The 56,554-nt window shown below is 45.9% G+C and carries 58 protein-coding genes (1 of these 58 only partly in view); 29 read left to right on the top strand and 29 right to left on the bottom strand.

The features are described 5' to 3' along the window. Window positions 1-494: the 3' end of a glycoside hydrolase family 5 protein gene (locus DLM76_RS14190; protein ID WP_118965573.1), read on the top strand. 1,459 nt of this gene lie to the left of the window's left edge; 494 of the gene's 1,953 nt are visible here — the last part of the coding sequence; the start codon falls outside the window, past its left edge; the stop codon is at window positions 492-494. Here the strand turns inward: DLM76_RS14190 and DLM76_RS14185 are convergent. Then, window positions 484-1,632: a PHP domain-containing protein gene (locus DLM76_RS14185; RefSeq protein WP_118965572.1), complete on the bottom strand. Its 1,149-nt coding sequence runs from the start codon at window positions 1,630-1,632 to the stop codon at window positions 484-486. The two genes, DLM76_RS14190 and DLM76_RS14185, sit on opposite strands and share 11 nt — an antisense overlap. A gap of 241 nt (window positions 1,633-1,873) precedes the next feature. On the opposite strand from DLM76_RS14185, the gene DLM76_RS14180 reads away from it, so the two are divergent. From DLM76_RS14180 to DLM76_RS14170, 3 genes are read left to right on the top strand one after another with little or no spacing between them, the layout of a single operon-like run. After that, entirely contained in the window at window positions 1,874-3,028 is a 1,155-nt protein-coding gene (locus tag DLM76_RS14180; protein WP_118955682.1) for a glycosyltransferase family 2 protein, read from the top strand. A gap of 22 nt (window positions 3,029-3,050) precedes the next feature. Then, the gene (locus DLM76_RS14175; protein WP_118965571.1) at window positions 3,051-3,596 is read left to right on the top strand and encodes a DJ-1 family glyoxalase III; all 546 of its coding nucleotides are present in this window, start codon (window positions 3,051-3,053) and stop codon (window positions 3,594-3,596) included. Beyond that, window positions 3,593-4,321 (top strand): SIR2 family NAD-dependent protein deacylase, encoded by a 729-nt coding sequence (locus DLM76_RS14170; RefSeq protein WP_118965570.1) that lies wholly within the window; start codon window positions 3,593-3,595, stop codon window positions 4,319-4,321. Before DLM76_RS14175 ends, DLM76_RS14170 begins: the two co-directional genes overlap by 4 nt. A 134-nt stretch (window positions 4,322-4,455) precedes the next feature. Here DLM76_RS14170 and DLM76_RS14165 read toward each other — a convergent pair whose 3' ends face one another. Genes DLM76_RS14165 through DLM76_RS14150 form a run of 4 tightly spaced genes read right to left on the bottom strand, consistent with a single transcriptional unit; the run spans window position 4,456 to window position 8,163 of the window. Next, window positions 4,456-5,070, bottom strand: coding sequence for a glutathione S-transferase family protein (locus tag DLM76_RS14165; protein WP_118965621.1), 615 nt, complete (start codon window positions 5,068-5,070; stop codon window positions 4,456-4,458). Window positions 5,071-5,092: 22 nt separating this feature from the next. Next, on the bottom strand, window positions 5,093-6,163 hold the full coding sequence (locus DLM76_RS14160; RefSeq protein ID WP_118965569.1) for a DUF1574 domain-containing protein: 1,071 nt from the start codon (window positions 6,161-6,163) through the stop codon (window positions 5,093-5,095). Window positions 6,164-6,172: 9 nt separating this feature from the next. After that, window positions 6,173-7,657 carry an MBOAT family O-acyltransferase gene (locus DLM76_RS14155; protein ID WP_118965568.1) on the bottom strand — a complete coding sequence of 495 codons (1,485 nt, stop codon included), beginning with the start codon at window positions 7,655-7,657 and terminating at the stop codon, window positions 6,173-6,175. A 2-nt stretch (window positions 7,658-7,659) separates the two neighbouring features. After that, complete coding sequence (locus DLM76_RS14150; RefSeq protein ID WP_118955687.1) at window positions 7,660-8,163, bottom strand: NYN domain-containing protein; 504 nt, start codon at window positions 8,161-8,163, stop codon at window positions 7,660-7,662. A 72-nt stretch (window positions 8,164-8,235) separates the two neighbouring features. On the opposite strand from DLM76_RS14150, the gene DLM76_RS14145 reads away from it, so the two are divergent. From DLM76_RS14145 to DLM76_RS14135, 3 genes are all read left to right on the top strand, one after another. Then, a complete protein-coding gene (locus tag DLM76_RS14145) occupies window positions 8,236-9,174 on the top strand; it encodes a hypothetical protein (protein WP_241548248.1) in 939 nt (312 codons plus the stop codon). A gap of 235 nt (window positions 9,175-9,409) precedes the next feature. After that, window positions 9,410-9,901, top strand: a complete 492-nt coding sequence (locus DLM76_RS14140) for an Mpo1 family 2-hydroxy fatty acid dioxygenase (RefSeq protein ID WP_118955688.1) — start codon at window positions 9,410-9,412, stop codon at window positions 9,899-9,901. 123 nt (window positions 9,902-10,024) lie between these two features. Further along, on the top strand, window positions 10,025-10,603 hold the full coding sequence (locus tag DLM76_RS14135; protein ID WP_118955689.1) for a TetR/AcrR family transcriptional regulator: 579 nt from the start codon (window positions 10,025-10,027) through the stop codon (window positions 10,601-10,603). A gap of 4 nt (window positions 10,604-10,607) precedes the next feature. On the opposite strand, the gene DLM76_RS14130 is transcribed toward DLM76_RS14135, so the two are convergent. Continuing rightward, window positions 10,608-12,260 carry a glycerol-3-phosphate dehydrogenase/oxidase gene (locus DLM76_RS14130; protein ID WP_118965567.1) on the bottom strand — a complete coding sequence of 551 codons (1,653 nt, stop codon included), beginning with the start codon at window positions 12,258-12,260 and terminating at the stop codon, window positions 10,608-10,610. A gap of 146 nt (window positions 12,261-12,406) precedes the next feature. On the opposite strand from DLM76_RS14130, the gene DLM76_RS14125 reads away from it, so the two are divergent. Next, window positions 12,407-14,377: a PP2C family protein-serine/threonine phosphatase gene (locus tag DLM76_RS14125; RefSeq protein ID WP_118955691.1), complete on the top strand. Its 1,971-nt coding sequence runs from the start codon at window positions 12,407-12,409 to the stop codon at window positions 14,375-14,377. 98 nt (window positions 14,378-14,475) lie between these two features. After that, window positions 14,476-16,167 carry an FAD-binding oxidoreductase gene (locus DLM76_RS14120; protein WP_118955692.1) on the top strand — a complete coding sequence of 564 codons (1,692 nt, stop codon included), beginning with the start codon at window positions 14,476-14,478 and terminating at the stop codon, window positions 16,165-16,167. 207 nt (window positions 16,168-16,374) lie between these two features. Here DLM76_RS14120 and DLM76_RS14115 read toward each other — a convergent pair whose 3' ends face one another. The 3 genes from DLM76_RS14115 to DLM76_RS14105 all read right to left on the bottom strand — a co-directional run bounded on the left by DLM76_RS14115 (window position 16,375) and on the right by DLM76_RS14105 (window position 20,084). Further along, complete coding sequence (locus DLM76_RS14115; RefSeq protein ID WP_118965566.1) at window positions 16,375-17,142, bottom strand: enoyl-CoA hydratase/isomerase family protein; 768 nt, start codon at window positions 17,140-17,142, stop codon at window positions 16,375-16,377. Between the two features lie 125 nt (window positions 17,143-17,267). Then, complete coding sequence (locus DLM76_RS14110; RefSeq protein ID WP_118965565.1) at window positions 17,268-18,056, bottom strand: LolA family protein; 789 nt, start codon at window positions 18,054-18,056, stop codon at window positions 17,268-17,270. Between the two features lie 18 nt (window positions 18,057-18,074). After that, the gene (locus DLM76_RS14105) at window positions 18,075-20,084 is read right to left on the bottom strand and encodes a tetratricopeptide repeat protein (protein ID WP_118965564.1); all 2,010 of its coding nucleotides are present in this window, start codon (window positions 20,082-20,084) and stop codon (window positions 18,075-18,077) included. A gap of 134 nt (window positions 20,085-20,218) precedes the next feature. Between DLM76_RS14105 and DLM76_RS14100 the strand changes: the two genes are divergently transcribed. From DLM76_RS14100 to DLM76_RS14080, 5 genes are all read left to right on the top strand, one after another. Then, window positions 20,219-21,508: a hypothetical protein gene (locus DLM76_RS14100; RefSeq protein ID WP_118965563.1), complete on the top strand. Its 1,290-nt coding sequence runs from the start codon at window positions 20,219-20,221 to the stop codon at window positions 21,506-21,508. Then, complete coding sequence (locus tag DLM76_RS14095) at window positions 21,483-22,613, top strand: cysteine desulfurase family protein (protein WP_118965562.1); 1,131 nt, start codon at window positions 21,483-21,485, stop codon at window positions 22,611-22,613. Before DLM76_RS14100 ends, DLM76_RS14095 begins: the two co-directional genes overlap by 26 nt. A gap of 63 nt (window positions 22,614-22,676) precedes the next feature. After that, window positions 22,677-23,363: an LA_2272/LA_2273 family lipoprotein gene (locus tag DLM76_RS14090; protein ID WP_118965561.1), complete on the top strand. Its 687-nt coding sequence runs from the start codon at window positions 22,677-22,679 to the stop codon at window positions 23,361-23,363. A gap of 123 nt (window positions 23,364-23,486) precedes the next feature. Then, the gene (locus tag DLM76_RS14085; protein WP_118965560.1) at window positions 23,487-24,194 is read left to right on the top strand and encodes an LA_2272/LA_2273 family lipoprotein; all 708 of its coding nucleotides are present in this window, start codon (window positions 23,487-23,489) and stop codon (window positions 24,192-24,194) included. 2 nt (window positions 24,195-24,196) lie between these two features. Continuing rightward, window positions 24,197-24,943: an LA_2272/LA_2273 family lipoprotein gene (locus DLM76_RS14080; protein ID WP_118965559.1), complete on the top strand. Its 747-nt coding sequence runs from the start codon at window positions 24,197-24,199 to the stop codon at window positions 24,941-24,943. 35 nt (window positions 24,944-24,978) lie between these two features. On the opposite strand, the gene DLM76_RS14075 is transcribed toward DLM76_RS14080, so the two are convergent. Continuing rightward, complete coding sequence (locus DLM76_RS14075) at window positions 24,979-26,124, bottom strand: deoxyguanosinetriphosphate triphosphohydrolase (RefSeq protein ID WP_167450772.1); 1,146 nt, start codon at window positions 26,122-26,124, stop codon at window positions 24,979-24,981. A 124-nt stretch (window positions 26,125-26,248) separates the two neighbouring features. Between DLM76_RS14075 and DLM76_RS14070 the strand changes: the two genes are divergently transcribed. The 3 genes from DLM76_RS14070 to DLM76_RS14060 are packed head-to-tail and all read left to right on the top strand — an operon-like array spanning window position 26,249 to window position 27,957. Then, window positions 26,249-26,863: a DedA family protein gene (locus DLM76_RS14070; protein WP_118955701.1), complete on the top strand. Its 615-nt coding sequence runs from the start codon at window positions 26,249-26,251 to the stop codon at window positions 26,861-26,863. A 45-nt stretch (window positions 26,864-26,908) separates the two neighbouring features. Next, a complete protein-coding gene (locus tag DLM76_RS14065; protein WP_118955702.1) occupies window positions 26,909-27,463 on the top strand; it encodes an HNH endonuclease in 555 nt (184 codons plus the stop codon). Beyond that, window positions 27,460-27,957 carry an LIC11661 family lipoprotein gene (locus DLM76_RS14060; protein WP_118955703.1) on the top strand — a complete coding sequence of 166 codons (498 nt, stop codon included), beginning with the start codon at window positions 27,460-27,462 and terminating at the stop codon, window positions 27,955-27,957. The genes DLM76_RS14065 and DLM76_RS14060 overlap by 4 nt, the downstream gene beginning before the upstream one ends. On the opposite strand, the gene DLM76_RS14055 is transcribed toward DLM76_RS14060, so the two are convergent. The 3 genes from DLM76_RS14055 to fliS are packed head-to-tail and all read right to left on the bottom strand — an operon-like array spanning window position 27,944 to window position 29,307. Continuing rightward, entirely contained in the window at window positions 27,944-28,441 is a 498-nt protein-coding gene (locus DLM76_RS14055) for a DnaJ domain-containing protein (protein WP_118965619.1), read from the bottom strand. The genes DLM76_RS14060 and DLM76_RS14055 overlap by 14 nt on opposite strands. Further along, window positions 28,435-28,854, bottom strand: coding sequence for a hypothetical protein (locus DLM76_RS14050; RefSeq protein ID WP_118955704.1), 420 nt, complete (start codon window positions 28,852-28,854; stop codon window positions 28,435-28,437). The genes DLM76_RS14055 and DLM76_RS14050 overlap by 7 nt, the downstream gene beginning before the upstream one ends. A 3-nt stretch (window positions 28,855-28,857) precedes the next feature. Then, on the bottom strand, window positions 28,858-29,307 hold the full coding sequence (fliS, locus tag DLM76_RS14045) for a flagellar export chaperone FliS (protein WP_118965558.1): 450 nt from the start codon (window positions 29,305-29,307) through the stop codon (window positions 28,858-28,860). 303 nt (window positions 29,308-29,610) lie between these two features. Here fliS and purN point away from each other — a divergent pair, with 303 nt between their 5' ends. Genes purN through DLM76_RS14020 form a run of 4 tightly spaced genes read left to right on the top strand, consistent with a single transcriptional unit; the run spans window position 29,611 to window position 33,160 of the window. Then, window positions 29,611-30,237 (top strand): phosphoribosylglycinamide formyltransferase, encoded by a 627-nt coding sequence (purN, locus tag DLM76_RS14035; protein WP_118955705.1) that lies wholly within the window; start codon window positions 29,611-29,613, stop codon window positions 30,235-30,237. A gap of 3 nt (window positions 30,238-30,240) precedes the next feature. Next, window positions 30,241-31,776, top strand: coding sequence for a bifunctional phosphoribosylaminoimidazolecarboxamide formyltransferase/IMP cyclohydrolase (gene purH / locus DLM76_RS14030; protein ID WP_118965556.1), 1,536 nt, complete (start codon window positions 30,241-30,243; stop codon window positions 31,774-31,776). A 1-nt stretch (window position 31,777) separates the two neighbouring features. Further along, window positions 31,778-32,404, top strand: a complete 627-nt coding sequence (locus DLM76_RS14025; RefSeq protein ID WP_118965555.1) for a hypothetical protein — start codon at window positions 31,778-31,780, stop codon at window positions 32,402-32,404. A 30-nt stretch (window positions 32,405-32,434) separates the two neighbouring features. Further along, window positions 32,435-33,160: a hypothetical protein gene (locus tag DLM76_RS14020; protein ID WP_118955708.1), complete on the top strand. Its 726-nt coding sequence runs from the start codon at window positions 32,435-32,437 to the stop codon at window positions 33,158-33,160. Here the strand turns inward: DLM76_RS14020 and DLM76_RS14015 are convergent. Beyond that, window positions 33,132-33,446, bottom strand: coding sequence for a hypothetical protein (locus DLM76_RS14015; protein ID WP_118965554.1), 315 nt, complete (start codon window positions 33,444-33,446; stop codon window positions 33,132-33,134). The genes DLM76_RS14020 and DLM76_RS14015 overlap by 29 nt on opposite strands. 60 nt (window positions 33,447-33,506) lie before the next feature. Here DLM76_RS14015 and fsa point away from each other — a divergent pair, with 60 nt between their 5' ends. Further along, a complete protein-coding gene (gene fsa / locus DLM76_RS14010; protein ID WP_118955709.1) occupies window positions 33,507-34,151 on the top strand; it encodes a fructose-6-phosphate aldolase in 645 nt (214 codons plus the stop codon). A 343-nt stretch (window positions 34,152-34,494) separates the two neighbouring features. Here the strand turns inward: fsa and DLM76_RS14005 are convergent, their stop codons facing one another. The 3 genes from DLM76_RS14005 to DLM76_RS13995 are packed head-to-tail and all read right to left on the bottom strand — an operon-like array spanning window position 34,495 to window position 37,694. Beyond that, a complete protein-coding gene (locus DLM76_RS14005) occupies window positions 34,495-35,529 on the bottom strand; it encodes a DUF1574 domain-containing protein (RefSeq protein WP_118965553.1) in 1,035 nt (344 codons plus the stop codon). A 15-nt stretch (window positions 35,530-35,544) separates the two neighbouring features. Continuing rightward, complete coding sequence (locus DLM76_RS14000; protein ID WP_118965552.1) at window positions 35,545-36,963, bottom strand: MBOAT family O-acyltransferase; 1,419 nt, start codon at window positions 36,961-36,963, stop codon at window positions 35,545-35,547. After that, window positions 36,960-37,694 (bottom strand): pseudouridine synthase, encoded by a 735-nt coding sequence (locus DLM76_RS13995; protein ID WP_118965551.1) that lies wholly within the window; start codon window positions 37,692-37,694, stop codon window positions 36,960-36,962. The genes DLM76_RS14000 and DLM76_RS13995 overlap by 4 nt, the downstream gene beginning before the upstream one ends. 115 nt (window positions 37,695-37,809) lie before the next feature. On the opposite strand from DLM76_RS13995, the gene lipA reads away from it, so the two are divergent. Beyond that, complete coding sequence (gene lipA / locus DLM76_RS13990) at window positions 37,810-38,715, top strand: lipoyl synthase (protein WP_118965550.1); 906 nt, start codon at window positions 37,810-37,812, stop codon at window positions 38,713-38,715. Beyond that, window positions 38,703-38,996 (top strand): hypothetical protein, encoded by a 294-nt coding sequence (locus tag DLM76_RS13985; RefSeq protein ID WP_118955713.1) that lies wholly within the window; start codon window positions 38,703-38,705, stop codon window positions 38,994-38,996. The genes lipA and DLM76_RS13985 overlap by 13 nt, the downstream gene beginning before the upstream one ends. 206 nt (window positions 38,997-39,202) lie before the next feature. On the opposite strand, the gene DLM76_RS13980 is transcribed toward DLM76_RS13985, so the two are convergent. Beyond that, entirely contained in the window at window positions 39,203-40,372 is a 1,170-nt protein-coding gene (locus DLM76_RS13980; RefSeq protein ID WP_118965549.1) for a lipoprotein LipL45, read from the bottom strand. Window positions 40,373-40,473: 101 nt separating this feature from the next. Continuing rightward, complete coding sequence (locus tag DLM76_RS13975) at window positions 40,474-41,682, bottom strand: PQQ-dependent sugar dehydrogenase (protein WP_429946424.1); 1,209 nt, start codon at window positions 41,680-41,682, stop codon at window positions 40,474-40,476. A 184-nt stretch (window positions 41,683-41,866) separates the two neighbouring features. Here DLM76_RS13975 and DLM76_RS13970 point away from each other — a divergent pair, with 184 nt between their 5' ends. After that, window positions 41,867-43,186, top strand: a complete 1,320-nt coding sequence (locus tag DLM76_RS13970; protein WP_118955715.1) for a radical SAM protein — start codon at window positions 41,867-41,869, stop codon at window positions 43,184-43,186. Window positions 43,187-43,210: 24 nt separating this feature from the next. Here the strand turns inward: DLM76_RS13970 and DLM76_RS13965 are convergent, their stop codons facing one another. The 5 genes from DLM76_RS13965 to DLM76_RS13935 form a co-directional block, all read right to left on the bottom strand. After that, a complete protein-coding gene (locus DLM76_RS13965) occupies window positions 43,211-43,531 on the bottom strand; it encodes a hypothetical protein (RefSeq protein WP_118965548.1) in 321 nt (106 codons plus the stop codon). 510 nt (window positions 43,532-44,041) lie between these two features. Further along, window positions 44,042-44,350, bottom strand: coding sequence for an LIC_10421 family protein (locus DLM76_RS13955; protein ID WP_118965546.1), 309 nt, complete (start codon window positions 44,348-44,350; stop codon window positions 44,042-44,044). 257 nt (window positions 44,351-44,607) lie between these two features. Continuing rightward, entirely contained in the window at window positions 44,608-45,291 is a 684-nt protein-coding gene (locus tag DLM76_RS13945; RefSeq protein ID WP_118955719.1) for a TIGR00266 family protein, read from the bottom strand. A gap of 12 nt (window positions 45,292-45,303) precedes the next feature. Then, window positions 45,304-45,978 carry a TIGR00266 family protein gene (locus DLM76_RS13940; protein WP_118955720.1) on the bottom strand — a complete coding sequence of 225 codons (675 nt, stop codon included), beginning with the start codon at window positions 45,976-45,978 and terminating at the stop codon, window positions 45,304-45,306. 15 nt (window positions 45,979-45,993) lie between these two features. Further along, window positions 45,994-46,659: a TIGR00266 family protein gene (locus tag DLM76_RS13935; protein WP_118955721.1), complete on the bottom strand. Its 666-nt coding sequence runs from the start codon at window positions 46,657-46,659 to the stop codon at window positions 45,994-45,996. An 87-nt stretch (window positions 46,660-46,746) separates the two neighbouring features. Here DLM76_RS13935 and DLM76_RS13930 point away from each other — a divergent pair, with 87 nt between their 5' ends. The 3 genes from DLM76_RS13930 to ptsP all read left to right on the top strand — a co-directional run bounded on the left by DLM76_RS13930 (window position 46,747) and on the right by ptsP (window position 50,523). Next, window positions 46,747-47,415 carry an SDR family oxidoreductase gene (locus tag DLM76_RS13930; protein ID WP_118965617.1) on the top strand — a complete coding sequence of 223 codons (669 nt, stop codon included), beginning with the start codon at window positions 46,747-46,749 and terminating at the stop codon, window positions 47,413-47,415. Between the two features lie 296 nt (window positions 47,416-47,711). After that, window positions 47,712-48,617, top strand: a complete 906-nt coding sequence (gene lpxC, locus DLM76_RS13925) for a UDP-3-O-acyl-N-acetylglucosamine deacetylase (protein WP_118955722.1) — start codon at window positions 47,712-47,714, stop codon at window positions 48,615-48,617. 163 nt (window positions 48,618-48,780) lie between these two features. After that, window positions 48,781-50,523: a phosphoenolpyruvate--protein phosphotransferase gene (gene ptsP, locus DLM76_RS13920; RefSeq protein ID WP_118956052.1), complete on the top strand. Its 1,743-nt coding sequence runs from the start codon at window positions 48,781-48,783 to the stop codon at window positions 50,521-50,523. Here the strand turns inward: ptsP and DLM76_RS13915 are convergent. From DLM76_RS13915 to DLM76_RS13905, 3 genes are all read right to left on the bottom strand, one after another. After that, window positions 50,520-51,203: an LIC11631 family protein gene (locus DLM76_RS13915; protein WP_118965545.1), complete on the bottom strand. Its 684-nt coding sequence runs from the start codon at window positions 51,201-51,203 to the stop codon at window positions 50,520-50,522. The two genes, ptsP and DLM76_RS13915, sit on opposite strands and share 4 nt — an antisense overlap. Before the next feature lie 97 nt (window positions 51,204-51,300). After that, complete coding sequence (locus DLM76_RS13910) at window positions 51,301-53,346, bottom strand: AMP-dependent synthetase/ligase (protein WP_118955724.1); 2,046 nt, start codon at window positions 53,344-53,346, stop codon at window positions 51,301-51,303. A gap of 163 nt (window positions 53,347-53,509) precedes the next feature. Then, entirely contained in the window at window positions 53,510-54,007 is a 498-nt protein-coding gene (locus DLM76_RS13905) for a TlpA disulfide reductase family protein (protein WP_118955725.1), read from the bottom strand. A 90-nt stretch (window positions 54,008-54,097) separates the two neighbouring features. Between DLM76_RS13905 and DLM76_RS13900 the strand changes: the two genes are divergently transcribed. Continuing rightward, the gene (locus tag DLM76_RS13900; RefSeq protein WP_118955726.1) at window positions 54,098-54,526 is read left to right on the top strand and encodes a hypothetical protein; all 429 of its coding nucleotides are present in this window, start codon (window positions 54,098-54,100) and stop codon (window positions 54,524-54,526) included. On the opposite strand, the gene DLM76_RS13895 is transcribed toward DLM76_RS13900, so the two are convergent. Together DLM76_RS13895 and DLM76_RS13890 are read right to left on the bottom strand one after the other, a co-directional pair. Next, window positions 54,495-55,670, bottom strand: coding sequence for a glycosyltransferase family 4 protein (locus DLM76_RS13895; RefSeq protein WP_118965544.1), 1,176 nt, complete (start codon window positions 55,668-55,670; stop codon window positions 54,495-54,497). The two genes, DLM76_RS13900 and DLM76_RS13895, sit on opposite strands and share 32 nt — an antisense overlap. A 27-nt stretch (window positions 55,671-55,697) precedes the next feature. Beyond that, on the bottom strand, window positions 55,698-56,543 hold the full coding sequence (locus DLM76_RS13890) for a 3'(2'),5'-bisphosphate nucleotidase CysQ (RefSeq protein ID WP_118965543.1): 846 nt from the start codon (window positions 56,541-56,543) through the stop codon (window positions 55,698-55,700). Between the last annotated feature and the right edge of the window lie 11 nt (window positions 56,544-56,554).

Genomic DNA, 56,554 nt, shown 5'->3' with positions numbered 1-56,554 from the left:
ACAACAGTTCTACAATCGCAAACGACTGGGACAACGGCGCGAACAAAGGAACTTGTCCGGACGGATATCGTTTGAACGGACTAAGCACCAATCAAAAAGCGCTTTGTACGGACATCGGCACGGGCAATCTCTGGAATTCCAATCGAAACTACAACGTGCAAGCCGTTTATGAAACTCCTACCCGTTATCATGGAACCGGAGATTGGGCCGGCGGTTTTACGAAATACGAATGTCCGCAAAATTTTTACGTTTCCGGTTTTTCCAAACGTTCTTGGGGAACGAGCGGAATCCTCTGTTCTCAAAGCGGAATCAATCTAAGCAATTCCTGCAGAACGGTCTGGTTTGATCGAGGCGACAATCGCGCGTCGATCAAAGGCGGAGATTGGGCGTACGGTTCTTACAAAGGTCAATGCGGAGATCAAGAATATGCGGGAGGAATCGCGCAACGAAACGGAGGAGCAAGCGCCCTTCTCTGTTGCCGAATCAATCCTTAGGATCGAGAGAATTCTCCGTTCGATTTCCTTCCGGTTCGGAAATCCGGTAAAACGGATTCGAGACGATAAAACCGGAGGGAAAAACGACGCGCAGAATCGCGTATCCATCCTCGGGCCGGATCGAAAATTCGGCCTTCTGTTTTTGCAGCTCTTCCTTTAAGATCGTTCCGCCTTTTCCGATAAATTCCGCCTTGATGAACGTTTCCGGAAACTCGGCGACGATCGTATTTCCATCCAACCGAAGTTCGGAAATTTTCGGATCATCCATATAGTCTACGATCTTTATTACGGAAACGTAATTTCCTTTCTTTAGGTTCGCAGTGATCTCTTTCGGATCATACGAATTCGTATTCAAAAGAACATAACGCACAAAAGCGTCTCCCGCGTTTTGTTCGGAAAAAGTAAGTTCGTGAAAAATTCTCCGATACAAAGGAAGTTTCATCGCACGGATGAATTCTCCCGGAAAGTAATGCAGATCATCCCCGCTCGTAGCCAAAATCGGAGTTCCTTGATCCAAAAGCCGGATCCATTCTTGAAACGTATCTCCGTAGGGCGAAAAAACTTCAACCGCATCGACTCCTCGCAATCGTTCGATCAAAGAATACGAGATAGAACCTTCCAAACCGGGATGACTGATCGAAACGAAGGCCCCGGACTTTCGCATCTGATCGATCGTCCACTGAATGTTTCCCGCAGAAGCATACAAAGGAAAGAAGTCCGGAACGGCAACCTTGGTTCCCAAAGCAAGAATATGTTTTCGATTGAAATCCCTGCCCCATTCGTAACCGGGAAAAAATCTCGGTTCTTTGGAATCGATCCCGCTGATCTTCAGATAATCGGTGATTCCGACGAGGTCGTATCGTTTATCGAGATACTTTTCCTGAATTTCCTCGGGAGGACTTCGGAACGGGGAAAAACCGTCCCGATCCGAATGAAGATGAAACGCGAATTTGAGCCAGCGGAGTTTCGTCGGCGCATAGGAAGAATGAATTCGATTTCCGAAAAACGGAAGTTTCAAACGAGAATCCAATTCCTGGTGCAAAAGAAAGGAAGTCAGAAAATGAGTAACGCCTAAGAACGCAAAGGCGCCTAAGATTCGACGCCAGATTCGGGGATGGATTCTTCTTTTGAACGCCATACGGATTCCATGAAAGGACGGATCGAATTTATGAGAAAAGTTTTTCGATTCACAGCGTTTTTTTTACGTTCTTCTTTTTTAAAACCTTTCTCAAAATGTCAGAGATTTGTAATTTTTCAAAATGACCGGTTCGATTCGATTTTGGCGAGAAATCTCAAATCGTAATCAACTCTAAAATAAGTAAGTGTACACTTAATTATTGATTTTACAAATTATCCGACTTCCAAAACTCTGAAAACCGATGACAAACCCGGAAATCTCCGTCATTCTCCCTACCTACAACGAAAGAGAAAATATTCCGATCTTAGTTCCGAAAATCGCGGAAGCGCTGAAAAACGTATCCTTTGAAATCATTCTCGTAGACGACAACAGCCCCGATAAAACCTGGGAAGTCGCAGAAACTCTCCAAGGGAAATTCCCTACGTTAACGGTTCTCCGAAGAATGGAAGGTCGAGGACTTTCTTCCGCGGTCCTTTCGGGAATGGCGATCGCGAAAGGAAAGGTATTCGTCGTGATGGACGCGGACTTACAACACGACGAAAGAATTCTTCCCGCCTTGGTTCAACCGATCCTAAAGAACGGTTTTGACGTGAGCGTAGGAACCCGTTATACGAACGGAGGTTCCACATCCGATTGGTCGTTCCTGCGGAGGAGCTCCAGCGTGTTCGCGACCAAACTCGCAAAGTTTCTTTTGCCGATTCCGATCTCCGATCCGATGAGCGGATTCTTTGCGATTTCCCGTTCGTATTTTCAAAAAACGGCGGATCGAATCAATCCGAGAGGATTCAAAATCCTATTAGAATTCTTGAATGGAGCCGGGCAAACTCCGAAGATATTCGAAGTTCCGTTTACGTTCCGCAGCAGGGAATTCGGCAAAACGAAATTGGACGGCTCGGTGATCCGGAATTATCTGATCGCCCTACTCGATCTTCGTTTCGGAAAAAAGATTTCTCCTACCTTTCTCTTGTATTCCTTGGTGGGTTCTTTCGGGGTTCTCGTGAATTTATTCGGACTTGTAATCGGAGAAACCTTCCGTTTTCCGGAGATACAAACCCCGTTTCGATTTTTAAATCCGGTTTACAGTTCGGTTCTTTTCGGAATCGAAATCTCCATTCTTTCCAATTTTATCTTGAACAACTATCTTACGTTCTACGAAAAAAGATACGTAGGAATCCGGATCGTGCAAGGTCTAATTCTGTTCCATCTCGTAAGTCTTTTGGGACTTCTGATTCAGATCAGCGTATTTCAACTTTTGTATCATCGAATTTTTCTTTTAGAATTGAATTCTTCCGGACTTCCTGTTAAATTTTTATCGGATTCGCTTGCCATTTTAGCGGCGATGATCACAAATTACTTCTTAAACCTGAACGTCACCTGGAAAGGCTCCAGGGACTGATTTCGTTTTCAAGGAGAAGTCCATGCCTAAGGTTTTGGTTCCTTTTGCGGAAGGAATGGAAGAAATGGAAGCCGTCATCATCGTGGATATTTTGCGACGAGCCGGGGTCGAAGTCACGAGCGCTTCCTTAAAGGAAGGAGAAGTCAAAGCATCCCGAGGAGTTCGCATTTTAGCGGATACGACCCTGGACCGGGTCGACTTGAAACACTTCGATATGATCGTTCTTCCGGGAGGCGGCCCCGGAACCAAAGCCCTCGGAGCCGATCCCAAAATCGCCCAACTCCTAAAAGAGGCAAAGCAGGAAGGAAAATGGATCGGAGCGATCTGCGCCGCTCCCAGCGTATTAGTACATCAGAATATTCTAACACAAAAAGATAAATTCACAGCGTTTCCGGGAATCGTTTCGGACGCTCCCGGTTATACGGGTTCCCGACTGGAAATTTCCGGAAAAATCGTGACGAGCATCGGCCCCGGTTCCGCGTTTGAATTCTCCCTCGAACTCGTTAGAATTCTTTGCGGGGAAGAATCCATGTTGAAAGTGAAGTCCGCTCTTCAACTGGCCTCATGAAAGAATTCTTAGCCGAACACAAACATACGTTTCGTAAAATCACGGCGATCAGCGGAGCGGGAATTTCAGCGGAAAGCGAGATACCCACGTTTCGTGGCGCGGACGGACTTTGGAAAAATTTCCGCGCCGAAGATCTCGCGACTCCGCAAGCCTTCGAAAAGGATCCCAAGCTGGTTTGGGAATGGTATCTCTGGAGAAGAGGCATCATCGAAAGCAAGGCACCGAACCCGGGTCATACCGCTCTTGCCGATTTAGAAAAATCTCATCCCGATTTTTTCCTCATTACGCAGAACGTGGACGGGCTTCATGAAAACGCCGGTTCTCGAAAGCTCGTCGAAATTCACGGAAACATCTTTCTCAATCGTTGTGTTTCCTGCGGACAAGAATCCAAGGTAAAAATTTCCGAATCGGATTCTCTTCCTCCAAGATGCAACTCGTGCGCAGGTCCGCTTCGGCCCGGCGTGGTGTGGTTCGGGGAAAGTTATGACGAGGACAAACTCAATCTTTCGATCTCGAGAATGCAAAGCACGAATCTATTGTTGATTTTAGGAACGTCCGGTTCGGTGAGTATGCCGGTCTATTTGGCTCAGATCGCAAAACGTTCCGGTTCCCTATTGGTGGAGATCAATCCGGAACGTTCCTCGTTTTCCTCTTCGGTGGATTTATTTCTGCAGGGAAAAACGGGAGAGATTTTGCCCGAGTTGGTGGAGCAGATTGTAAAGTAAGATCGTAGATTCTTCCGTTAACTGAAACGTTTTTCAAAATCGTATAGCATCTGGTAAATCCGCTCGCGATCGTCTGTCTGGAGGACCGAAATTGATTGTACCGACGGAAACTTTTTGAAAAATCTCAGCTTCGTTCAAACGCCTTGTAACTCGATTCCTTCCATCGAAACATAACCGGGCAGACTTTCGATCCGTTTCAGCCAAGCGCGGATTTTTTCATACGGTTTTAAATCAATCTTTCCTTCGTGTGCCAGCGCGATATAAGGATACAACGAGACGTCCGCGATCGTGATCTTATTCCCGATCAGCCACGGATCTTGTTTCAATTGATTTTCCAAAATCCGCAAAAGATCGTTCGTTACCGCAAGCGCATCTTCCTCATGGATCTTTCGTCCGAATTTATGATGAGCGCGTAACGCAGCCGGACCGCGACCCACTTCGTTCGCGGAGGTCGAAACCCATTGGATCACTTTGGCCGCTTCAAAACTCGAGCTGGGAAACCAATCCTCTTTTTTTCCGTATTCCAAAGCGAGATAGACCAAGATCGCGTGGCTATCACGGATGATAACTTCTTTGTCTTTCAAAACTGGTACTTGTCCGAACGGATTCTTTTTTAAGAAGTCCTCGGTTTTCTGTTCTTTTCCTTTTAAATCTATGGAAACGCTTTCATATTTCAAATTCAGGAAAGACAACAACATTCGCACTTTATGCGAATTTCCCGAAATAGAAGATTCAAAAAGTTCGATCATCGGTTTCTCCATTCCCATCCATTCATTTCGGCAATCGTTTGAAAATAAAATCCGCGTAGTCGTTAAAACAACTCGGAGACATGTGTCCCGGGTCGCTGAAATCGTCGCAGTGATATTCTGGATCTTCGTTCATATTCCAAAACTCGGTTCCGGTAGACGCATGCAATTTTTGTAATATCGGAACCATAATGTCGTACGGGGTCTTCTCGTCCTTCTCGTTCGTAAGAACTTTCCGCGTTTTATAGAGTTCGAAATAAGGACGGGACACGCGCACCCAGATCGTCGCAAATGGAACCTTGCTTTCTTTTACGATCCGAATCGCGTCTTCTTGATTCGCCAACATCTTGGGATTGAACGTAAACGGAGTCAGATACGATTTAAAATCCGTATTGGATCTCTTTTTCAAAAGTTCCGCGGGCAATACGATCCGCGGACTCGCGTCCGACGTGGCGCTACCTCTTTGTTTTTTGAGATTCTCCCAGATTGTTGTTCGAAGTTTACTGTAACCTGCGGCGAGAACCCCTCCGTTCTTGGCTCTGGCGCGAATCACGCCTATGCGAGGACGATTCTTGTGCGTATGAAATAATTTCTTCGCAATATAACCGGTCAGATCCGAGGAAGAATATCGATCCGCGTGACGGAAAACGAAGGACGCGCTGAGTCCGTAAAAAAGGACCTCGTCCAAAGTCAAAACGGAGGAGGAATTGAAGATTTCGATCGACTCATCCATCAGGATAAAATCCGGTTTAACCGCGTCGGCTTGAAATCGTTCCAGCCAGTAAAGATAATAATCCGGAGAGCCGCCCGGTACTGAAAAATTAAACAGAACCCAATCCGGATATTTCTTTTCTATATAATCGTTTCTGAATAGAAGCGCCCTTGAATTTCCGAAATAAACCAGAACCTTCTTGCGATTCTCTTTTTGGAGATACTCTTTGAGTTCGTCGAAAAGAAATTCCTTATGTCTAAAGTTCAAATCCGATAGGGTCAGCGAATAATACGGCTCGAACGCGGTGGAACTGATGAGTTTATCGATTCCGAATGCGAGCAGAAAAATGATAAAAGGAACGAGTAGAAATCGATTTCGAAACATTCTATTTTCCTAAAATTTGTAATAGATGAACGCGCCCGAATCTTCCGAAAACAACGCGAGTAAAAACACGGTAAGAACGCCGAGCGCCGTCAAAAGCAACGGATCGTATTTCCGAAAGCGCTTCCAAAAATCGGGAACATATTGAACCCAGTTGAACAGAACGAGTGCGAGAAAGAGATAAAAGAATTTCTCCACATTCTCCATTTGTTTGAGGAGAAAGAAAGAATTTCCGTCGATCAAAGTTCCGGCGTCGTTCAACCAAGAAAGAGAAGAAGAAGCGATCTGTGTTTCGATCGTATCGGGAGAATTTCGAAAAATTCCCGTTACGTGTTGCACCATCGTCTTTGCGTTGTCCGCGCGGAACAACACCGCGCTGAAAGAAAATAAAAGAAACACGATGCAGGCCTTGATCACTTTCAGGAAAACGTTCTTTTCCGGAGTTAACTTCCAACCGAGCGAAGTTTCCAAATATCGTTCTCCGGCAAGAAGACATCCCCAATAAAATCCCCAAGCGATGAACGTATAATCCGCCCCGTGCCAAAACCCTCCGATGGTCATGGTCAAAATCAGATTCAAGTGCGTTCTCCATTGCGCGACCTTACTTCCGCCCAAGGAGAAATAGATATAATCGCGGAGCCAAAAGGACAACGTTATGTGCCATCTCTGCCAAAGTTCCCTTCCGCTGAGAGAAAAGAACGGAGCTTTGAAGTTTTCCGGCAGATAAAATCCGAGAAGCGCCCCCACTCCGCGCGCCATATCCGTAAGCCCGGAAAAGTCGCAGAAGACCTGAATCGAATATCCGATTCCCGCCAGGATCAGAGAATACGAATCGTATGTTTCCGGACTTGAGAAAATCGGAGAAATCAATCCGGCCGCAGGATCGGCGATCAGTACTTTTTTGATCAAACCGCTGATCATCAGATAACAGCCGTTATAGATTTTGTCGCGATCGGGTTCGAGGTTGCTCAGATTCGGGAAAAAATCCCCGGTTCTCATGATCGGACCCGCGATCAAAACGGGAAAAAATAATACGAACAAAAAATATCCTTTGAGAGAAATCGTTTCTCCCGAAGGATTTCTTCTCGCGTCCACCGCCGCGGCGATCATCTGAAAGCTGTAAAAGCTGATCGCCAACGGAAGAATGATATGAACGATCCCTTGGATCTCGGTGAAAAACGGATAACCGGTTACGTCCGCAAGAACTCTGGAAAAGAAATAAAAGTATTTGAAGAATCCTAAATTGACGCAGTTAAAAAGAACCGACGCAATCATCCAGTGTTTGGAACGGTCCTTCGAAGTTTTGATTCTCAGGTAAAAAAAGTAATTCAGAAGAATTACCGCGACGAAATGGAGGAAGAACACCCAGGAAAACCAGACGTAAAAGAACGCGCTGGAAAGAATCAGAAAGTCGGGACGGTTCTTTTTCGGAATCGTCCAATAGATCGCATAAACAACGGCAAAGAAAATCGCAAACGTAACGGAGTTGAACAGCACTGTTATCTGCCTTTCCTAAATAAATTTTTCCAGTATTCCACTTCTTCGGAGTTCAGTTTTTTATCTTTGAATTCTTCGGAGTCTGCTTCGATTTTTGGAGGAGAGATTTCGGCGAGTACAAGAGATGCGAATTCTTCGGAAGTGATAGGATGAGCGCCCCATTTCTTCGCGTGAAAAAAAATCTCCTTATCCGAACTGACCACTTGAATCTCGGATGGACGTACGTTCGTTCGAACGAATTCCTTGATCACGTCGTCCGCCTTTCTTTCTCGACTGAAATATACGTTCAGTTTTCCGAAGTTTTCCTGATAGACTTCGCTACCGACTTCTTTCTTTCCATCGAAGAAAACGTGAAAGGTTTGTTTTTTCTTTTTTTTGGAATACGATTCTAACAATTCCAACAGTCCTTGTCTGGCTTTGGAAAGCCGATTCTGATACATACATTCTTCCAAATCGGGAAATTTATAGATCAGATTGAAACCGTCAATTGCCACTTGAGAAGACATGGAATTGTAGTGACCAGAATCCCATTCTCGTAAATACTGTAAACCAACCTTTCCGGGGAGAGTATGAGTAAAATGGCTGATTCCGAACGTTATCCGGTCCGGGTCAACAAATTTAACATCTGGCATTTTTATCTTTGGCTCAAGGCGCTGCCCGGGTCGGGAAGAGATTTATTTCTTCTTTCCCTTGCTGCCCTGGACGTTCTTCTACTTTTGATCTACAACTCGTATAAGGAAATTCTTCCGAAAGAATTGTACGCGTATATGATCGGCTTCGACTTCTTCGTATTAGTCGTATGGGTGATGGAACTGATCACTAAGTTTCGAAAATCGAAAGATCCGAGCACATACTTTTCGATGAACTGGTATGAAATCGTCGGAGTGATCCCGTTTTATTTTCTCCGCCCTTTTTTGCTTTTGAGGGGAATGAAGATTCTCATCGCATTTTACAAGTTAGGTCAATCCGGACAAAACCTGAGCGATATCGTCACAAGAGAGATCACGTTTCGATTTCGGGACGTGATCGTGGATACGATCGCGGACGCGGTTTTTCTGCATTCTTTGGAAAGAGTGGAAGAAGTGATGATCCGCTTGGATTACAGTCAGCTCGCCAAACGCGCCTTTGAACTTCATCAAAAAGAATTCAACGCCAAGGTAAACGAATCCCTTCAATCCAAGTTCTTATTGGGAGAGTTATCCAGAATCCCGTTTATGGGTGAAATTTCAAAACGTCTCGGAGAAGACATCAGTTCGATGATCACCGAGGTTTTGGAAAACCAAGTCACCGGCGAAATCATGAAACAGATTACGGAAGCGATTTTGAAAGAAATGGCCAATCACGTAAAACGACTTCCGATCGAACGAATCACCCGCCCCCTCGAAATGGAATCGCCGCCTCAGCAGCAACCGGTGACGGTTCCTACCGTTTCCGTTGAACCGAAAACGCCAACGGACGCTGCGGAACCAACGACCGAAAATTCGGAAGTTCCCCCGAAAGAAACCACTTCGAATTAATTTTTGAGAAGCTTTTAACGGGCCTTTCCGCTGAATGTAAAAAACAGGCTCTTGAGAAAAAAGGGTCCGAACTTATAAGATCCGACTTTTTGAACCGAGTCCCGAAATCCCACGGGAATTTGGTAGGATAGCAAATGTTTAACCTTCTGAAAGTGGATTTTATTCACTAAGTTCGAAAAAAACACTTGCGATTCTATTTCGAACGTTTAAAATTTTTAAACGAGAGGAGTTTTTTATGAAATCCGTTGAAACCTGGTTTAACGAATACGCGGAAAGCCACCGCAACCCGATCAACAAAAATATCCATTGGGTTTGCGTTCCGTTGATTTACTTTACTGTCATCGGTCTTCTTTGGTCCATTCCAGTGCCTTCTTTTTTTCAGTCCGTTCCCTACTTGAACTTTGCGACTTTGGCTCTTGTGTTTGCACTCGCTTTTTACGTAAGACTTTCCGTGACGTTGGCTCTGGGAATGTTCTTTCTCAGTTCTTTGATGATTTACCTAATCGTAATCTTGCAGGGGACCGTCCTTCCGATCATGCTCGGAACGTATGCTTACGGTATTTTAGAACTTTCAATTACGATCTTCGTTCTTGCCTGGATCGGACAGTTTATCGGTCATAAGATCGAAGGGAAAAAACCTTCCTTCTTCAAAGACCTTCAGTTTTTGATGATCGGCCCGATTTGGCTGTTGGGATTCGTTTATCAAAAACTGAGAATCGCCTATTGATCGTTTTGCGATCCATCTTCTTTGGAACCGCTCCGATCCAATCTCCTTGACCGGGCGAGGCGGTTTCAACATCACGGAATACGAGTCGACCGTAAATAAATATATGAACCTGAGGAAGTCCCGATGCCCAAGATAGTGAATCATGAAAAATATAAAGTGGAGATCCTATCCAAGTGCGTGGATATTCTCGCGCGAAGAGGATACTCCGCGGTTTCGATGAGAGAGATCGCGACCGAACTCGACGTTTCCACCGGAACCTTATATCACTACTTCGCAACCAAAGAGGATATATTTAAGGAATTGGTAAAGTTCGTCCTCAGCAAGGACATCGAAGAATTACAACTGTATTCCAAAGGAAATCCCGGACAAACGCTCGAATCCAGAGTGGAATCCCTTTTTCAAATGATTCAAGCGAGAGAATCATACTTTCAAAATCTTTTATATATCATCTGCGACGTTTCCCGTTTGAAAAATCACGAAGAGGAAAAAACTCTGATTGCGGACGCGATGAAGGAATACGTCAACATTATCACGAAACACTTAGGTGTTACGAATCCGACTCTCAACCGGATTTTAATCAGCGTGATTTTGGGTACGGTGGTTCAAAGAATCGTGGATGGAGAGGCGATTAGTCTTTCGGACACTTCCGAGATCATCAAGGACTTCATGTCCATCCTTCTTTCCAATTCGTTTACGTTTTAAAACTTCAATAAATTTTATAACGTTCTTCGACCGATTTGATCTCTTTGGAAACACGGCTCGCGTTCCAGCCCAAGTGTTTTCCGAGAGAACGGACGATTTTCGACGTTTCTTTTTCTTCCGGTAATCCGGGAACGCCCACACCGGATCTTCGGAAAAAGAAATCGGTCGCAAAACGAATGTCTTCCCGTTTCGCGATAAAGCGCAATTCGCTTTCAAAGAACTTTTCCCCGTTTTGCAAGGTATAGAATTCTTCTTTGGCCGAACTTTTTTCCAATATCTGCACGGCTTGCGAACCGTATCGAAACGCGATGTTCTCGATCAATTCTCCTTTTAATTTCGGGAATTTGATTCCAAGTTCGTTGATGAGCGTGGAAAGGTCCGAATAATTTCCGGTCGCAGGAGGGACCGTTGCCGTTTCGCAGGCACGGAACGTACCGGGAAGATATTCCGCGACCTTATTCACGACGGCTTCTCCTACCGCACGACTCGTGGTATATTTTCCTCCCATCGCCGTGAAAAAGCCCGGAAAGCCGGATTCTTTGTGATCGAAAATTTCCGTTTTACGGGACGCGTTGTATGTGGATTTGGTTTCGCCCGGATCTTCCACCAAGGGTCTTAATCCGCCGTAATAAAAATCCACGTCTTCCAACGTTAGGTCCGTATAACCGTACGTATAGTTGACTTCGTTTAACAATTCTTCGATGTCTTTTTTAGTGACTCGAAATCGATCTGGATTATCGGGATACTCCGTATCGGTCGTTCCAATGATGGTTTTGTTTCTCCAGGGAATGACGAACAAATGGGTTCCGTCCTTCTTCTTGGTTACAAAGACTTTGTCTCCGCAGATTTTTCTCGTAACGACGTGAATTCCTTTGGAACGAATCAGATGTTTTTCGATCTCCGCTCCCGCAAGGGATTCCACAAAATCGGCCCAAGGTCCTGCCGCGTTTACGACGGTCTTTGCCCGAAAAGAAATTTCCTTACCCGAAATTTTATCCTTCGCGATCACAGTATACGTAGAATCGCTGGAACGGACGATCTGAATCGCTTCGGTATAATTCTTCGCTTCCGCCCCTCTTTCCCGCGCGGAAAAGATAAATTCGCAGGTATGTCGTTCCGGATTCAAATTCAAATAATCATAGTAAAGATAAGAACCTTTCAGATTTTCCCGATCCACTGTGGGAGATTCTAAGATCGTTTGTTCTCTCGAGAGAAAGCTGTATTTGGGAATCAAACGATCCTGAGATAGATTCGTATTCCGATCGTAGGAAAGCACGTTGTACATCTCCATACCGGCTTTTAAAACCAATCTTTCCGTATTCGAATAGATCGGCACCAAAAACCCCATGGATTGAACCGCTTGCGGAGTGATTCTGGCGAGGGTCGCTCTTTCGCGAAGAGATTCACGCACGAGCCCTAGTTCGAAATTCTTGAGATACCGCAAGCCGCCGTGAATCATCTTCGATGTCGCCTGACTTGTTCCGGAAGCGTAATCGTTTTTTTCTAAAAGTATCGATTTCATGCCTCGTAACGTGGAATCCCAGAGGACCTGTGCCCCCGTAATTCCGCCTCCAATCACTAACAGGTCGTAGACGGTCGATTCTGAACTTCGGTTCATTCTTGGGGTCACACTCGGCAATTTTTTATTTATTGGCATGGCGATTCTTTTTCATAAAAATATGGCAGGGTCAATGCTCTTATATCGGTTGTGCAAAATCAATAATTTTATAATTCGACTTCTTGGATTCTAAAATCGAAAACTCTGATTGAAAAAAAAGTAATTCTGAAAAGATTTGAGCTACGATGAGTTTGCCTAATTCTTTCAAACGATACCTGCGCCTCATATTTGACATCAATGAAGATCGAATTCGACACGAGAAAGAATATATGGATGATCTCCATAGACAGGCTCGATTTCTTCATTACCCGGGTTCCATCATCGGGATATTCGTTTGGCTCGGGTTCGCGTTAGACACCGATCGCAAGCTTCATCCCGAATTCCCGGAACTATTTTATTTCCGAATCGGCCTTACTCTTCTTAGTCTTTTTTTTCTCGTGGCACTTGTCATCGATCGTTTTTTCGGTACCAAAATTCGCGGGAAAGGATTAGAATGGGCCTACATTCTTTTTCTTTATATTTTGAATGCGACGGCCTTTTTTACGGGAAGAATCGCGGATGATCCGAATTACGTTTCCGGTTTACAGATCGTGGTCATGTCCATAGTATTCATGCCCTTTCCCCGGAAATTTTTATTTTCCGTTTACGCGCTTTCGATCGCCGCCTTTCTCTGCGGCGTTCTCATCTACCATCCGAATCTTTCCACAGACCAAGCGTCGTATTCGATGCAGAATCTTGCGATCAGTTACGTCCTCGCGGCATTCAGCGGTTTCATAGTAGAACGATATCGCTTTTCCAACTTCATCAGTCATTTTAAGATATTGGAAAAGAATCGTGAAATCTCGGAGAATATGGAGCAGATCCAAAACTTAAAGGAAAAACAAGACGGAGATTATTTTCTTACTTCTCTTCTTCTCGATCCTTTGATCGCAAAGAAGACGGAAAACGGTCCCGTCAAAATCGACTTCGCTCTCAATCAATATAAGAAATTCATGTTTCGCGAAAAGGAATACGAGCTCGGCGGAGATTATCTCAGCGCCTATGATCTCACTCTTCAAGGAAAGAAGTTCAAAGCGTTTATCAACGGAGACGCGATGGGAAAATCCATCCAAGGGGCGGGAGGAGCGCTCGTTTTGGGCGCGGTTTATAACTCGGTTATCATACGTTCCAAAATGGATCCCGATTCGGCGGACCGTTCACCGGAACGATGGCTCAAGGATTGTTTTACCGATCTTCAAAAGGTTTTCGAAACCTTCGACGGAAGCATGCTCGTTTCGGCGGTATTAGGCCTTGTGGAAGAAGAGACGGGAACATTATACTATTTGAATATAGAACATCCTTGGCTGATTCTTTTCAGAGACGGAAAAGCTTCGTTTATCGATCCCGAAACTCACTTTTATAAACTCGGCGTGGGCGGAATCAACGCGCAAGTTTACGTGCGGCTCTTTCAAATGAAACCGGGAGATCGGATTTTCTGCGGTTCGGACGGAAAAGACGATCTGATCCTGGACGAATCCGCGGATGGGAAAAGAAAGATCAACGAAGACGAAACGGAATTCTTGCGCAGAGTGGAAGAAGCAAAGGGAGAATTGTCGGAAATCGAAAATCTACTTTTATCCGTGGGAAGTTTTTCGGACGACTACAGTCTTTTATCCATCGAATACAACGGGAAAACGTTCAAATCGGGAACCGGCGATCGATTCTCCCGTGCAAAAAGAGCGGCTCTTTCCAAAGACTTTGCGGGTGCGTTGAAAGAATATGAAAATTCCGAGAACGAAATTTCCGATTCCCCCGAAGAACTCAAACTCCTCGCGAGACTGTTGGAAAAATCGGGAGATATCGGAGGCGCCTTGGAAAACGCAAATCGCGCCCTGTATCTGGACCCGGTGGATCATGAACTTCTTTTGTATTCTTCCCTTTTGGCAAAACGGGAATATTCCAAAACTAAGAACTCTGATCTTTTGAAAAAAGCGGAAGAATCGAGCGAACGATTCCGGCTTCGTTTTCCGAATCATGTCAAAAATTTAATTCATCTCGCGGATATCTATCGGCTTCAGGGCAATCGCTCCCGAGCCAAGTATTTGATCGAAAGAGCGGCCGAACTGGAACCGAACAACGAAAGAGTTTTGGAATTGCAAAAGCTGATCTCTTCTTAACGAAGCGATCGGAATTCTGTTGCGAATTCCGATCGAATCTGCATGCTTGGCGATTCGGACAGTTTTATTTTTAAGAATCATTCGGAGATTTTAGAACGATGTTTTATACGGAACTCAATTCAAAGATAGACTATTCAAGGGATAACTTGAGATGGAACGCATGGGGAGCCTACGGACAAGACTTTTTCAGAGTCGGTCAAATGCAGGAAATCCTCGCCTTTCTCGCAGACGAATTCAAGATCTCCGAGATTCGAAAAACCCCTCCGGTCGCACTGGAAGAAATCACTCTTCCGAAATCCTCTTTGAGTCCCGCTCAAATCCGCGAACTTGGGAAAATCTGCGGAAGCAAACATTTCTCCACCGAACGAAGAGAAAGAGTTCTTCATTCCGCGGGAAGAAGCTATTACGACGTTCTTCGACTTTCGTTCAACACGCTCAAAACTTTCGTAGACGGAGTTATTTATCCAAGCAAAGAATCCGAGATCGCAAAAATTTTGGAATACTGCAGTAAAAACAACATCACAGTGATCCCTTTCGGTGGAGGTTCCTCCGTGGTCGGCGGTTTGGAAGTGGTGAAAGGAAAAGGACAAAAAGCGGTTCTTTCCTTGGATACGACTAGAATGGATTCTCTTTTGTCCTTGGACAAAGAAAGTTATCTCGCGACCTTTCAAGCGGGGGTTTACGGACCCAAACTCGAAAAAACGTTAAACGACAAGGGATTTACCCTCGGACATTTTCCTCAGTCTTTCGAATATTCAACGTTAGGCGGATGGATCGCCGCGAGAAGCGCCGGACAACAATCCAATCGATACGGCAAAATCGAAGAAATTCTCACCAGCTTAAAAGTCGTAACCCCTTCCGGAACGGTGGAAACGCTCCGTGAACCCGCCTCTTCCACGGGACCTGACCTGAATCAGATCTTTGCGGGAAGCGAAGGCTTGCTCGGAATCATCACCGAAGCTACGATCAAGGTTCATAAACTGCCGGAAACGAGAAAGTATTTCGGAATCGTGTTCCCGAACTTTGCCGCCGGGGTGGATTTTATCCGAGAAGTCAATCACAGGGAAATTCCGACTTCCATGATCCGCCTTTCCGACAAAAACGAAACCCGTTTGTATCAAACGTTAGGCACTCTCGGTAAGAAAAATACTCCGATCCGCTGGATCAAAAACGTCATTCAAAATCAAGTTCTACGCTGGAAGAATCTCGGTGAAGATAAATGCGTGATCCTTCTAGGACTCGACGGAACCAAAGAGGACGTTTCTCAGAATTTTTCCAAGATCAAACCTCTGATCGGAAAACATAAGGGATTGTATGCCGGAACCCATCTCGGAGAACAATGGATCCATTCCCGATACAACATGCCTTTCTTACGCAATCATGTAATGGAAAACGGCCTCGGTGTAGACACGATGGAAACTTCCACGACCTACGATCGGGTTCTGCACCTTCACAAGGAAGGAATCGCTTCTTTGGAAAAATCGATTCCCGGTTCGATCGCGATGTGTCATATCTCGCACAGCTATCACGAAGGCGCTTGTCTCTACTACACAATCATTTTCCCGATGGACGAGAAAAAACCGGCCGATCAGTGGTTTAAGATGAAACGGATGGTTTCGGATACGTTCTATCAAAACGGCGCGCCGATCTCCCATCACCACGGAGTCGGTTTCGATCATAAAGCTTGGTATGAAAAAGCGACCTCCAAACCGGCCTTACTCGGACTTCGCGCTTTCAAAAAAGAAATCGATAAAAAGGAAATTCTAAATCCGGGAAAAGTGTTTCACTGAGATTTAATTTTCGGATCGCCCGATCACCGACTTTCGGGAGAATTCTTTCGCAACTCCGCGGTCCCGCGATTTCCGGAAAGGAACGAAAGATAAAATCGAAATCTTTGAATCGTCGCGGCATTCGATTTTCCGCTTTCACATCTTGAAAACAAAAAAGCCGGCGTAAAAAACCGGCTTTTTCATTTTTGTAGATTCGTAAATTAGAATTTACTGAAATACGGGTCTTCTTCTCTCGAGAATGGACTTCATTCCTTCCTGACCGTTTCCGGAAAAAACCGCCTCGGATAAAAGTTTCACGTCCCGTTCCGCATTGTGTTCCGCGAACATACGAACCGGATCGCGGAGAGCGATTTTGATCCCCGTTACCGAGCCCATCGCCATGTCCTTGAATTGATCGCAGTATTTGCGCGCGCGTACGAGCAGATCCTCGGAGGAAGCGGCAACCTCGTCGATCAAACCGATCTCGAGGGCTTCTTCCGCTTTGAGTCCTTTTCCGGAATACAAAAGGTCGCGTGCTTTTGTGATTCCAACGGTTTCTTTCAACATAAACCCGGCGACGGAAGGAAAGTTGATTCCGATTTGGGATTCGGGAAAACCGAGTCTTCCTTTCTTTTCCACCATCAGTCTATAATCGCAAAAGATCGCGTAAACCGCGCCCAAACCCATGGAATGTCCGTTCATCGCGCAGATCAGAGGTTTTTCAAAAAAGAGAAGTTTGGAAGCGGTGTCCAACGCAAGACGCAGAACGTCCTGAATCTCCGCTAACGTCTTTCCGACAAAAATTTCCGGATTGAAACCGTTGGAAAAAAACTTCTCGTTTTTGGAAGTGAGGATCACCGCTTTCACGGAAGGATCCTTTGCCGCAGCTTCCAACTTTGCGGAGATGACTTTGAAGAATTCTCCGTTGAGAGAATTGACCTCGTTGGTTTCGATGTAGAGTTCGAGGACGTGATTGTTTTTAATTTCGGAAAGCATTTTCGCTCCTTAGATCCAGAGTAGTTCGATTCGTTTGAACGTGCGTTTAAAAAACGCATCGTTCTTATTCCGGATTTTTCCAAATTGAATCCGGAAAGAATGTTGTAAATCTCGATCTTGATTTTTTAAAACTGAAATTTGGACGCTGGAATCGTTTCGGACAAGGCGATCTTTTTCATTTTGATTTCGATCTTGTTCTGATCCGAATTCGTGCTCGGCTCCACGATTCTCGTGATCGTAGTTTTCGGAGGAAAAGAAATCGTTCCCTGCACCTTCGTAATCGCTTTGAGATTGCTTTTTTTGGAAAGAAGTTCCACGGAACTGATTCCAAAATCCGTCATCCAAAACGTAATGTCCTCTCCCGGTTTTTTGACGAGAATCGCCTTTTCCGAAAGATTTACGAACGTAGGATCGTTCCCCGCAAGTCCAGAACTGTTATTGGAAAGCAAAGAATACAAAACCGGAAACGGAATCGTGGATTGTTTTTTGCCGCTCGGATCTTTAAAAAGAATATCGCCCATCGGAAGAACCTGCGGTCCTCCGTTCGCCGTCTTGATATGAATCGAAATCCCGTCCGTATAAACGCGGGAAACGATCATTCCGAAGAACGGATCGGAAAGTTCGATGTACATCTTTCCCGAAGGTTTGTCGTAATAGATCTTTCCGTCCGCGGAAAAACTTTCCTTTTTCGGAACGAAATTTTCCACACGCATGGAGAATTCTCCCGAATAGGAGGAATTCTTCGTTTCCAAATCGCGGATCGATTTTAAAACGCGCGCGGCTTCCGGATTTTTGGAAGAAAGGAATTTTAAATTTCCCTTATCGGGAAAGGAAATCTCTTCGATCTGCGGACTTGTACATCCGATCGCGAGAAGAGAAACCATTAGAATTGTTGCATAAAGAGTCTGTTTCATAACTTGAGTTGTCCGAGATTATTTTCCGGGTTTGATTCCGGAGTGTTCCGAAGATCCGCTTTGCAGTTTTTTCTGAATTCGGGATATGTCTTCCTTCTTCTTAAATAGTTTGAGGCTTTTTTCCCAATACGCGGTCGCGTTTCGTCCTTGGCTTTTTTCCTTATACACGTCGCCGATATGTTCCAGAATCACGGGGTCTTCTTCCCCTTTGTCCTTGAGAATCTGATACGCGAGTTGCAGATGCAGGAGCGCTTCGTCGTGGTTTCCCAGTTTGAAAAAAATCCAACCGAGACTGTCCTGATACGCTTCGTTGTCCGGAGCAAGCTCGACCGCTTTTTGAACCAGCGCGAGACTTTCTTCCAGACGAATCCCCTTTTCGGAAAGATAATATCCGAGATAGTTGTAAGCCATCGGATTTCCGGGATCGATTTCGATGGATTTTTTCAGATCCTTTTCCATGGATTCCTGTTGTTCCAACTTCTCATGGACCGAAGCTCTGTAAAAATAATAGACCCCGTTTTGCGAATCGGTTTCGATCGCAGCATTAAATTCTTCTAATGCTTCTTTGTATTTTTCCCTCGAAGCCAAAACGATCCCGAGCAGATAACGCGCATACGACATTTCCGGCTGCGTCTTCAATACGTTTCGAATGATCGTTTCGGCTTCCTCCTTCTTTCCGGGAGGTTCGGCGCGGAGCAAATACGCGAGGTGCAATTGAAACTTGAGTTTCTCCTCTTCCTTTTGCGCTTTTTCGGCGGCTTTACGCGACATCAAAATCGCCCGATAGATCGAACCGGACTGTTCGTGACAGGAAGCGAGAAAATCATAGATTTCCGCTTCTCCCCATTCCGAAGAGGAATCCGAGACGAGCAAAGCGCGATTGGCCGTTCGTTCCGCGAGTTCGAACTGCTGCATATTGAATACGAGTTCCGCGACTTCTCGAAGTTCCTTCCGATACAAGGAAGAATTCTTCTCCTTTTCGTAGATATCCAGCATTCCGAGACGAACCGCGAGTCGACCCGGAAGTTTTTCCTTTACGGGTTGAAGAATGTTCTTCGCGTCCGAGTATTTCCCCAAAAGAACGAGATACAACCCTTCCAAAACGCTTCCTTTCGGGATTTTGGATTGCTGGTTTAAAATATTAAAATATTCGAATGCGGTGGCCTTGCTTTCGATGAAATACATCTCCGCCAAAAGGTGTTCCACCGAGGAAAGATTCTTTTTGGATTTGAGGATCTTATTCAGTTCCTTTCTCGCGGAGGAGAATTTACCGAGCTGGTTGTAGATCTTGGCAAGAGTCAATCGGGCCGTGATATCGCTTGGATTCTGCTGTACATACGAAGTCAGAAAGTACAACGCTTTTTTGTTCTGACCGTTCGCGAAATACATTTCTCCGAGCGATTTGTCTACGAAGGATCTGTATTTCGGATTTCCTTCCCGGTTGCGGATCGAATCGCTGAGAGACGTTAAATAAAGAATCGCTCTGGGATAATTTTTGAGCTCCTGATTGAGGGAACCTAAAAGATATAAGAAATCGGAGTCGTCCGGAAATCGGCTCAGATTCGCTTCAAGATAATCGCTGGATTTCTGGAATTCACCGACCCGAATCAGAATTCTCGCCTTTAAAAGATATGCGTCCCTGAAGTTCGCATCCGCGAGAATCGCGGCGTCCGCTTCCTTTTCCGCGCGATCAAACTGCCCGAGATAAAAATGTACGTTGGCCTTGGCGACTCTCGAAACCGGAGAAACCTTTCTCTGCAGAGCTTCCGAACAACGAATGTATTTTTCGTAATGCTCGACGGATTCTTCGTAGGCCTTTCTGGATTTTTCCTGAGAAGGGATCTTTGCGGCGTCGGTTTGTTTTTCAAACGCGAGCGAAAGAAAGAATTCGGGTGCGACCATGGAACCGGAATACTCGCATTCTTCCTGAGCATACGAGGCGGTCGTGAAGAAAAGAAGAAGCGCGCAAAACGAAAGAAAACGGAAACCGGGAAGTCGGGAAGCGATTGTATTATTTGCTTGATTCATTCAGGTAATCGGCCAGATTTGAAAAGAATGTTCCACGAAACAGGAACCATCCTCTCAGCAGGTCCGGAATTTCATTCTGCAACCGATCCGTCCAGGAGTCGAATCAATTTTCCAACGCGTAGGAGTCTCCCATTTTGTTAACTTACATTCGGGAAAATCGAAAGTATGTCTTTCTCTTAATTCTCGTTTGGGCGATCGCCGCGGCATGGATTCTTCCGAACAGATATAAATTATTGAGTAAACTCGCCCTGATGATTCAGCCTCCGGGTTACGATCCCAAAACCGCCGGAGAATTTATCGAAAAGGGAGACGCGATTCTTCAAAGGGAAGTCGCCTATCAGGATTTAGGGGAAAGAATTCCCGATCTTGAAATCTTGAAGGAAGCTTGTTTGTATTATTATTCTTTGAGCGAGAGAGACACGGTTTTGTACAGACCGTCTTGGACCGACTCGATATCGATCTGGAGATTTAAGGATGCCGGTATGGGGGAAGAATCTTCCGAGAAAAAAATTTCCTCCAAAACGAAATCCAGAAATCCGATCACCGGAAGTTTTAATCCGGGAGAATATTGGAAGGTCGCTTCTCCGAATGTTTTGGAAGCGCTCGACTATTACAAGAGAGCCTTGAATTTTTCCGGCCCCGATTTTTCCGTTCCGAAAAAGATCGAAAAGACTGCCCTCGCCGTCTGCAGACCGGAAGAGGTTTTACTCGCCTACGCGGACTATGTTCGAAACACGGAAGAAGCGGTTCGAGTCGCGATGGAGAAAAAGAAAAAACCGAAATCGTTTTTTTCCTGCGGCAGCGACGACGAAGCGGCTAACGTATTGACCGAAAAACAAAATCAGATGCGCGTTTGGTCCCAGATCAAATCGAATTCGTTCGTGATCGATCCGGATCGAAATTTAAAAGTGAACGCGAACGATTTCAAAAAGGCTCTGAATCTTCTCGCATTCGGAATTTATAGAACCGGTCTCAACTCGATTTCTCCCTTGGAAGCGGACGGAATTTTGGAAAAGCTGTTGTTCTTTTCCGATCCGGGCACGGTCGAATATGATGAATTGCTTCTCAAGCGGGGAATGCTCAATTACCAACTCGGCAAACGCGATCCGTTCTTTTTCAACAAAGCGATCTTTTATTTCACCGAAGCTTCCAAATCGGAACTTTTGGACAAAGGCTCCGTATTCGAATCCAGATTGATGATCGTCCGCGCAGAAATCCGAAAAGGACAACTCGATTCCGCTCTTTTGGAATTGCAGAAACTCGAAACGGATCTTTATACGATCGATAAAGCGTATCGAGTCACGGGCAGCGGCAGAAGCGATCTCGTAGAAGACAGAAAAAAACTTCTCCGATACGTTTTACGAAAAAAAGGAAGATACGAAGAAGCGGACGAACTTTATGTCGAAGAAGATTCGTTATTTTGATTACAACGCGACGCATCCCCCGTTTGGAGATGTGATCTTAGAAGTTCAAAAGGATTATCTCGAAGATTTCTACAACCCTTCCGGTGCGACCCGATTCTCCTTAGCCAGACAAGGAAAGATAGAATCCGCTCGAAAGACCTTGGAGGATTACACCGGAAAACCCGCAAAAGAATTCGTCTTTTCTTCCACGGGAACGGAAGCGAATCATTTGATGACGCAGGCGATCCGCGGCAAATTTTCCGGTTCCGCGATCGTATCTTCTTTAGAACATTCTTCGATGTATTCCGCGTTGGAATTTGCCGGATTTCAGTTTCGAAAAATACGTTCGAATCAAAATGGAACCGTCGACCTGACCCATCTCGAAACATTGTTAAACGAAGAAGCCGCTCCGATTTTCGTTCTGCACGTAGCCAACGAATCCGGAGTCGTTCAGCCGATCGAAGCGATTTCCTCTCTTGTCAAACGATTTTCCGTTCCTTTGTTTTCCGATCTGATGCAATCCTTCGGGAAACTGGAAATTCCGTTCGGACTTTTCGACGGATTTACGTTTTCCGGTCATAAGATCGGAGCCGGAATGGGCGCCTCGGGAACTTGGGTGCGAAGCGATCTCGTTTCCGAAAAGGAATTCGCGATCTTTCACGGCGGCAATCAGGAGAACAATCACAGAGCCGGAACCGAAAATTCGCCTTCTATAGTAGCGCTTTCCGAAGTACTAAAGCGAAGAATTCCCGAACAAAAAGAAAAGCTGGATCGATTCAAAGGGTTTCAGACAAAGATCGAATCCGTTCTGGAAGAATGCGGATGTATTTTGATCGGAAAAGAATCGGCCCGGATTTCGACGACTTCCTTTTGTCTATTGCCCACGGACGACGTGGACTTTTTTATGATGGGAATGGAAGAATCCGGTTTTGTCGTTTCCACAGGCTCTTCCTGTAAATCCAGATCCAGAGAACCCGCACCTTCCCTTCTTTCCATGGGTTATTCGGAAGAGGAAGCTCTGCGTGCGATCCGGATTTCCACGGGTTGGTTTACGACCGAAGAAGAAGTGGAAGAACTCTGCATTCAGATTCGGAAAGTCCTGCGGGCGTTAACGGACGATTTATAAAGAAAGGATCGCATTGGGGCTTACAAAGTCTCTTTTCATGGATAACGTGAATCAGGTGAAACTATGATACGAATCTTCATCCATTCCGTTTTTCTAATACTTTTCTCTTTGATCAATCTGGATTGCGGAATTGCCCTTACTACCCGGGCGACCCTAAAACTTCCTCCGCAATCAAAGACGGAAATTCTTCGAGTCAACGTGATCTACGGCGAAACGGACCGAATGTACGGATTGAATCTTGGACTTGCAAATTTCGTTCAAAAGGATTTGATCGGAATACAACTCGGAATTGTAAACGGGGCTGAAGAAGGTACAGGAATTCAAATCGGCGCGATCAATAATTCAAAGCCGTCCTTCGCTCTTTTGAAAATCGGAATTTTTAATTTGAACTTTTTTTTGGATTCGGAAAGACCGCAACCCGGAGATACTCCGGGAAGCAGAGAACACCGAGTCAAGGGAGATCTTTCTCTCTCCGTCGGCGTAGCCAATCTTGCAAGCGGCAAAGTGAATGTTGGATTATTCAACTACGGCTACGGCTTCAACGCGGGGTTGATCAATTGGAACGGAGAGGGTTCGGCAGTCTCGATCGGCGCGGTCAACATCGGCGAAACGGAGAATTTTCAGATCGGAATTCTAAACTTTTGCAAAGAAGGACCGATTCCGTTCATGATCGTCGCGAACTATTGCAGACCGGCTCCGACCGAAAACTCCTCTACAAACGAGAATACATTCGTACCTGAAACAAAATAAATTCTTTCCAAGCGAAACTCCGGAAAGGGTCTTTTTAAAAAGTTTAGAACCGTTTCCTTCCGAAATAATATTGACAACGAATTTTCTTCCGTTCCAATTACGTCGCACGTTTTAACACGAATCATGAAAAACAAAATCAAACCTATCGCTTACCTCTTCTTCCTTTTATCCTGGATCGCGACAACTAACTGCGGTTTTGCGCTGACTCCCCGAATTACGACCCGGATTCCGCCCAAAACGGAAACCGAAGTATTCCGCTTGAACCTTCTCTATGGAGAACTCAAAAATCTCGCGGGAGTCAACGTAGGCGTCGTCAATATCGTGGAAGATCGGATGATCGGCGGCCAACTCGGAATCGTAAACTTCTCCGAGAAAAAAACATACGGAGCCCAAATCGCGGTCGTCAATTTATCCGAAAACAAAGGCGCAGGAATCCAAGCGGGGATCGTCAATTATTCCAAAGGAGAATCCAGCGGAATTCAAGCAGGGATCGTCAATATAGGAAGTCAAAGATCCGGATTCGATATTACCATCGGCGCCGGAAACTTTGACACCAAAGGACTGATGATCGGCGGCGTGAACTTCTATTCCAACGGGGTCAACATCGGGATTCTGAATGAAAAAGCGGGCGGTTTTAATCTCGGCGCTTTGAACATCAAAAGCGGCGGCGTCAACGTAGGAATTCTCAACGGAGGAAGCGGAATCCACATCGGATTGATCAACTCCGGCGGCGAAGAAGAAACCGACGGGCCCACGATGCAGTTCGGACTTTTGAACTTCTGCGGGAAAGGAACCTTCCCAGTCATGATCGGATTCAACTACTGTAAATAACCATGAAACATACAAATTTTAGAATATTCAAAATCTCTTTTTTATCTCTGACTCAATGGATGATGCTTCTTTTTTTGCTGAATTGCGGAGTCACCGGATTCACGAATGAACATTCCGTCGTCCGCGTTCCCGTAAAAACCGAAACCGAAGTCTTTCACGCGAACCTTCTCCATGGAGAAGTGAAAAACTTATACGGACTCAACTTAGGAGTCGTCAACATCATCAAGGAACGATTGATCGGCTTTCAAGTGGGAGGCGCAAACGTTTCCGAAGGCAAAACCTACGGGGCGCAAGTCGGAGTGATTTATAACTCCGCAAAAAAAGGCGGTTTTACCGTTCAAGCCGGAATCGCGAACAAAGTGGAAGACGGTGGAGCCGGAGTTCAGGTCGGCATTTATAACAAAGGTGAAAACAAAGGTCTTTTTATTACGGCGGGCGCCTACAATAGAGGCGGCAGCGGAGCCAGCGTCGGATTGATCAACGACGAAGGATTCGGCTTGAATGTGGGCGGATTCAACTACGGATACGGGGTCAACGTGGGCGTAATCAATTCCGGAAAAGGACTCAGCATCGGAGCGTTGAACATCGGAGAAGACGGAAATCTTCAGATCGGAATTCTGAACTTCTGCACGGAGGGTCCGTTCCCGATCATGATCGTTTTGAATTATTGTTCAAAACCGGCAGAAACGATCGAACCAAAACCGGCGACGACCAAGGTCGACACAAAGATCGCTCCGGCCAACAAATAAACATTCAAGAAACAGAACATTCTATTTTTTGAATGTTACGGCAAAGACTGATAAATCTTCTCCGCGTAACGATCGGTCATCCCGGCCACGTAATCGCTGATGACCCGATGCAAGGATTCTTCTTCGATTCTTTCCTTATACGTTTCCGGAATTTTTTCCGGATGTTTTAAAAAGTAATCGAAGAGGGATTCGATGACCTTCTTCCCGTAATCGCTCATACGAACGAGATCCTCGTGACGATAAAGCTTTTCGTACAAAAAGGATTTTAATTCCCGAAAATACGAATTGATTTCTTCCGAAAAAGATGCGATGCGTATGTCTTGTTTCCAAAGAACCACCAAATCCTCCGTGGACCGCACCTGATTTTTTTCCAATTGTTGGGAAATGTTGCGAATCAAATCGGAAACCATGGAATTCGTAAGAGTTCGAATGGCGGTTCGAACCAGGATCTTCTCGCCCGCGTCCTTGTATTGAGACCTGCATTCTTCATACACCGCTTTCCAAAAACGATTTTCGGATAAGTCCCCGAGATGAAGATAACCCATCTCCCAACCGTCTTCGATATCATGACTCGTATACGCGATTTCGTCCGAAAGATCCGCGATCATTCCTTCTAACGAAGGTCCGCTTTCTTTTCTTTCCAGCAACATCATGGAAGGATCGTAATCGGTTCCGTGTTTCATCAATCCTTTGAGAGTTTCTCTGCAAAGATTTAAACCGGGAAAGCTCGGATATTTTTTTTCGATGGCGGTTACGATTCTCAGAGATTGTTTATTGTGTTCGAATCCTCCGTGATCCTTCATCAAACCGGATAAAACTTCCTGACCCGCGTGACCGAACGGAGTATGACCCAGATCGTGCGCCAATGCGATCGTTTCGGATAGATGAGAATTGAGTCCGAGAGCGCTCGCGATCGTTCTGGAAAGTCCCGCGACTTCCAAAGTGTGGGTCATTCGATTGCGGTAATTCTCCCCGACGGAAAAAATAAACACCTGCGTTTTGTATTGGAGCCGTTTGAACGCGCTGGAATGAAGGACCCGATCCCTGTCTCTTTGAAACGGAAGACGATACGAATGTTCCTCTTCTTCGTAAATTCTTCCTCCGTTATTCGCGCTGGAAATCGCATAGGGCGCAAGACCCTCTTTTTCTTTTTGAATCAAATCGTCTCTGGAAAAGTACACGTTTTACAAAATTTCGAAACTTTTCCGAAAAGTCCCCCCACTTTTTTTGTTTTGTTTACTGCTATTTTACGGGAGACGTTTTTTACTGTCCCTGGAATCCTAAACCAAGGCGACAGCGCAAAGAATGGAATTCTTAAATATTCTAGTGAATCTATTTTCGGAATACGGATACATCGCCGTCTTTTTAGTTCTGATTCTCTGCGGGTTTGGACTCCCGGTGCCCGAAGATATTTCCCTGGTTTCGGGCGGAGTGATCGCCGGTTTCGGAAAAGCCGATCCTCATACTATGTTTCTCGTCGGCATGGCGGGAGTTCTGATCGGCGACAGCGCGGTTTTTTTAATCGGAAGAGTGTACGGAGTTCGCGTTCTTCAGATTCCGATGATCTCCAGAATCGTAACACCCGAACGATTCGCCAAGGTTCAAGACAAGATCGCCCGCTATGGCAACTGGGTCACCTTTATGGCTCGCTTTATGCCGGGTCTTCGTATGCCGATCTATCTCACTGCGGGAACTTCCGATCGAATCTCCTTTTATCGTTTCGTTGCGCTCGACTTTATGGCCGCCGTAATTTCGGTTCCGGTTTGGGTTTATCTGGGATATTTCGGAGCATACAACTTCGATACGTTGATCGGCTGGGTTCACCAAGGTCAACTAACGGTTCTCGGGCTTTTGGGAACGTTCGCCTTGTTGTTCGGAGTCGTGTATTGGATTCGCAAGAAACGATCCATCGACCCCTGAGAATTTCTTTACATCTTCCGACGATCGGTTATTTTTTGACCAGTTATGGACATTCTTGCGCAGCCGGTGCTTGTGCTGAATGCCGGTTACGTCCCCATCGGGATCCGGTCGGTCAAAGACGCCCTTATCCTGATCATTCTTGAAAAAGCCCAACTCATCAAGGATGATAAGAATTTTTTAATCCGCTCCGAAAAACTCAAATTCACCGCACCCCGAATCATTCTTCTCCGAGATTACTACCGAGTTCCTCCGAGAAGGGATCGAGTCTCCCGCGAAAACATCTTTCAACGGGACAACTATCACTGCGTGTATTGCGGAAAAAAATTTCCGGGTTCCAAGCTGACTCTCGATCATGTGATTCCCCGAAGCCGATGGGATCACGTTCCGAAAAAGGAAAGACCGAAGGAATTCAATTCCTGGGAAAATCTGGTAGCCGCCTGCAAACACTGCAATACTCGAAAAGGAAACAAGCTTCTCGCCGAATTGAAGTGGGATTTACCGAAAGAAAATCGGGTGACACCGAAGCTACGCTTTCCACTCTTCTCAATATCGGATCAGCAGGCGGAGAAGTTCGGCTGGCGGGAGTATATTTCTTTTTGAAACGTCTTTATCCATTCTTTCTAATTCCGTTTTGTTTTTTATTCTGGGGCTGCCCTCACTATTCCACCACGCGTTTGATCTCCACGCCTCCGACCTTGATCAGCATCGTGCCGATCGCAACGGGATACGAACTGCGCCTGAGAGCGGGAAACCCCGAACTTCTTTTTAGAGGATATCGACTGTTTGTCGCAAATACGGAAAACGATTCGAGATTTCCCGCTGACCTAAACACTGGAATCGATTGTGTGGACGGACTTCTCAACTTAATCCCCAATCAGCCTTTGGAATATTCGATCGAACTGAGTCCGAACAGCGGACCGCTGGCAGCAGTCGGAACGGGAGAAAACGCGAATCGAATCTGCAAGATGAACGTGACCTTAACGAGCGGTCAGTACATCACTCTTCGGTCCGAAGTATTGGTGATCAGCATTCGAAACGGAGCCGCGTCCGGTTTCGTATTCTCGATGCCTTCGAATTCTCTTAGGGTGCCTTAAACCAAACGTCGATTTTGTGAAGCGTATCCTTTGCGTCCGCAACCCAAATGCTCTGCGGATAGGAAGCGATCAAGGTTTCAAAACCGGACTTGGAAATTTCGAGCGAATGTCTCAACTTTCGAAGAGCCGGATTCTCCTCTCCTTTTAAAAAGATGGGATTGCCGTCCGTGAGTTTGTAATACTCGTGGACCGCCGAATCGTAGATTTCCCTCGCCTGTTTGTAGAGGGAGTATTCCGCGTCCTTGGAAGTTTTCGATTGTGAAGAAGGCGCCGTCGAAGAAATATTCGTTTTTTTGAATGTCTTTTGTTCGAGATGATCGGATAAAACGTCTCTGTATTCGATCAATTCCTTGAACAAGGAATCGCTGGAGAATTCTCCCGTGTCGGGATGATATTTTTTGGAAAGAAAGTAGAAGCGGTTTTTTAGATCCTCTTCGCTGAAGTCCGGATTTAAACCCAGAAACTCCAAGGCTCTTTCTAACAGGTCCCCGTGTTCCAATAGTCTTTTCTAAGATGTTTCTTGAGTTGGATCTGAACTTGAACTTGGTTGAGTTCCTTCTGGTATTCCTTCAAAATCTCTTTCATTCTTTCTTCCACTTGAGAATGGAGAATTCTGGATTCTTCCATTTTTTGAAAGAGACATTCGGTGAGTTCGATGAGTTCCAAGGATTGAGGAACTCCCTCTTCCATCCGTTCGATCTTACGGTCGATGGAAAAAAGTTTGTCGATGATAGTGATGTTGGAATCTTCTATCTTGGCTCCGCCTTCTCCGTCTCCGTAACCCAACACTTCCATCTGACGCTTTTGATTAGAAATCAACTGATCCAACAAAAGAATCTTATCCCCGTAGAGGATGACGAGGCTACGGTCCCGATCGATTGAACCCGAGTTCGACAAGTTTTAACCCTGGATGGATAAACCGCTTCCGCGGCTGCTTTGGAACGGAGCCGATACGACGTTGGACTTTTCTTTTTTTTCGATTTCTTCCCAAGCCGATTTCAGATCTTCCATGTATTTGATGATTTCTTGAATGATTTCGGAATCCTTCTTCATGTTCGCTTCTAAAAGACGTTTTTTGATGTAGACGTAGATTCCTAGGAGGTTGTTCGCCACTTCCCCGCCTTGTTCCAAGTTGAGGGCAAGCATGAGCTCGGTTACGATTTCTCCGGCTTTGAGGATATGATTGTTAACCACATCGTATTTCCGGGGAGTGTTATTCTCCAGAGCGATATTCAGAAAACGAATCGCGCCGTCATACAGCATAACAATCAGTTTTCCCTGGCTGACAGTCGAGATTTCGTTGGATTTGTATTGATCAACGGTCGCTGTGGATTTTCTGGCAAGTGACATGTATCTCTCCTGAAATACTCTTCGACAAAAACTCTTGCCTCCTTAATGCTGGGTCTGAACATTCTTGCGGTTTCTCTCAAAACTTTAACGCCGTTCGAAACCGGAAAACTCAGAAAAAACCCCCGTGGAAATCGTTTTGGGATCGATATTTCTACGGATCTGGCACGGATTTTTTCTTCTTGGAGAAAAGTCCGTCCAAAGTTTCAACCTGCTCTCAGGAGTTTCCGCTTGAAGTTCCCGAAACACCGTCGGATTACGCCGAAAGCTCGGGAGCCGTTCTGATTTTACCCGGATAGAATTTTCTTGGCAAGTCTGTTTACTAAACCTAAAAAAAAGATCGTATTTTTAGCCTCAGGCCGAGGCTCCAATCTCAAGGCCGTTTTGCAGAGTCTCAAGGCGGGAAAAATCGCCGGAACCGGAATCGCACTGATCTGCGACAGCCCGGATGCGAAGGCGCTCGAAATCGCCCTGGAATTCAAACTCCCTTCTCACGTTCTCAACTTCGCTTCGTTTTCCGATAAGGGAGAATATCACAAAAAACTTCTGAACCTATTGTTGGAACTCCAACCGGATCTCATCGTGACCGCGGGTTATATGAAGATTTTGAAGTCCCCGGTCATCCAAGCCTTCCCGAACCGGATCATCAACATTCACCCTTCTCTTCTCCCCGCGTTTCCGGGATTGAACGCGCAGAAACAAGCCTTTGAATACGGGGTCAAGATCGCGGGTTGCACGGCTCATTTCGTGGATGAAGGAGTGGATTCGGGTCCCGTGATTCTCCAGGGAGTCGTGAAAATCGAGGAAGGAATGTCGGAAAGAGATTTGACTCTGGAGATTCTCAAAGAGGAACATAAAATCCTGCCACTCGCGGTTCAATACTTTTGCGAGGATAGGCTTACGATCCAAAATAGAAAGGTCAACATCCGATAAACAATGATACAAATCAAAAGAGCCCTGATCTCCGTCAGCGATAAATCCGGTTTAGTGGAATTCGCACAATTCTTACATCAAAACGGCGTGGAAATCATTTCCACGGGCGGAACCCTAAAACTTCTGAAAGACAACGGAATCGCGGCCATCGCGATCGACGACTACACCGGTTTTCCCGAAATTCTGGACGGACGCGTAAAAACGCTTCATCCGAAAGTTCACGGAGGTCTTTTGGGAGTCACTTCCAATCCGGCTCACAAACAGAAAATGGAAGAATTAAAGATTCCTAAAATAGATTTGGTCGTGGTCAACTTATATCCGTTCTTAAAAACCGTTTCCAAACCCGGAGTGGTTTTGGAGGAAGCGATCGAAAACATCGATATCGGCGGACCTTCCATGATCCGAAGCGCGGCTAAGAATTACAAACACACCCTCGTTCTTACCGATCCGAACGACTACAAAGAAGTGCAGACGTTGATCGCATCCGGCGGAGTTTCGGAAGAAGTCGCGGAGGGTTATATGAGAAAGGCCTTTTCTCATACTGCGATGTACGACACCGCGATCTCTTCCTGGTTCAACAAACAAGCGGGCGACACGTTCCCGGACGTTCTCAATCTTTCCTTTCTCAAAAAACAAAAACTCAGATACGGCGAAAATCCTCACCAAGCGGCGGCGTTCTACGAACCTTTGTTCGTCAAGAGCGACTTCGCTTCCTTGCAAGGGAAAGAATTGTCGTTTAACAATATGCTGGATTTCGACGCGGCGTTTCATATCTCCAGCCTTCTTCCCGAAAACACGGTCTGTATCATCAAACATCTCAATCCTTGCGGAATCGCGTATGCGGACGATCCTTTGGAAGCGTATCAACTCGCAAGAAGAACCGATCCGATTTCCGCGTTCGGCGGCGTGATCGGCATCAAAGGAATCGTAAACGGAGAATTGGCGAACGTAATCACGGAAAATTTCGTGGAAGGAGTGATCGCTCAGAAGTTCACACCCGAAGCGTTGGAGATCTTTTCCAAAAAGCCGAACGTCCGTCTGATCGAAATCGAAGACTTCAAAGAAGCTCTCGACGAATTGGATCTCAGACCGATCCATCACGGTTTGCTCATACAGGATCGGGATTACACCACGATCACCGAAAAAGATCTAAAAGTAGTCACTAAAAAACAGCCTACGCCCGATGATATTCGTGGTTTGATGTTCGCGTGGTCTTGTGTTCGTTTTATCAAGTCCAATGCGATCGTTTACACGGAAGAAAATGCGACCCTCGGAATCGGCGCCGGACAGATGTCCCGGGTCGACTCGGTGCAGTTAGGCGCCAACAAAGCTCTGAACGTCGGTTTGTCCGTAGTCGGTTCGTATGTTGCAAGCGACGCATTCTTTCCGTTTCGAGACGGGATCGACGCCCTCGCCAAGGCGGGAGCAAAGGCGATCATCCAACCGGGAGGTTCGGTTCGGGACGCGGAGGTCATTCAGGCAGCCGACGAACACGGACTCATTATGGTATTTACGGGGATGAGGCACTTCAGGCACTGATATGGAATTTCTACTCTATCTAATCTTTTTCGGAATCGTTTCGGTCGTGCTCGTACTGGCGAGTTATTACTTTAAACTTCTCTTTCTTTCGGGAAGAGAATCCTTCGAAAGATTGGAATTGATAGATTGGATTCGGATCGTTCCCGACGAACTGATCAAACTGTTGGAATCCAACGGAAGCATTCAGTACGGAGCGATCGCATTCTCCGTTTCCGCCTTCGTGTCCTACCTATGGACGCTGTTAGGCGGAATCATCGGTGCGCCCCACTACGCGGACGCATTTGGAAATTATTTCTTTCTTTCGTTTTTGTTGCCGGTAACCCTTTTAACGACGTACGGGGTTCTTGTCGAGCTGGTCCTCAAAGACCTTCCTTCCACAAGCCCGAATCACTTTCTGGTCCGTTTCTTCGAACAGGAAGTCACGATCCTCAGCGGATCTTCGATTTCGGTGATCGCATCCAACCTGGCCGTCTATGGACTTTTCCACGAAATTCCGTTTTTATTCGTTCTTCCGAACATCTCGATCATCTCCGTTTTACTCGTTTTGCGTTGGAACGGAAAAGTCAAAATCGGCGGAATTCAGTTTGCGGGTCAGAAAAACCGGTTTCACGAAGAAGATTCTGAATAGGTTTCAACCGAAACTGCCGATAGAAACACTATGAGAATCTTTGTTCTTCTTTTCTCCCTGATTCTGGCTCCGGCCGTTATCTATGCGCAGCTTCCGGACGAAGGTCCGAACCGGAGACAACCGTCGAACACGAACCAACAAGCGATCAATTTGTTGGAAGGATTCGCAGAATCCTCTTGGGGAGAAAGTTACGCGAACATGCGCGAGAAGTTTCTTTCACTCTCCACCAATCCTCAAAACGACGAGAAGGTGGAAATCGTTTTCGAAGATAAAGAGAAAACGCTTCTTATCCGAAGAAACGGAATTCTATATTCGTATCGTTTTTATTCCACGCCGAAAATCGTAATCGATTCCAGACCGAAAGAGCAAAAACCTGCGCCGACCGCGGAAAACAAATCGGAGATGGAAGATGAAAATCATTCTTCTCCCGGAGTTCTTTTTTCGGTGGGAGTTTTGTTCCGTTATCTTCCCGGAAAAGACGTTCAACAAAAGTTGGAACAGAAATACGGAAAACCCAAGAAAGAATCCTTAGCCGAAAACAAAATCGGAGGCGCGGTTCTTTGGGAAAAAACGGACGAGAAACAATCTCCTCCGAAGGGCGGCTACGTCGTTCAGTGGAAAGAAGCTTATAAAAAAATGCCGTTTACGAGAAGAGTGGATTATTTCAGTTCTTCGATCAAGTTTCAGATCGAAAAAGAATACAAAGAATTCTTCAGCGCGGAAGAAATCAAAACCCTTCGCGATTTGATTCCATAAAACCGAAGTATTTCAATTGACCTGCGACGCGACCCATAGGAAGCGTTGCAGCCGAAAGGTAGCAAAGCGTAACCGTTGGTTTCTCAAGTGTAAACTTGAGAAACCGATCCAACCCTTCGCGATTTGATTCCATAAAACCGAAGAATTTCAATTGACCTGCGACGCGACCCATAGGGAGCGTTGCAGCCGAAAGGTAGCAAAGCGTAACCGTTGGTTTCTCAAGTGTAAACTTGAGAAACCGATCCAACCCTTCGCGACTCGATTCCATAAAACCGAAGAATTTCAATTGACCACCACCTAGCTTTCCCTACATGCTCTAAGCATCCTATTTTCTCGGAGCATGTCAGTGGAATTATACCTCGATACTGCAAACATAGACGAAATCAAAGAAATCGCATCCTACGGTCTTGTGGACGGCGTGACTACAAACCCTTCCATCATCGCAAAATCCGGAAGAAATTTTAAAGAAGTCATCAAAGAAATCTGTTCCATCGTTCCCGGCCCGGTAAGCGCGGAAGTTCTTTCCACAAAGTACGACGGAATGTTGAAAGAAGCTCTCGAACTCGTCGAGATCGCGGAAAACGTAGTCATTAAGGTTCCTTTGATCCCGGAAGGTCTCAAAACCGTCGTCGAATTAACGAAACGGAATATTCCAACAAACGTTACTCTTTGTTTTTCAGCGCCGCAGGCTCTGCTCGCAGCGAAAGCGGGTGCGACCTTTATTTCTCCGTTTATCGGACGAGTGGACGACACGAGCTGGGATGGAATGGAACTGATCTCCGAGATCAGAGAGATCTACGACAACTACGGATACGACACGAGAATCCTCGCGGCCTCCATTCGTGGGCCTATGCACTTGAAGGAATCCGCATTGAGAGGCGCCGATTGTGCAACCATGCCTCACTCTGCATTCTTACAACTCTTCAAACATCCGTTGACCGACATCGGATTAGAGAAATTTTTAGAAGATTCTAAAAAGCTAAAGTGGTAAGATCCAAAGATCGGAACGGAAAGATTCGATCGTTTTAACGAAACTCAATCCGATCGAATCGACGCATTCAAAATCGATCAGACTTTGAATCAAAGTTTCTAAAAAGATCGATCAAAGTAAAAAACCCTCGTTAAACAACGAGGGTTTTCTTTTGGTATCAGTTCCGGAAAAAAGATTCAGGAACTCGAACTGCGAATGGATTTTATATCGTTGCTTCAAAGAATCGTTTGCTTCCCTTTTGCAAAGAAAATTTGAATTCTAAAAGCTCCGCTCTTTCAAAATCGAAACGCAGTTTGTTGAAATGAATCCAAGCATCGAGTCGAATCCAGTTCGCCGTTCTGCTTCAACGAATCTTTTTAAATCCGTAATAGTCGTCCATCATCAGCTTCATGGATTCTAAAAAGCACATGATCGATTGATGAGAAGCGTCGTAAAACAAATCACAGGAAGTCTGCGTGTTCAAATCCACCGGAACCGCGGAATACTTTGCCGCAAGATCCTGGATCTTAGGCCACCAAGTTTTTTCCATTTCCAGTTCGTAATACCGTTTTTGATAGGTTTTGTAGACTTTCGGCCAGATCAAATAGACCTTTACGTCGTTTTCGTGCGCCAATTTGAGAAATTGTTCCACAAAGAAGAACTGAGTCGTCCCCAGAGTAAAGGTGGAAAGATAAAGATTTCGGATTCGAACCGCGTCTTTTTCCAAACGATCCGGATCGTTTAGAAAGGTGGTATACGCGAATTGTTCCCCATGATTCAAATTCAGAACCATATAATCCATGTTAAACGCTGGATTGTATTCGTTTAACTTCTTCTCCTGAAGTCGTTTGGAAAAAAGTTTCAGATCGGGATTGATTCTTCGAACCGCAAAGAGCCGATCCAAAAGAAGTTTCTTTCGATCCTCGAAAGAAATCTGATCCAAATATTTGAGAAGAAACTCGTCGTCCGCTCCGTATTTCAAAAACGGATCATAGGAAATCCCCTTCGTATCGTCGAAACCTTCGGGACTGACGACGTAAAATACGAGTTTCGGCTTGATTCCTTTGGAGATGATTTTTTCAAACCAGTACAATCCGTAGGCGGGAACCGCTTGGGGGCCGGAAAAATTATAGAGGACCCAGTCTTTCTGGTATTTCTTTTCGATCCCCAAAACCGAATACGGATACGCTCTCGAATCGCCGAATGCCAGAGCTAAAGACTTGTTTTCCAAGTCCTTGTCCTTGAGGAGTTTTTCGAACAAGGATTTTCTCTGCGTGTAATAAACCGTATTTCCCGCTTGAATAAAACTCTTTTGGAAATATTCAAGAGTGAATATCTTATCCAAACAAAATACGAAGGCTAAGAAAAGAACCGGATAATAAATATAGAATTTCTTCATTGATAGGAACCCGTTTTAAAACCTTGAGTAAAAGAAGTCCGCGTTTCCCGCGTTCATTCCGACCATGATAAAAAGAATCAGAAGCCCCAAAATCGGTAAAAGTCTCGCCCTCCAAAGCTCGGGAACGGAAAAACGTTCGGGCCATTCTTCGCCGACGTGGAACAAGAAAACGAAAAGAAGCATATACGCACCCGTTTCCAAACCGGCCAAGGCCTGACCGCTCTGAAAGGTAACGATTCTTCCGATGGACGAGAGCGCTGAGTTGAAATCCGGGGTGAAAAAGAAGGTCCATGAAATCGAATACACAAGCAGAACGAACAAGTAACGGAGAGTCGCTTTGACATACGGAATTTCCGGAAGAACTTTCCAATTTTTCACTTCAAACAATCGTTCCAAAGAAAGATAAACTCCCGTCAGCAAACCCCAGATCAAAAAGTTCAGGTTCGCACCGTGCCAGAGTCCGCCTAACATAAACGTAACGATAAAGTTCACGGCGGTTCTGAATTCTCCCTTTCGAGACCCGCCTAACGGAATATAGATGTAGTCGCGAATCCAATAGGAAAACGTTAAGTGCCATCTTCTCCATAGATCTCCGAAACTTTGAAAGAAAAACGGGGCCTTGAAATTTTCGGGAAGATCGAATCCCATCAACTTCCCGATTCCGCGCGCCATATCGGTAAGTCCCGAAAAGTCGAAGTAAAGATTGGCCGCAAACAAAAAGCAGGTCAAAAGGAGCGCGATTCCGGAATAGTCTTTCGGAGATAAAAATGTGGGAGCGATCAAAGGCAAGATCGCCGCGGACAAAAGTCCTTTTTTGACAAGACCGCGCAGAAACAACCAAAGACCGTCGATCATTTTAGACGGGGTCATCGTAGGAGCGGAGAACTGATCCCGAACTTGATCGAAACGTAAAATCGGACCCGCAATCATCACGGGAAAGAAAAAGATAAACGAAAAGAAATCCGTTAAACCGACATTCTTGTTAAATCCTTCGCGTTTGGAATCCACCGCCAAAGAAATCAGCTGAAACGTATAATAACTGATCGTCGCGGGCAACACGACCTCGAAACCGCTAAGACCGAACAAAGCCGAAACTTTCGCATCGAGCGCGGTCTTTTCCTGAAGCGCGGGAATCGATAAAACGAACCCGACAAACTCCATGAGTAAATAAAAATATTTGAATAAACCTAAGTTGAGAAGGTTTAAAACCACCGCCGCTTTTACGTACCAGGACTTTTCGCCGCAATAGCGGTAAAGCGCCCAGTTCGCAAAAACGACCAAGATCAAATGAAACAGAAAGTTAAGGCTGAATACCGAATAAAAGAACGCGGAACCCAGAATCAAAAGAAACTTTCGGCTCTTTTCCGGAACGTTCCAGTAGAGAAGATAAAACACCAAAAAAAATAAAAGAAATTCTATGCTGATAAAATTCATTCCCAAACCCCTGTGTCTTGGAGAAGATATTTACCTTCTTCCAAACCCAGCTTTTCTAATCGTATCGAACCTACGCGGATTCTTTGCAGATCCACCACGCTCGCACCGGATGCGTGAAACATCCTTCGAATCTGTCTTTTTTTTCCTTCCCCGAGAATGACGCGGTATACGCAATTCTTCCCGGGAACGAGTTTAACCATCTTTGCACGCAGAATTTCCCCTGCATCCAAAATCCCTTTTTGAAACGCCGCCTGAATCTGCTTTTCTCCGGGATCGTATTTGAGAGTTACGAGATATTCCTTTTCGGAACCGTTGGACGGATGCGAAATTCTCTGCGCTAAATCGCCGTCGTTGGTTAAAATCAAAAGCCCTCTGGAGTTCAAATCCAATCTGCCTGCGATTTTATAATTTTTGTACGCGGCGGGTAGAAGGGAAAACACCGTTTTTTCATGAAAACGGTCCTGATGCGAACAGAGATAACCGATCGGTTTGTTCAGGATCAGAAGTCGTTTCGGCTCCGCTCCCGGACGAAGAATATCACCTCGGTAAGTGACAACATCCGTTTCCGGGTTCACACGGATTCCGAGATCGGTGACCTTTTTTCCGTTGATCACGATCTGACCGCCGAGAATGATTTCCTCGGCCTTTCTTCTCGAGCCGAGTCCGCAATCCGCGAGAAAGCGATTGAGACGAATTCCTTCCGGGGTGTTCCGATCATCCTTTGATTGCATGGATTCTTCCATTCCGAAATGTTTCAAAAAATCTTCTACCCAAAACTTTCGTTGACCTCGTCCTCCATCGCGGCAGGATAGAAGGGAAAGCTCCGTTTTTTCGGACCCGCATTGTATGAATCCTCTCAAAAAAAAGCCGCGCACTCATTCGATTCAGGAAGCCCCGGAAAAACCGGATTGGCTCAAAGTAAAGCTTACCTTTCCCGATCCAAAAAACAACACCGTCGCCATCGTTCGCGATTCTCTGGAAGAAAAAAAACTCAATACGGTTTGCGAAAGCGCTTCTTGCCCGAACTTAAATCACTGTTGGTCCCGTAAAACGGCGACCTATATGTTGGGCGGCGATATCTGCACGCGACGTTGTTCCTATTGCGACGTGGCTTCCGGCAAACCGGCTCCCTTAGATCGGGAAGAACCGAAACGAGTCGCCGAATCAGCGATCGCGCTCGGATTAAGACACGTCGTGATCACCGCCGTAAACCGGGACGATTTGGAAGACGGAGGCGCCGCGCATTTTGCGGAAACGGTGGAAGCGATTCGAGCGGGACTTCCCGATTGCAAGATCGAATTACTCGTTCCCGATCTCAAAGTAAAACAAGAATCCTTGGAAATTATTTTCAAAAGCAAACCCGACGTTTTCAATCACAACGTGGAAACCGTCAAACGTCTGTTTCCCGAAGTGGCCCCTCAGAAAAAATACGAACGTTCTCTCGAAGTTTTGAAGATCGCGTCCGAACGAGGTTTTTTGACCAAAAGCGGTTTGATCTTGGGAATGGGCGAAACCGTGGAAGAAGTCAAAGAATGTATGCGTGACTTAGCGGAAGTCGGCGTTTCTCTTTTGACTCTGGGACAATATCTGCAACCGACTCCAACACATCTTCCGGTAAAGGAATACATTCTTCCCGAAGTCTTTCAAGAATTGAAAATCTACGGTAAATCGATCGGGTTGAAGGGAGTGTATTCTGGACCCTTGGTCAGAAGTTCTTATCACGCGGACGAGCAAGTCTCATGGAATCCGTAGAACACTTCGGTCCCCCGCCCGAAGACATAAAGAGACTCCTCTATCATTCCATCATTTCCTATCTTTCCGATAAACAAGGTCCTGTCAGTCGTTCCGAAGTGAAGGATCTCCTGGAAAAGACCATCAATCTGATTCCGAATCTGGAAGCGCATTGGGCTCCGATCAACAGTTTCGGTAAGAATAAGATGATTCTTCATTGGGAAGAAAAGGTGATGCTCATCGACATGGAAGAAATCTTAGAATCCATTCTGATTCTTTGGAATCAGAAGTTCGAAGGTTGATTTTTTCGGTTCGATGATTCGAATCTCAACGGAACGAAAAGAATCTATAAAAAGCCCGATGAAAGATCATCGAATCGAAAACTTGCAAACGACAAACCGCCTCTAAACGTTCGAAATAATAAAACGAATCGATAATCCGTACAAAGAAAAACCCGAGATTTTACTCTCGGGTTTTTTCCACCTGATTTCAGGTTCAGTCACTGTTATCAGAATTTAGCTTTCGTTTGGAAGTCGTAGATTACTTCTTGAACATCCGCTTGATTGATCTTCTTAATACCTTGTTCGGTATGAACGATCATCGTTGATCCTTGTTGATCCACGATGGCACCGATCATAGAAGATCCGTCAGTCATGATGATCTTTTCGATTCTTTCATAGTAGCTTACGATATCCTTGCTGGATTTCAGCTCTTTCGGAGCGGAGATCAGGATTTGTTTGAATTTCTTAGCTTCTTCTTCTTGACGAGATGCAACTTCGGTTTCGAGTTTCTTTCTCTCAGCTTCGAGCGCTGCCGCTTTTTGTTCGTCAACTTTTCCGGAAGATTCTTCGTTGATGCGAACCATCTTATCCGTAGTGTCTTTGTCTACGGTTACGATCGTTCTGATCTCTTCTTCTTCTTTCTTGGAGATTCCGGAGTTATCCAGTTTCTTTACAACGCCGGAAATGTTCTTTTCGCTGATTTTGGAAGCGTCTTTTGCTTCCAAAGATTTATCGTCCGCTTTCAACACGGAAGCTTGGTTCTTTTCAAGAACGATTTCCGAAGAAGCAACGGATTGCTGAATCTTTTTCAGATCTTCATCCTTTGCGATCTCTTCGTCGCTAAGTCCTTCGAGAGCCGCAACGCGAGGAGCAACCGCAACCGAGCCGTCCAAAACTTTTACGACAGCTTTGTCGGATTTAGATCTCTCTACGATAAAGGAAGTTCCACGCACACCAGCGATCGCGGTCGGAGTAACCACGGAAAACTGGTCTTCTTTGGAAGCCTTGTTGACTTTCGCGAAAACTTTTCCGGAAACAAGAGCGAGTCTTGTATCGGTATTTCCTTTGGAGTTGATCGAAAGTCCGTCAAAGTCGATCACTGAATTTTCAGAGATACGAATCGCGGAACCGTCCGCAAATTGAATATCAACTTTGGATTTGTCTTTCGTGCTGACTTTGTCGCCGGTTTTCAGACTTGCGCCTAAAGTAGCTTTTTCTTCGGTAAGATCCGCGTGAAGAATTTTAGCTTCTCCAACGCTGAACACAACAACAGCCGAAGGGCTGTTTGCTTTACCGGTATCGGCTGCCTGGGAATTTTCAGTAGGTTTCTTACAAGCGCTGAACACCAGAACACCGGCGGTCAAAACGATTGAGGAAACGATTAAGAGCTTCTTCATACCCATTTTCCTTAAGATTGGATTGATAACAGGACTGCGGTGGTAGGCAGCCTCTATCTATTGTTTCTCAACAGACAATAGAATCGCTTTTTCCAAATCTTTCAATTTTTTTTTATAATGCGAAAGATATTTCCTGAACCGAAATCGGCGAAATATACCTCTCCAGTCCCGTCCTGGCCGAAAGTGCTGATTTGGAACGGGACACGAAACAACAACTCGTTCGAGATCTTTTTACCGTTCTTTTGTCTTAAAATCCAGACTTTTCCCGCCACAAAGTCTCCGTAAATATAACCGCCTACTAATTTAGGTAGTTCCTTTCCCCGATAGACGTAACCGCCCGTTACGGACTGGCCTTCTTCCCGGGGATATTCGTGAATAGGATCGACGAGTTGGGGATTGGAACAGTCCGGGTTCTTCTTAAAACAATGAAATCCTTCCTTAACGTTCCAGCCGTAGTTCTTTCCTTTCTGAATCAGATCGATTTCTTCGAATTCGTTCTGACCGACGTCGGCTAAGTAAAGTTCGCCGGTCGCCGAATCAAAGGAGAATCTCCACGGATTTCGCAGTCCGTAACTCCAGATCTCCGGTAAAAAACCGGGACGGTTCACAAACGGGTTGTCTTCGGGAATTTTATACGGTGCGCCGGAACTTTGAGGGTTGGGAAGAATGCGAAGCATTTTTCCGAGGAAGGTTCGGGAATTTTGTCCGTTTTTATAAGGATCATTGGCCCCGCCCCCGTCTCCAAAACCGATGTACAATTTACGATCGGGTCCGAATGCGAGTTGTCCCCCGTTGTGATTCGAATACGGCTGTTCTACTTTGAACAAAGTTCGTTTTGCGTCCTCGAGTTTTTGAACCACGTCATTCTTCCATTCAAACTCGAGAATTTTAGAATGATCCTTACCCCCTTCTTTTACGACGACGTTGACGAAGAATTTCGAATCCGTCGCAAAGTCGGGCGAAAACGCAAGTCCCAAAAGTCCTTCTTCCGATCGGGTTTCGACTTGGCCGGTAAAATCCGCGCGAAGCGTTTTCGTCTTTGTCGTTAGATCGACTTCTACGAGCTTACCGCGTTTTTCCAAAACGATCATCCGTTTCGAGTTCCCCGGAATAAATTGAATGTCCGTCGGTTCTTGAAAACCGTCGGCTACGCTCGCGTACCAAGGAACTACTTCCGCAACGGGAACGTTCTTTTTAGGAGGGAGGTTCGGAGCGGACGGTTTTTTTGTTTTTGCGATTCCGGGAGAATGGAACAGAAGAATCGCCAAAATTCCGAGGCTGACGGTTATAGTGGAACGCGGAAAAATCATCCGTCCTTCGTAAGGGCTTTCCAGGATCGGTCAATCGGAATTCCGATTTCTTCTTTTTACGGGATTCGGCCGTTTGCAACGGTTTGATCCGATCTCGAACGGAAGAATTCTCCCGTTACGGAAGAGGTTTCCCGGAAAAAACTGCGTGTCATTTCCGTTCCGCTCGGGATATTGTCTAATCAAGATGGAAGCTACCGATTCAATCCGCCAAAGTTCTACGATTCCCCTCCTGGAAGAAATGGAGAGGAAATATAAATCCATTCCGATGGAAGCCATCGTGAAACAGGATATTCTCAGACAAGGAATCCATTTTCTCAAAGAAGCCTTCGAAGTTTCGGGACAATACAAAACCAAGGACTACTTTATATTCTCCTTTGATCATATTCCTCTTTCCGAACTAGGAGAAGGCGCGGACGTGAAGGCGCCTGAGGAAATCAAAGTTTCGGGCGGACATTTCAATCTTCTTCCGACCGTGATCTCCACGCGCAATAATCCGAATTCTCCGTATAAGGTGAAAAAGTCTCCGGATGGAAAACCCTCTTTGTATCTCGGAGAAACCTTTTTAGGAAACGTGGAGTTTCCTCCTCTTCCCGCTTGGTATCGTCATAAAACCAAGAACGGAAAAATTCCCGGCGAGATCGCTCCCGTCATCGAATGGGGTTATCTGATCTATCTGACCGTTTTCAGAAACTGTCAGTATTTCGGTAAGGAAGAGGAATGCGCGTACTGCGATATCAATCACAACTATCGTCAACAGAAGAACGCGGGTCGTCCGTATACGGGCGTCAAGGACATCGAAGACATTCTCGAAGTTTTATCCTGGATCGATGCGGAAGATCCGGTCGCAAAAGTATATACGATCACGGGCGGCAGCGTCATCACTTCCTTAAAGAAGAAGAATGAAATCGATTTCTATTTGGAATATGCACAGGCGATCGAATCCAAGTTTCCTGGTAGATGGATGGGCAAGATCGTTTCCCAAGCTTGGGAAATCGAAGATTGTCAAAAGTTCAAAGACGCGGGCATTCAAGTCTATCATCCGAACTACGAAGTCTGGGATAAGAATTTATTTCAAAAGATTTGTCCGGGTAAGGAAGCGTATATCGGAAGAGACAATTGGATTCGCAGAGTCGTCGACTCGGCGGAAGTATTCGGACCTTCTTATGTGATTCCGAACTTTGTGGGCGGCGTGGAACTTTCCAAGCCATACGGTTTCGCGACCGTTGCGGAAGCGATCGCTTCCACAGGAGAAGGTTTGGACTTCTTCATGTCGAAAGGAATCATGCCTCGATTTACGGCTTGGTGTCCCGAACCGTATACGACTCTCGGAACCCAAGCGGGTCCGCCTTTGGAATATTTCTGTGAGCTTTTGACCGTCTGGAAGGCTACATTCGAAAAGTATAATCTACCGGTTCCTCCCGGTTACGGCGAACCGGGTCCGGGAAAGGCGGTCTTTTCGGTTTCCGCCTTTATGGACGTGATCGGTTATCAAGGTAGAAACTAAAACACAACACTCGCAATTGAAACCTTACAGTTTCCATTTGGAAGGTCTTCCGATATTATGATACCTTCCGGATGGAACGTGAAACGGATTGTGTCCTCCGCCTCCTCCCCCGTTATTGTAGTACGGATATTGTCTATAATAGTAGTTCTGATACGGGCGATATCCGTATCCGTAGCCTCCCCCATAACCGTAGTCGTTTAGATAACGATCGCAGGGACGGGAATACATGGAACCCATCTGGCAATTATCGTAATGACGATACGGTCCCGTGTAACAGCCCGTTGATAAAAAAAGGAAAAGTCCTACCGATCCTAAAAAGAAGAATCCTTTTGCGTTCACTTTCATGGAACGTCTCCTTGACAATTAGACCCGAAGTCAATACTCGCATTCTAACCGTTTTCGGGCCCTTGTCTATAGGGAATCTCCCTAATGCGGAAAACCCCTAAGACTTTCTGAGATCGCCAATCTTCCGTAGTATCCTTTTCCTTTCAAAAATTTTTAGGGAAAGCGAACGGCGATCCACTCGAAAAAATCGCTTATTTCCTTTCGAACCGCAGTTCGTTGACAAAAAGACGATTCCGGCAAAAACGAGAAACCGACCGATGATAAAAGGCGTATGAAAGCGGCAAAATCGAAAACCCGAAAACCGATCCAAGACCGATCGATTGAAACCAAGGAAAAGATCGTTCAAAGCGCCTATAAACTCGTAATACGAACGGTTATCCGGAAACGGGAATCAGAGACATTGTGGAAACGGCGGAGGTTTCGATCGCTTCTTATCTGCGTGAAAACTAAATCGGATCGACCTTTTCAAAAAAGGCCGATCCGATAAAAACTTAAGGTCCGAATCGGAACTTATAGTTTACTTGCTTCGTCTTCGTATTCCTTTGCTTCCGCGTCGCAATGATCCGCCAACTTCTTATACTTTGCGTGCTCCTCTTTGGAAGAGTTGGCTTTACCTCCCTGACTTCGAACCGCGAGGCTTTTGTATTTTTCGGATAAACTTCTATGATCCTGCGCCTTTTTGATGAGATAATCTTTGGCGATCTTCTTTAACTCAGGATTAGTGGCTTCTTTGATCAAGATCTTCTCGATATCGGAAAGAGCGGAAACGCCCTGAACGGAAACGAACAGGGCCAAAACAAAACCTAAAAACTTTTTCATCGATTCAACTCCTATCGAATTTGGATTCATTCCAAAACCGATACTTCTTTTTCCAACCAAGATTCGAATCGGATCTATTTTTCCGTGCGTTACTTAAGAGATTCAAATCCAAGAAACGATATTGTTTAAAAATTAGGCAGAGCTGAGATTTTGAAAAAGAAAGGAATTTGAATATTCTTTTTTTAGAATATAGTGAATGCTTAAAAAATAAGCGCGCAGGAGCCGGCAAACCGCCGATCTCCCGCGTTTCGATCAACTCAACTCGAAGAGGAAGAACGCTCCACTCTTCTCCACTGATTCGCCCAACCCGCAAAGGAGTTCTGGTTTCTGGATTGAACGTATAATTTTCCCGTTCCGGAAAACACGGCGACTAAACCTTCTCCGCTCAAGAACAAGGATTTGAGTCCGCCCACTTTTTGAATCGTGTAGTTGAGAGTTCCTTCGAACCCGACGATATGACCCGTATCGACTACGTATTGCCCGTTGACGTCGATCGTATGAATCGCTCCGAAACTCGAAAAGAAAAGATCTCCCGATCCGCTCACTTTCAAAAAGAATAAACCTTCTCCGGAAAAGAATCCTTTGAATCCTCCCCACTTGCTGTCGATCACAAGGGATTCCGAACCGGCCACATACGCGCCTCGGCTTAGGATCAATTCTTCTCCTTTCATTTTTCTGTATTCGATGTCGCCTTGGGTCGCGCTCGTCAGAAACAGAGTCCCGGTTCCGCCTTCCGCTTTGAACGTGTTTTGAAAAAAGGATTCTCCGCTGAGTAACGCGCGTTTGGCGGAAGCCCAGATTCCTCCCTCGGCCTTGGTGGCCATCTTGACGGCGGGGCTCATCGCGACCATCGCGCCCGACTCGGCGCGGATGGATTCTCCGTTTTCAAGTTGAACTTGTACGATTGGAAAATCAGGTTTTAATAATATTTCGTGTTTCACGATCTTTCTCCCTTATCTTTTGATCGGAGGCAGTTGATCTCTAAACCAACTTCCCAAAGAAGGAACGTTTCTGGATTGAATCCAAACTCGGCCTTTTCCCTTGAATCGCGCCACGAATCCTTCTCCGCCTAAAAAGAAGGACTTCCATCCGCCGAACTTGGTCATCTCGTAGTTCAATCCTTCGTCAAACGCAACGATATGCCCCGTATCCACGATCATTTCTCCGTCTACGTTGAGGACGTCGATTCCACCGTAGCTCGAAATGAGCAAGGGACCGTTTCCGGAAAGTTTGAGAAAGAAGAGCGATTCTCCGCTGATAAATCCTTTCAGACCTTGAAACTTCGTATCCATTTCTATGTTCGGAGAAGAAGCGAGAAAGGAACTGGATTGAACGTAGACCGTTCCGGCCAATTCGATCCGCTCCACGTCGCCCGGAAGAGTCGGCGCGAGCAGAACCTCTCCGTTTCCGGAAGAAGCGGTGAACGTGTTCATCCAGAAGGATTCTCCTCCTAGAAACGCCGCCTTTAAACTTTTTAAGAATCCGCCTTGCTGCGCCTTGTGAGTCTGGATCGTGATCCCCGAACTCATGGACATCATGGAACCGGATTCCGCTTTGATCGATTCTCCGCCGTTCAGAAGAACCTTCGCAAAGCTGTAGGATGGTTTGCTTAGAATTTCAATATTCATAATATTCAGTTTTCCTTATTGAGGTAAAAGCCCCGTGAGCCAGGACAAGAATCCGGACGGAACCCTCGTTTGGATCAACACCTTTCCGTGACCGGAAAATTCCATTACAAGTCCTTCTCCGCCGAACAAAGTGGACTTCCAACTTCCGCCGGCCTTCGCGATTTTATACTGAAGACTTTTATCGAACGCCACCACGTGCCCCGTGTCGATCGTATACGATCCCTGCACGTCGATCGGAAGAATTCCTCCGTAAGCGTTTAGAAATAACTTTCCGTTTCCCATCACTTCCAAAAGAAAAACGCCTTCTCCTCCGAAAAAGGAACGGAGTCCGCCGAACTTCGGTTTCATGTTGATCGTCTCGTCGGAGGCAAGATACGCTCCGGCTTCCACGATCAAACCCGTGTCGGTCAGATCGACTCCGACCACGTCTCCGGGAAGTTCGGGTGCGAGTCCGATCTCGGCGCCCGCCGAAGGAGCCTTGAAGACGTTGAAGAAGAAGGATTCTCCTCCGAAAAATCTCCTCGAGACCGCGGATAAGAATCCGCTTCCCATTTTCGTTTCGACATCCACTCCAGGAGTCATATACACCATCGCGCCCGCTTCGGCTTTGATCGTTTGACCCGGTGAAAGTTTTACTTTAAGAAAAGAATACGAAGGTTTGTGAATGATCTCGTAATTCATAGAAGCAGCAATGTAAATAAATTGACCGGAACGTCAATCGGAAAAGTGCTTCCAGAACCGTTCGTGATTCTTAGTTTGGAAGGTAGTATGGCTCAAAGAAACGTTTTCATTACGGGTTCCAATCGCGGCATAGGTTTGGAGCTGACCAAACAGTTTTTATCCAAAGGAGATCAGGTTTTCGCCCTTTGCAGAAAATCCTCTCCGGACCTGGTCAAGATCAAACCGACCCGCATTCTCGAAGGAGTGGATGTTTTGAATTCCAACTCGATTGGATCCTTATCTTCCAAACTGCTCGATACGAAAATCGACATTCTCATCAACAACGCGGGGATTTTGATTCCGGACAATCTGCAAAGTCTGGATGAGGAAAACGTATTCACCCAATTCTTAGTAAACGCTTTGGGACCTCTCAAAATGGTAAAGGCTCTGCTTCCTAATTTAAACCCGAACGCAAAACTTGTCTTCTTAACGAGTCGAATGGGTTCGATCGCCGACAATACTTCCGGTTCATATTACGGATACCGCGCTTCCAAAGCGGCCTTAAACGCGATCGCCGTCAGCCTCGCCCGCGATTTGAGTCCGAAAGGAATCTCCGTCGGGATCTTTCACCCCGGAATGGTCGCGACTCAGATGACCGGAGGACAAGGAATTCCTCCGGAAGAAAGCGCTCAAGGTCTTGTGGAACGGATCGAAACCTTGAATCTAAGCAACTCCGGAAAGTTTTTTCATCAGAACGGAGAAGAACTACCTTGGTGATTCAATGGGACCATAACCTGTGTTCGTACAGATACACAGTTGCAGAAAAGAGACAGTTTGTCGGAAATTTATTTCAGATTATGTCGGATTGCATCCTAAACCTCGGTTTTGAAGCCTGAAAAAACCGGTTTTCCTACGTACTTTGGCATAGAGTTTGCTTAATAGGGTTGTTGGGACAAGAGATCGAATCTCAAAAACAATCGGAATTTTGTCTCTTGCAAATACAAAAGCGAACTTCGAATCCTCGAGGACCGTCTTCCAAAAGAGGGTCTTCGGAAAATCGAAAATACAAAACTATGAAAGAAACCATATATAGAAGATCCATACGGGATACAGTTAGAATCAAAGGGATCGGACTTCATTCCGGAAAGGAAGTGAATCTGATCGCTCATCCGGCCCCTTCCGGCACGGGAATTGTCTTTGAATACCGTAAGGGCGAGGATAAAGCCTCGATTCCTGCGGAACTTAGCAACGTCGTTGATACCAGCAACGCGACTACCTTAGGAGACGGACTCCATAGAATTCAAACCGTGGAACACCTTTTGGCTGCGGTTTATGCGCTCGGTTTAACGGATCTCATTCTGGAAATCGATGCGGTGGAAGTTCCGATCATGGACGGTTCTTCTCTTCCGTTTCTGCAAGCGTTGGAATCGGCGGGAATCGTGGAATATCCCGAAATCGTCGAACCGATCTACGTTCAAAACCCTCTCTGGGTCGTAGACGGAGACAAATACCTCGTTCTTCTTCCTAGCAACGAACTCAAAGTAACTTACACCATCGACTTCAACCACCCTCTCCTCAAAGGACAAAACATCACGATCTCGCTCGATAGAGAAAAGATCAAACAAGAGATTCTTCCTGCGAGAACCTTCGGCTTTTTAAAAGACGTAGAAGCGCTCCAGGCCAGAGGATTAGCGATGGGAGGTTCCCTCGACAACGCGATCGTTTTGACCCAGGACGGATACTTGAACCAGCAGCTTCGTTTTGAAAACGAATGCGTCCGTCATAAGATTTTGGATTTATTCGGCGATATTTCGATTGCGGGCCGTCCGATCATCGGTCATTATCTCGCTTCCAAGGCGGGGCATGCCCTGGATATTTCCATGGCAAAACTCGTTATGAGCAGCGTCACGGGAGACGAAATCAGCAAATACAAGAGCCGGAGAATTCCTCTTTTCAAAAGAAAAGCGGCGGTCGTCTAAGATCGCCGTCTTGTTAAAACCCGCCGCTTGTCAGGCGGCTTCCCCCTAAAACCTTCCGAAAACAGCGGAGGGATTTCCGTTCCTATTTTCCTTTCAGAAAAGAATTGTCAGATTCTTCTTTTCGGGAATCCTGTAGTCGAGTTTGAACTCGATTCAAGAGAGAATGATTCCATCCAAACGAACAGTTTTTCCAGGAATTACGGCCTTTCCGGGAAAGCTATACGGTAAGGTCCTGAAGACCGGAAAAAAGCGGAATACCATTCTCACCGGAACCTATATCCACGAATCCGAAAAAGAACGGGAACTCGAAAAGTTCGACGTCGCTTTGGAGGAAAGCCTTCATAGCCTTCGGATCTTAATCACCTCGGTCGAAGCGTCCGGTTCCGAACACAAAGAAGTCCAGGAAATCTTAGAAACACAGGCCATGATCTGTTCCGATCCGAGCCTTGCGACTTCGGTTCGAAAGAGAATCTCCGAACTCGGAGAAAACGCGATTCTTGCCGTTCAAAACGTCACGCACGAAATCTCCGAAAAATTCAAAGCCCTAGAAAACGAATTCTTCCGAGAACGAGTCGATCACTTTCGAGACGTTTCCAATCGTTTGATCGAATTCATCGCCGGTAAAAAGGAAGAGGATTCGTTCCTATCCGGTTTGAAGGAAGATCTCATTTTAGTCGCGAGAGAACTCACTCCTTCTCAGATGATTCTCATGGACAAAACGAGGATCCGCGGAATCGCGACCGACCTCGGAGGAAAGACGGGTCACATGGCGATCCTCGCGAGAAACTATGGGATTCCTACGATCGTAGGTTTGAAGGATTTTTCCTCGTACGTAAAAGACAACGAATTCATCTTTTTGGACGCGGAATCCGGAAACGCGGTCCGCTTTCCCACCTTGGAAGAAGTGAAATACTACGGCTTCTCCTCCGTTTATCCCGTGGAAGAAAGCGGCACGAAAAAAATGCGAGCCGTCAGCAAGGACGGAATCCGGGTACGAATCAAATGCAATCTGGAAACGGAACTCGACTGCGAGCAAGCGTTGAAGTTCGGCGCGGAAGGAGTGGGATTATTTCGAAGCGAATCCTTATTCTTAAAATACCAAGACAGCAACGTTTCCGGAGAGGAACAGTTCCTCGCATACAAAGCGATCGCGGAGGGAATGGAAGACAAACCGGTAACGATTCGAACCTTTGACATCGGAGCCGATAAATTTTCAACGGGAGAATTGGAGGAGAATCCGTTTCTCGGGAACAGAGGAATCCGTTATTCCCTGTCCAACCCGGAATGGTTCTCCGAGCAGCTAACGGCGATTTTACGGGCATCGGCGTACGGAAACGTAAGCATTCTTCTGCCGATGATCACCGGTCCGGCCGAAATCATTCGAACCCGCGCGCTCTTGGAAGAATGCAAACGCAAACTTGCGGCAAACAAGGAAAAATACAATAAGAAGATCAAGGTGGGAGCGATGATCGAAACTCCCGCCGCGGTTTCCGCGTTGGATTTGATCGCGAGAGAAGCCGACTTTTTTTCCGTGGGAACGAACGATCTTTTGCAATATATCATGGCCGTGGATCGAAACAACATCCACGTTTCTTCCCTTTACAATCCGTATCACATCGCTTTTTTACGAGCCTTGATCCGAATCGTGGAAGTTTCGAGGGATTACGATAAACCGTTGAGTCTTTGCGGGGAACTCGCGTCGGATACGAACTTTACGATCTTTTTGATCGGAATCGGGATTCGCGATCTTTCCGTTTCGATTCCCTTTCTAACTCCGATTCGAAAGATCATCCGTTCGATTTCGCTTCATCAGGCGGGAACCTTGGTCAAAAAGATTCTCGAACTTTCGGAGGAGGAAAACTACGAAAATATCGAAGCCTTCCTCTTCAGCAAACACTTGAGTTAAATATTCTCGATTTCTAATATTAGAAAAACGAAAGAATCCCAGTGTTTTTCCTTTTCCTGAAAGAAAACGGGGCCGAGACTTTCTTTTTCCTTTTTGAGACAAAGATACGAATGTTTATCGGTTCTCAGATAGAATTTTCCGCTTTTCCCGGAAAAGGTTTGGATCAATTCCTTCAATAATTTCGGAAGATTTTTCTCGTCTTCGGGAAGCGCAGCACCCGCGATCAAAATTTCGCGGTTTTCCCATCGGCCGGCGAGAGTGACCGCTTTCGGATTCCATTCTTCGAAGAGTTCCTTTTCATAACTCGCAAGCGCCGGGTTGAGAATTTCGTGGATGGATGAATTCATGCTCATCGGAAGCGTCGTTCCGAAAACTTTCGGAACAAACCCCTTCGATTCGAAAAGATCCCAATCTTCAAATCCGTCGATTTTGGAAAGTCCCCGGATAAATCCGGAACTCATTCCTTGAACGGCGATCTTCGATTCGGCATGAGCGGCCAGAACCGATCTCATACAAAGAAATCCGAAATTCAGAGGAGAAAACGCGCTTACGTTGGACAAATCCCAGACCTCGTTTTCCCGGAGCGGAGAAAGATAGAGATTGTCGAGCGCGTATAAATCCCCGTGTCCCGATGGGGAAAATACGGAGGATTTCTGGATTTTTTTCTGAGTACCGGCCATATACAAATTCTATCGGTACGACCGCAAATTCTCAGAAGAAATAAAAAAGCCGACCGAAATCGGCCGGCTTTGAAACGATCCAAAATATCGGAAACTTCTAATCTTGGTTGGTAGAGTAGATTTTCTTGATCTTGTCGCTGTATTTTTCGGTGATCACGTGGCGCTTCATCTTCATCATGTTGTTGAGTTCGTCGCCCACTTCGAACGGCTTCGCGATCAGAATGAAAGGAGTCACCTGTTCGAAAGACTTGAACCCGTTTTTCGTGTTGTTCAAGGCCTTGATTTCCTTTCTGAAAAGATCGTAAATCTTCGGATTTTCGATCAGCTTCTCGTTGCTCGCTTCGTTGATTCCGTTTTCTTTCGCCCATTCTTGCAGTTTTTCGAAATCGGGAACAACGATCGCTCCCAAGTTTTTCTGATCCTGACCGATCACCATACACTGGCTGATATAAGCGGATTCTTGGAGTTTGTTTTCGATCGGGACCGGTTCGACGTTTTCTCCGCCGAGAAGAACCACTGTGTCCTTCGCACGACCGGTAAGAGTCAGGGTCTTTTTGAAGTTGATCATCCCCATGTCGCCGGTGTTCATCCAGCCGTCGGAAATCGCCTTGGAGGTCGCCTCTTCGTTTTTGAAGTATCCCTTCATCACTTGAGGTCCCTTGATGAAAACGATTCCCTTGAGGCCCAGCTTTCCTTGGGTAATCTGGCCGTTTTCGTCGATTTCGGTCAATACGGCGTTGTTGTCGTTTCGAATCTGGAGTTTCGTTTTGGGAACGATCACACCCACGGAACCGATGATGAGTTTTTCGAACGTTCTTACGGAAATCACGGGAGAAGTTTCGGTCATACCGTAACCTTCCAAAACGTTGATCCCGATGTTTCCGAAAAATTCATCCACGTGTCTCGGAAGCGCGCCCCCGCCGGAGATGGACGCTTTGAGTTGTCCTCCCGTAGCCGCTCTGATTTTCGCTAAAACGATTCGGTCCAGAGTGAAGCTGTTCAGAAGAACCGCAAGCCCGGCGATCGTATAAAGCGGAGAACTCAAAAAGTAAAGATCGGTTCCCGCGAAATAAGCGCCTAACGCGCCCGCTATGATCGTAAGCGTAAACGGCCCCGTAAGAAGGAACTGAATCACCATAAGAATTCCGTAAAACAAAGATCCGATCGGATTTCTTCCGGTATAATCCACTTCGATTCCTTTCAAGAAACGAACCGCTTGGTTCTTTTTGCTGGAAAAGAAATACGCAAGTTTGAAAAGACCTCTACGAAGCGCAGGAGTCTGCGCGGGATCGTTGATTCTTGTATAAATCCCGTTGTAGATATTTTCCCAAAGTCTTGGAGCGGAACCCATAAACGTAGGTTTAACGGTCGCCAAATCCTGACGAAGATCGCGAACGTTCGTATAATACGTCGCCGCGCCGAGACCGATACAAACATATTCCACCACGCGTTCGAAAACGTGCCAAATCGGAAGAATGGAAAGGAGACGTGCGTTCGATTTGATATTCAACATCGGACTTACGTTGTTCACTTGATGCATCATGTTGGAATGTTTCAACATAACGCCTTTCGGAAGTCCCGTGGTTCCGGAAGTATAAATGAGAGTAAAAAGATCTTCGGGTGAAATCGCGGCGACTCTTTCTTCCGCTTTTTTAGAACCGCCTTCGCGCAGCTTCTTACCCTTTTCGATCAGATCCTGCATTTTCAAAACGCCCGGAGCGGAACTCGCTGGGTCCATCAGAATGATGGTCTTTACGTTCGTTAACTGCGATTTGTTGCGGTTGAACTTTTCGAGCATCTTATCGTTCTCAACGAAAACGACTTCCACTTCCGAGTGATTGAGAATATAAACGATTTCGGAATCCGTAATATCGGTTCCACGAGGAACGTCAGCCGCGCCGGCAAGAATAACGCCGTAATCCGCGATAATCCATTCGATGCGGTTGTCCGCCAGTAAACCCACTCTTTGTCTCTGTTGAACGCCCAGTTCGATCAGAGCTTCCGCAAGTTGGATTCCTTGCTCGTACAATTGACCGTAAGTAGTCGGGGTATAATCCTTTTTAGAATCTTTGGAAAAGAAAGCCGGTAGGTCCCGGAATTTTTCCGCGGATTCGCGAAATAGCTGCGCTAAATTCTCCGCCATGAAACTCATTTAACTCCTGATATCTTTAGTTAAAGCAACTTAGGGATTCCGACATAGAAGCTGTCGGACGAGGATTCAAAGGTAAATAGGGAACCTGAGAAATAAACCCTTTTTTTCAAAATGCAGCCGAGAAGATCCTATTTATTTGACTTGTTATGCCATACTATGGTGCACTGAACCAATTGGAAAAACTCGCTCTGAGTTTCGGATAATCCCGTTCCCTGATTCCGTACTGAACTTTCAACAAGGTTCCGGAAGGACTAAAGACAATCAAGGCCGGTTGACCTTCCACCTTATACTCGTTCACGAACGCAAAATCCTTATCCACATAAAACGGATACGTCATACCGAATTCTTTCGCGGCTTTGAGATGTTCCTCTTTGGAAAGTTCCGGTTCGGTGTTGATCCCGAGAAGAATTCCATTCTTCCCTTGCAAGTCCTTGGAAAGTTTTTCCAACACGGGAACCGCTTCCTTACAAGGTTCGCACCAAGAAGCCCATACGTCCAAAAGCAAAACCTTTCCCTTGTATTCTTTAAGAGAAACGGAACGGCCTTCCAAATCATACAAAGAAAGTTTATAGAGAACGGATTCTTCCTTGGAGGAATTACAAGCGGACAACAATAAAAAAACGATGGGGAAAATCACCCGGAAAATGCGCATCACATCCATCATCGTAAAAGAAAGGGAAAGAATCGAAAAGGAAAAAATCTTTCCAACGCAAGGGGTGCGTTCAAATTAGGATCACCTCCAGTGAATCCGGTCTTTTACAATTACTTCTCAGGTCGCGAAGAATTCTTAGGTTATTTTAAGAACGATCTTTTTTCCGGTGCGGGAATGATCTCCACTCCTGCACAAAAAGAGCCGTATTTTTCGGAAACGAACCGCAAAGCGCGGTTGGAAATCAAGGAGAACGGAATCGTGATTCTTCTCAAAGGAAAGGAAGAATCCAAAACGTTTCTGATTCCGTTAGACGAAACATCGATCAACTCGAAGAAAAAACGAAAACTCGAGTTTCTCCCCGACTATTTGGGATTTCAGGACGGAGATTCGGAAGTCAGCGTTCGCCTGCAACCCCTTGACCGTCAACGAATTCACCTTCAAATCGATTCGAAAATCGGACTGGAATTTTCCGGTACGTTAAACCGACTTAGCGGCTGGAGGAAGTGGTTTTCGATTTGAGAACGGCTCGAATCTGATCGGCGATCGTTTTTGCCGCGACGCTTCGGTAGAATTTTCGAATGTCGACCTTATTACCCGGATACGGCTTTTTGGAAAATTCCAAAAGCGCGGAGGTCCACAACGGTTCCTTCAATTCCAGATAACGGATTTGGTTTCCTCCGATTTCGCGGAACACGGACAGATCGGTTACGATCGCGGGTTTTTGCAGACTCAACGCTTCGAGAAGAGGAATTCCGAATCCTTCATACAAGGAAGAGAATAAAAACAGGGAACATCCCTTGTACATGTGTGCGAGTTCTACGTCGGAAGGACTTTCGATCCAGAGAATTCCAGCCGCCTTGCTTTCTTCGCTGCGAAGAAGTTCGATAAAAGCAGGATCTTCCCAGCCCGCCTTTCCGCCGATCACCCAGGAATACCGCTGATTCTTCTTTACATTTTTTGAATATTCCAAATAGGCTCGATACAGAAACTGATAGTTTTTTCGCGGTTCCACGGTGGAAACGGAAAGGAAATATTTTTTCGGAAGGGATGAAACGCGTTCTCCCGGTTTTTGTTTGAGCAAACCTTGAAACTCGGAAAGTTCGATTCCCGGATAAACGACCTGCATCTTTTCCGGTGGAATTCCGAAAAAGGAGGAAACCTCGTCGGCGGTGGATTGGGAGATCGGAAGCAATTTATCCGCGCGTCGGATCGAACGGGAAAGATAAAATTTCTGTTGGATTCTTGCCAGAGTCCGCATCGTATCCGGAAAACGATACGCGACCAGATCGTTGTATGTCAGAACGGTCGCGGTCTTTTCGGATAGAAACGGGGGAAACACCTGTTGCGTTCCCCAAAAAAGGTCGAGAGGAATCTTTCTCAATTGAAGAGGCAGAGCGATCGCAAAGTAAAGCCCTCCTTTTTTAGAAAGAATTCCTTCTCCTTTGATGAACTTGATTCCGGGAAGATTCAAAAGATTGGCGTAACTCGGATGAAGATCCCGGTGCGAAAAAAGATAAAACTCGAAACTAGGGTCCTTTCCCAGATCGAGCAAAGCGCTGTGAATCATTTTCCCCACACCGGAAACGGGTGTGGAAAACGGACGCGCGTCGACTCCGATTCGAATCGTTTCCATTGACATTTTTGAATATTCTTTTTTCTTCATATCCTTGACGGTAAAGAAAATACGTTTTCACTTCCAGTCGCGAAGACCGGATTGAAAGTTTGATTTCGATGCTTCCCAGACTTGTTCGAGAGACCGGGAATGTCCCGCGATCAATCCCTCTCCCCTTCCGGAAACGGTCTGAAACAAATAGGGTTTTCCCGAACGGATCTCTAAATCGGAACCTCCGGACGCCAAGATCAGTGCGATTCCAGCGCAGATATCCCATTCGTTTTTCGGCTTTAAGGAAATCGAAAGCGCGGCCTTACCGGCGGCCACCAAACCAAGCTTATACGCAATCGATCCCATCGCCGAAAATTCCCAACCAGAAGGAACGACGGTAGAACGAAACAATCCTTCCCGTTCCTCGGTTCGAGAGATCAAAATCTTTCGAGCGGGTTCGGAAACCTCGAGCATCTTGGAAAGAGTTTGCGTTTGAATCGGATAGGTATTCCAAGCGGATTCGACAATTTGATACGCGACACCGAAGTTTGCATCTCCGTAGATGAGTTCTCGAGTTACGGGATTGAAAACGACCCCGAGAACCGCCTTACCTCCGATAGAAAGACCCAAGCTGATCGCGAATTCCGGATTTTTATCAACGAATTCTCGAGTTCCGTCGATCGGATCCAAGATCCAGGCAGCCGGAAGTTGCGAAATATCCTTTCGTTCCGAATCCTCTTCGGAGAGCACCGGAATCTTCGTAAACGCAAGACGCTCGGTGATATGTTGACCGGCTTTCACATCGGCTTCGGTTACGGGATCGTTCTTTCCCTTATCCTTGACCTTAAAATCGGAATGATAGATTTCTAATATGATTTTGCCCGCTTCGAGGACGGCGTCCACGGCGGGCTGAAGATATTGAATCGAATCCAAAAGTGAAGACA

The sequence above is a fragment of the Leptospira yasudae genome, assembly GCF_003545925.1.
Taxonomy (GTDB): Bacteria; Spirochaetota; Leptospiria; order Leptospirales; family Leptospiraceae; genus Leptospira; species Leptospira yasudae.
This window is presented reverse-complemented; position numbering and strand designations above follow the sequence as displayed.

What these genes read in the sequence shown, in the direction of transcription:
- DLM76_RS14145 (WP_241548248.1), top strand. Translation starts at nt 8,236, where the DNA reads ATGGCTGATTCCGAACGTTATCCGGTCCGGGTCAACAAATTTAACATC.
- DLM76_RS13970 (WP_118955715.1), top strand. Translation starts at nt 41,867, where the DNA reads ATGGAAGCTACCGATTCAATCCGCCAAAGTTCTACGATTCCCCTCCTG.
- DLM76_RS14115 (WP_118965566.1), bottom strand. Translation starts at nt 17,142, where the DNA reads ATGCTTTCCGAAATTAAAAACAATCACGTCCTCGAACTCTACATCGAA.
- DLM76_RS14005 (WP_118965553.1), bottom strand. Translation starts at nt 35,529, where the DNA reads ATGAAGAAATTCTATATTTATTATCCGGTTCTTTTCTTAGCCTTCGTA.
- DLM76_RS14165 (WP_118965621.1), bottom strand. Translation starts at nt 5,070, where the DNA reads ATGATCGAACTTTTTGAATCTTCTATTTCGGGAAATTCGCATAAAGTG.
- DLM76_RS14020 (WP_118955708.1), top strand. Translation starts at nt 32,435, where the DNA reads ATGAGAATCTTTGTTCTTCTTTTCTCCCTGATTCTGGCTCCGGCCGTT.
- DLM76_RS14025 (WP_118965555.1), top strand. Translation starts at nt 31,778, where the DNA reads ATGGAATTTCTACTCTATCTAATCTTTTTCGGAATCGTTTCGGTCGTG.
- DLM76_RS14130 (WP_118965567.1), bottom strand. Translation starts at nt 12,260, where the DNA reads ATGCCAATAAATAAAAAATTGCCGAGTGTGACCCCAAGAATGAACCGA.
- DLM76_RS14000 (WP_118965552.1), bottom strand. Translation starts at nt 36,963, where the DNA reads ATGAATTTTATCAGCATAGAATTTCTTTTATTTTTTTTGGTGTTTTAT.
- DLM76_RS14070 (WP_118955701.1), top strand. Translation starts at nt 26,249, where the DNA reads ATGGAATTCTTAAATATTCTAGTGAATCTATTTTCGGAATACGGATAC.
- DLM76_RS14110 (WP_118965565.1), bottom strand. Translation starts at nt 18,056, where the DNA reads ATGAAACAGACTCTTTATGCAACAATTCTAATGGTTTCTCTTCTCGCG.
- DLM76_RS14170 (WP_118965570.1), top strand. Translation starts at nt 3,593, where the DNA reads ATGAAAGAATTCTTAGCCGAACACAAACATACGTTTCGTAAAATCACG.
- lpxC (WP_118955722.1), top strand. Translation starts at nt 47,712, where the DNA reads ATGAAAGAAACCATATATAGAAGATCCATACGGGATACAGTTAGAATC.
- DLM76_RS13930 (WP_118965617.1), top strand. Translation starts at nt 46,747, where the DNA reads ATGGCTCAAAGAAACGTTTTCATTACGGGTTCCAATCGCGGCATAGGT.
- DLM76_RS14120 (WP_118955692.1), top strand. Translation starts at nt 14,476, where the DNA reads ATGTTTTATACGGAACTCAATTCAAAGATAGACTATTCAAGGGATAAC.
- DLM76_RS14140 (WP_118955688.1), top strand. Translation starts at nt 9,410, where the DNA reads ATGAAATCCGTTGAAACCTGGTTTAACGAATACGCGGAAAGCCACCGC.
- DLM76_RS14105 (WP_118965564.1), bottom strand. Translation starts at nt 20,084, where the DNA reads ATGAATCAAGCAAATAATACAATCGCTTCCCGACTTCCCGGTTTCCGT.
- lipA (WP_118965550.1), top strand. Translation starts at nt 37,810, where the DNA reads ATGAATCCTCTCAAAAAAAAGCCGCGCACTCATTCGATTCAGGAAGCC.
- DLM76_RS14135 (WP_118955689.1), top strand. Translation starts at nt 10,025, where the DNA reads ATGCCCAAGATAGTGAATCATGAAAAATATAAAGTGGAGATCCTATCC.
- fliS (WP_118965558.1), bottom strand. Translation starts at nt 29,307, where the DNA reads ATGTCACTTGCCAGAAAATCCACAGCGACCGTTGATCAATACAAATCC.
- DLM76_RS13895 (WP_118965544.1), bottom strand. Translation starts at nt 55,670, where the DNA reads ATGAAGAAAAAAGAATATTCAAAAATGTCAATGGAAACGATTCGAATC.
- DLM76_RS13940 (WP_118955720.1), bottom strand. Translation starts at nt 45,978, where the DNA reads ATGAATATTGAAATTCTAAGCAAACCATCCTACAGCTTTGCGAAGGTT.
- DLM76_RS14180 (WP_118955682.1), top strand. Translation starts at nt 1,874, where the DNA reads ATGACAAACCCGGAAATCTCCGTCATTCTCCCTACCTACAACGAAAGA.
- DLM76_RS14125 (WP_118955691.1), top strand. Translation starts at nt 12,407, where the DNA reads ATGAGTTTGCCTAATTCTTTCAAACGATACCTGCGCCTCATATTTGAC.
- DLM76_RS13915 (WP_118965545.1), bottom strand. Translation starts at nt 51,203, where the DNA reads ATGGCCGGTACTCAGAAAAAAATCCAGAAATCCTCCGTATTTTCCCCA.
- DLM76_RS14175 (WP_118965571.1), top strand. Translation starts at nt 3,051, where the DNA reads ATGCCTAAGGTTTTGGTTCCTTTTGCGGAAGGAATGGAAGAAATGGAA.
- DLM76_RS13910 (WP_118955724.1), bottom strand. Translation starts at nt 53,346, where the DNA reads ATGGCGGAGAATTTAGCGCAGCTATTTCGCGAATCCGCGGAAAAATTC.
- DLM76_RS13935 (WP_118955721.1), bottom strand. Translation starts at nt 46,659, where the DNA reads ATGAATTACGAGATCATTCACAAACCTTCGTATTCTTTTCTTAAAGTA.
- DLM76_RS13980 (WP_118965549.1), bottom strand. Translation starts at nt 40,372, where the DNA reads ATGAAGAAGCTCTTAATCGTTTCCTCAATCGTTTTGACCGCCGGTGTT.
- DLM76_RS14160 (WP_118965569.1), bottom strand. Translation starts at nt 6,163, where the DNA reads ATGTTTCGAAATCGATTTCTACTCGTTCCTTTTATCATTTTTCTGCTC.
- DLM76_RS13965 (WP_118965548.1), bottom strand. Translation starts at nt 43,531, where the DNA reads ATGAAAGTGAACGCAAAAGGATTCTTCTTTTTAGGATCGGTAGGACTT.
- DLM76_RS14185 (WP_118965572.1), bottom strand. Translation starts at nt 1,632, where the DNA reads ATGGCGTTCAAAAGAAGAATCCATCCCCGAATCTGGCGTCGAATCTTA.
- DLM76_RS14150 (WP_118955687.1), bottom strand. Translation starts at nt 8,163, where the DNA reads ATGTCTTCTCAAGTGGCAATTGACGGTTTCAATCTGATCTATAAATTT.
- DLM76_RS13985 (WP_118955713.1), top strand. Translation starts at nt 38,703, where the DNA reads ATGGAATCCGTAGAACACTTCGGTCCCCCGCCCGAAGACATAAAGAGA.
- DLM76_RS13995 (WP_118965551.1), bottom strand. Translation starts at nt 37,694, where the DNA reads ATGCAATCAAAGGATGATCGGAACACCCCGGAAGGAATTCGTCTCAAT.
- ptsP (WP_118956052.1), top strand. Translation starts at nt 48,781, where the DNA reads ATGATTCCATCCAAACGAACAGTTTTTCCAGGAATTACGGCCTTTCCG.
- DLM76_RS13905 (WP_118955725.1), bottom strand. Translation starts at nt 54,007, where the DNA reads ATGCGCATTTTCCGGGTGATTTTCCCCATCGTTTTTTTATTGTTGTCC.
- DLM76_RS14065 (WP_118955702.1), top strand. Translation starts at nt 26,909, where the DNA reads ATGGACATTCTTGCGCAGCCGGTGCTTGTGCTGAATGCCGGTTACGTC.
- DLM76_RS14090 (WP_118965561.1), top strand. Translation starts at nt 22,677, where the DNA reads ATGATACGAATCTTCATCCATTCCGTTTTTCTAATACTTTTCTCTTTG.
- purH (WP_118965556.1), top strand. Translation starts at nt 30,241, where the DNA reads ATGATACAAATCAAAAGAGCCCTGATCTCCGTCAGCGATAAATCCGGT.
- DLM76_RS13955 (WP_118965546.1), bottom strand. Translation starts at nt 44,350, where the DNA reads ATGAAAAAGTTTTTAGGTTTTGTTTTGGCCCTGTTCGTTTCCGTTCAG.
- DLM76_RS14080 (WP_118965559.1), top strand. Translation starts at nt 24,197, where the DNA reads ATGAAACATACAAATTTTAGAATATTCAAAATCTCTTTTTTATCTCTG.
- DLM76_RS13975 (WP_429946424.1), bottom strand. Translation starts at nt 41,682, where the DNA reads ATGATTTTTCCGCGTTCCACTATAACCGTCAGCCTCGGAATTTTGGCG.
- DLM76_RS14095 (WP_118965562.1), top strand. Translation starts at nt 21,483, where the DNA reads ATGTCGAAGAAGATTCGTTATTTTGATTACAACGCGACGCATCCCCCG.
- DLM76_RS14085 (WP_118965560.1), top strand. Translation starts at nt 23,487, where the DNA reads ATGAAAAACAAAATCAAACCTATCGCTTACCTCTTCTTCCTTTTATCC.